Origin of the sequence: Planococcus maritimus (genome assembly GCF_001592825.1) — a bacterium.
Lineage (GTDB): Bacteria > Bacillota > Bacilli > Bacillales_A > Planococcaceae > Planococcus > Planococcus maritimus_C.
In genome coordinates, this window is record NZ_LTZG01000011.1 from 288358 (window position 1) to 346028 (window position 57671).

A 57671-nucleotide genomic window follows, 5' to 3' on the forward strand; every position below is an offset into this window, starting at 1 on the left:
TCATTTCTATCCGTCCTTTCTTGTTGGGTTTTGATGTTCTATTTATTTTTTTGTTCACCGTGGCTATTTTTATTACCAAATAAATGGGTGTTACAAGGTCATTACCCGCTCATTAAAAGCACATAACCTATTTAGTCGAAACTCCAGTAACTTTTATCAGCGCATGTCCGTCTAGCTTTCAAAGGGGTGAAGCCATGAAGTGCTTGAGTTTGCTGATTATACTTTATATGTTTCTATTCGGCTGTATCCAAGCACCTGAAATTACTGAATCCGAAGCTATCGCAATCATTGAACAGCTGCATACCAATTCTTTCGGGACAGCTGAAGTGATTTCCATTGACTATCACTTCGGGCGTTACGCGGTGGAATGGGAAAACGAAGGGAATTGCGAATGGGGCATCGATCATGTCGATGGGGATGATGGCAGCGTAACAATGAAACAAGCGTCGATCTGTTAGCGATCGACGCTTGTTTTGTGGGATTTGTTAATAGTCTTGTTCGAGCATTTCTAGAAATTCTTCTTCGGAATCTACGCCCATTTCATCAATAGCGCTCAAGCCTTCTGGTCCTTCAAATGCTGGATCGGCTCCATTTTCGATAAGCAGTTTGGCGCTTTCGTAATCTTCATACATGATGGCAGTTGCTAAGGCCGTCATGTAAATATCGGATGTGTTCACATCAGCGCCTGCATCCACTAATGTTTGGATAACACCTGGATCGCCCCAGTAGATCGCGTACATCAAGGCATCAGAGCCTTCCGAGTCTTTCGCGTGAATGTCCTCGCCATCAGCGAGTGCTTGTTCGACTCCGGCTAAATCGCCATCTGCGGCAGCGGTCATCAGTGGCGTCTCCCCTTCGACGGTATACATTTCATCGTAAAACGCATCGTCAAATTCGGGTAAGAACGAATTGGCAATAGCTGCAGTGGTGGTGAATATGCCAACGACACCGGCATATGCCAAGCTCATGACTACAGCGACAGCGATAGCACCAAGAGCGATGCGCCCGTGTTTCGGCTGATAGAAGACGACATCCGCCTTGTTGAACTGGTCGATCGACTGGATGCGCTTTGGCAGACGCGGGTGCGTAGAGAGCACTTCGCTCAACCAGACGATGGCGTTGGATTCTGTTGCGATTTGTTCGCGGTAGGCGTCTTCGTTTACTTCCAAGTATGCTTTCTTGCCGATCCCCAGCAGCGTCAATGCGCGTTTTGCGGCAGCGGCATCTTGGATTTCAAAGGCGGCTTGGCGGTCGCATGTGTATTCACACGAGCGGCTGTACGCCGTGCTGAGGAACGGGATGAAGCCAGCTGGTAAGATCAATAAGTTTTTCCAGACGTGGCGGCGTTTTATGTGAGTCAGTTCGTGGGCGATGATAAAGTCCAGTTCCGCCTGGCCTTGTTCGCGCGCCAGTTCAAACACTTCCGAGTACAAGACGACCATGTCGCGGCCGAAAAAGCGCGTCGCAAACGCGTTAAGTGCGCCTTCGGATTGGATGACGAAAACGTCCGGGACTTTGCTGAGCTCCATTTGCGCAGACAAGGTTTGCACGCGTTCGTAGACATCCGGGAATTGACGTTCGTGGATCCGAACGCCGTTTCCGCGGATCGATCCAAGCATGACTGCATTGGCGAATAGTAAAAACGCAAAAACCGTCAAGGCGATACCGATTCCGATAATCGATACGGCCGCTAATACATAAATCAACACACTAAATATCACACTTAAAATAAAATAAATACTCTCTCTATCTGATTGAATGTTCGTCCTGCTCATCATTTTCTCCCTTTCCATTTGGAATATCTTACATATAATAGCACTTACTGCTCATTTGGAGAATAGATTTTTTTGGTGTGGGATAAATTATTTTTATTATGGTGAAAACTTGCCTTTTAACACCTGTAAGATCGGCAAACCGCAACTCGCTATCGCTATTTTTCACTTACACACCACTTCCATAATTAGGGTTCTGTGTTAAACTGTGATCAATAAATCAGAACCTCACCTAAGATTGGCATCCACCAAAGGAGGCTATTCGATATGGAATATCTTGCCGCCAGTGGCATTTTGCTTGTCTCGCTGCTACTTGCCTATCAGCTCAGTAAGGGCTATTCGCGAAAAGGCAAATACATCATTTGGGGCGTCACGACGATGTTTGTCATTTGTCCGCTGTTTTCCTGGCTCGTCAGTATGGGCTACGCGCATTATGAACAAAGCGGCTGGGCTGCAGTAGCGATGCTCGCCATACTATACCCCAGCACGTTTATTGCCGGTTTGGTCATTTTATTGATGGGCATTTTCCGCAAGAAAGACGCTGTTCGCAGAATTTAAGGCTCAATACAAAAAAAAGCGCTCCGCCAACTGGCAGAGCGCTTTTTCGTTAAGCATTTTCTTGCTTCAAACTTTCAATGATATTGTCATTCTTGATCTTGGCGATTGAGTACAGCATTGCCGCTCCGACGATTATGAAGATGACGACGATGACAAAGGCGACACTGCCCCATGGCACCGCAAAGCCGTAACTGAAGGTCTGGCCGAGTGCGAAATGCATCGCAAGCATCGCGGCAAAACTGATCGGCAGGCCGTAGACAAGCGCTTTGACGCCATAAAACAGGCTTTCATAACGGATCATCTTGTCGAAGCCTTTCGGGGTCATGCCGACCGAGCGCAGCATGGCGAATTCCCGTTTTCTGAGTTGAATGCTTGTCGAGATGGTGTTGAAGATGTTGGCGACGGAAATCAGCGAGATGAGCGTGATGAATCCGTAAGTGAATACCGACATAAGCAAAATCAATTGTTCCTGCTGCTGGCGCTGCTGGAAGACGTTCCTAATGCTGACGCCCGCTTCGTCCACTTCCAGGATTTCCGCTTCTGTTTTCATCGGGTCATTTGTCGATAAGGTGATGACTGGGTACGTGTCTTCTAAAGTGAACCCGAGTTCATCTAACTCATCCATCGGCACAATTAAATCCAAGTTGCCCAGATATGAAGTCGATACACCAGCTGGCGATTTGTCCGTCAGTGCTGCGATTTCGACATTGGCGAGCACTTCCGGTTCGATTTCTTCGCCCATTTCATTGATGGAGCTGCCGAGCAGTTCTAAACTCTCCCCCACCTCCACTTTCACCGTTTCTGTTTCGTTGAATTTGCCGGACATGCCGTCTTGATAAACCACTTCATCAATAAGAATAGCACGTGGCGTTTCCTGACCGAAGCCGGCTGGATCGACTCCAACTTGTTGTGCGTATTGTTCGAAGTTTTTATTATCCATCGCATACACCGAAACATAATAACGGTAATTGCCGTCTATGAGCATCGTTTGGCCTTGTTCGATTTCTTCTAGGATTGCTTCAGGCAAACGGTCTTGTGGGATGAGTGCTTCTCCCCCTGCCTGGCGCATCAAACCGGCCGCAGTGACGTCGGGAAGATTTGCGTATTGCTCCAGGCTGTCTTCATCCAACTCCCCGCCATACAATTGAATATCGTATTGCAAATCGCTCTGGGTTATTTCAAGCGAAGTTTTCAAGTTATTGGTGAAATACGTTACCGATAAGAACAAGACGATCGAGATAACGAGTGAGAACACGGTCGCCAAATAGCGCTTGCGGTTGCGCTTCAAGTTTTTCAAGCCGATTTCTGCTTCCAAACCAAATAGCTTGCGCACCCATTTCGAAGTCTTGACGGCTTTGCCGGTCAGTTTAATGTCTTGCGTTTGGCGGATGGCGTCGATTGCAGAAATCTTCGACGCTTTTTGCGCTGGCATATAAGTCGAAATCAAAATCGTCAGTGTCGAGACGCCGATCGCGACAACGAGCATCATCGGGGTGACGACGACTTCTAGCTGTTGTTCGACATTGAGCGCATCTTGCAAGAAGGCATTGATAAACTGGAAGGTCAGCCAAATGCCACCGAGCCCTGCGAGAATGCCGAGCGGAATGCTGATGGCACCGATAATGGCGCCTTCAAAAAACACCGAATTGCGCTTTTGGCGCTTCGTGGCCCCGACGCTTGCGAGCATGCCGAGATGACGAGCGCGTTCGGAGACGCTGATGGCAAAGGCGTTGTAAATGAGTGCGACCGAGCCGATGACGACAATGCCCATAATGATGCCGGCGAGCGAGAACAAGGTCACCCGCAAATTATCGTTTTGGGTCGCTCCGTAATAGCGCAGAAGATCCGAATTGAAATCGACTGACGGAATGCCTTGTTCTTTGGCAAATGCCTTGGCGTCATCAAACAAGTCGGTATTGATTTTAGAAGCGACGACATAGCCGTTAAAGGTCTCATCCGCTGCGGCATTCGTCGCATCGGTCGATCCGATAACACTCACTACCGGCAGCCAGGATGCTTCCCAGCCCGGTTGCTCGATGATGCCGACGATGTCGAAAGTTTGCTCGGTGACGTTGACCAATTCTTCGTTGATCGTGTCGCCTTCCCCGTATTGCAAGGAGTCAAACTCTGACAGCTTGCGGTCTTCCAAGCTGTGCATGCGTTCGCCTACACCGGCAGTCAAGCTGTCGCCGATTTCATAGGTCTGTTCGGAGTTGGTATTCACAGTTTCCGAGATGACGACTTCATTGGCGTTTTCAGGCAAGCGCCCTTCTGTGAGCGCAATCGGAAAATGTTCCATGCCTTGTGCTTCGAACTGGCGAAAATACAAATAGTGCTTGGAGTCGGTTGTCGAATTTTCAAGGTCAGCGAAGCCGTCCTTTGTGACGATGAGCTGTTCGGTATTGGCGTCTTGTTCGATTGCTTGGAGCTGCTGGGTGTTTGCCTCTTGATACTCGACATGCCATTCGCCATTGCGGTCGATATCCTCACGAATCAATAAATCGAGAAACGACACCCCAAGCGTTGCGACGGCGGTGATCATAGCGACGGAAATAATGACGCCGATGATGGTGACGAGTGAGCGCCGTTTGTTTTCCTTCAAGTGGCGGACGGTGACTTTATTGACGATGTTCATGAGCGGATGACCTCGTCTTTAGCGATTTTGCCGTCTTCGATCGAAATGACGCGGTCGGCTTGCAAGGCGATGCGCTCATCGTGCGTGATGACGATCAAAGTCTGCTTGAAGGTTTTGTTGAACATTTTGAGGAGTTCCATGATTTCTTCGCTGTTTTTGCTATCTAAGTTTCCGGTCGGTTCATCTGCTAGCATGATTGCGGGATTGCTGACGAGCGCACGGCCGATGGAGACGCGCTGTTGCTGGCCGCCGGATAATTGGTTCGGCAAATGGTTGAGACGTTGATCAAGTCCGAGGGCTTCGGAGATTTTGCGGAATTGGTGTTTGTCGACGCGCTGTTCATCGAGCAGCATCGGCAAGGTGATATTTTCCTCGACCGTTAGGATTGGAATCAAGTTATAGAACTGATAGATCAAGCCGATTTGGCGGCGACGGAAAATGGCGAGCTGCGTTTCGTCGAGCTGGTAGATGTCCGTGCCATCGATTGACACATTGCCGCTGGTCGGGCGATCAACGCCGCCGAGCAAGTGGAGCAAAGTCGATTTCCCGGAACCCGATGGCCCGATGATGCAGATGAATTCGCCTTTGTTGACGGTGAACGATACGTCGTCTAGTGCAGTGACGGCCATTTCGTCCTTGCCGTATACTTTTGATAAGTTTTTTACTTCCATGATTGTCATGAGTGTACCCTCCGTTTGGTTACTGTTTATAGTGTATTAAAATCTTCTTGAAGCATTCCGTGAAATTGCTTCGCTTGCCGCGGGCGAGCGCCAAGCCTCCTCAGAAGCTGCGCTTCTTGCGGGGTCTCGGCTGTCTCGCTTTCCCGCAGGCGTCTTCGCAATTTCACTCCATTTTTTCATCTTAAAAACCGAAAATTTATAGAAGCCTATAAATTCAGCAGACTAGGTTCACAACATCACTAACTTCCCTCTAACCTGATAGATATAGTATAAAAAGTGTTCATGACTGCCCGGTGACTTTTAAGTGACAGTCTAGTCACTTAAGGGAAATTAGGTAAGGATCTATTCTAGTTCTCTTGAAAGTGGAAGGTAATTTCCAATTATTGATTTCATGCTACAATTTACTTATCCAAACTCTTAGTCGACTTAGTTTGTTTTCACAGATTTGATTTGAAACAAATCACTCATATAGAGGAGGAGATAACGTGGATTTCTTGTTGTGGTTCATGATCGGTTTCATCCTCACTGGATTGCTTGTATTCCTTTCGATGAAAAAACGCATGGAGACGAAGCTTGTGCATGTTAAAGCAAATCCAGACACTGAGGAAACTTCTAGAGATACCAAGCATTTGATCTTATGGGTATGGAGCGTGACGGCTTGGGGCGTTGCCAGTATGGCTCTCGTTGTCTGGTGGTTTAACAGCACCTCGGGATGATCGTTGATTTTAACTAGTACACGCTGAACAGAAATTCCACGGATGCGGAGTTTCTGTTTTTCATTCCAAATAAAAAAGCAGGCGCTAGACCACCTGCTTGTAGAATTTGATATGGAAGCGGGTGCCTTCGCCCGGTGTGCTTGCGACTTCGATGTCGCCGCTTTGGCTGGTGATAATGCTATAGGCCATGGCGAGGCCGATGCCGACCGAGTCGTCGCCGGCGTTTTCGCCTTTATAGAAGCGCTTGAAGATATAGGGCAAATCTTTTTTGGAAATGCCGCTGCCGCTGTCTTCGATTTGGATGCCGGTGTACAATGCGTTTTCGCTGTAGCGGATGGTGAGTGTTCCGCCTTCTCCGGTATGCTCGACGCAGTTTTTTAAAATATTGATGAGTGCTTCGGTCGTCCAATTGAGGTCGCCATTGAATTCGGCTTGCGGGTCGCCTTCGATTTTGAGTTCCTGCATATTGATGTCCATCGGGATAAGCAACGGTTCGACTGCTTTTTCGATGAGCTTGGATACCGGAATCTGGTCTTTTTTGAAATGAATCGTGCCGGCATCGATCTTCGATAGTTTCAAAAGCGACGAGACGAGCCAGTCCATGCGCTCGAGCTGGGTATGAAGATTGCGGATGAATTCGCTACGTTTCGCGTCATCCAAGTCGCTGTCGCGAAGTAAATCCGCCATGACCATCATCGAGGTGAGCGGCGTTTTTAATTGATGGGAAATGTCCGAAATGGCGTTCGTCAGCTTGCCTTTGTCTTCAGTGAGTAGCGCGCCATGTTCCGATAGCATTTTCGTCACTTTGTAGATTTGCGTTTTGAGCAGGCTCAGCTCGCCTTCACGGTTGTCGCGCACGTCGAGCTGAAAATCGCCGCTGCTGATTTGTTGGAGAAATCCAGACAAGCGCTCGATTTCTCTATAGCGCCACCAGGTAAATGTGATCGCCGTTGCACTTAGCAATAGCGATATTCCGAGCACGAACCAAGCAGACGTAGTGGAAACGAAAATAGCTGAGAGAATCGCGCCGAGTACACTGATCGTGAGGAGTGCCGCGAGCAGCAAACGGATTTCACGGTTGCGAAGCATCCTTACTCACCCGCCTTATAGCCCATGCCACGGACTGTTTTGATGAGTTCAGGACTTGTTGGGTCATCTTCCAACTTTTCGCGCAAGCGTTTAATGTAGACCGTCAGCGTATTGTCGTTGACGAAATCGCCGCCGACATCCCAAATGCGGTCGAGCAATTGCGCACGCGTCAGCACTTGGCCTAAATGATTCGCGAAGATGAGCAGCAAGCGATACTCGAGCGCAGTGAGGAGAACTTCACTCCCCGCTTTATGGACTTTGCCGTCTGATATGTTGACCTGGACATCGCCCAGTTCGATGATTGTTTTCGGCTGTGCCTGGCGCTGATAGCGGCGCAGCACGGAATTGATGCGCGACATGAGTTCACGCACGCGGAACGGCTTGGTGATGTAATCGTCCGCCCCCATATCGAGCCCCATGACGACATTCACTTCATCGTCAAACGCCGTCAGGAAAATGACTGGGATGTCGCTTTTTTGTTTGGCGAGCGCGCATAAGTCATAGCCACTGCCGTCCGGCAAGGACAGATCGAAGAGGCATAAATCGATTGCCGAGATTTGTTTTTCGATTGCTGTGGTGGCGTCTTTTGCCGTGTGGCATAATACGGTCGTAAAGCCTTCTTGTTGGAGCGAATATGTCAGGCCGGAAGCGATCGTCCGGTCGTCTTCAACTACAAGTATGTTCATCTGTATTCCCCTATCCCTGTTGAAATGAAAAAAGCCGGTACCGGTAAATTGGTTATCATCTACGATACAGGCTTTCATTCTAAGTGACTAGTTATTGGCTGGAAAAGTGGAAAATCTTAAGCATTTCCTTTTCTGTTTTTAGTCTTCCTCTTGGAATCGGTGTAGCTAAACACAATACCAAGCACAACAAAGACAATGCCTAAAGTGAGTGGCATGTCACCGATAAGACTCAAAATCATGAAGACCAATCCGACCAGCAGAAAAATATAGCCTGTTGATTTCATCGTCTCCCTCCCCGTTTTTTGCCGTAGATGGTTCCTCCTTTCTTCTACGGCTGTCCATCGAATAAGTTTCGCACTCCCAAGAGGTCTGACGTCTACAGCAAATGTTCTTGCACTAATCCGTCCCATATAGTAAGCTAACTAAAGTAAACAACTCCATAATCTATCTGTATAACCTTAAGAATACGGCTTAAGGGTCTCTACCAGGAACCGAAAAATCCTGATTACAGAAAGCGATCATTCGTTTTCTGTAATCAGGATTTTTTTATTTTCTGACGATACTTCTACAAGTTGAGCTTACAAAGCCTAGAAAAGATGAGGCCACTAAGCTGATACACAAAAGATATGGAGCAAAACAGCGCAGACTCCTGGGGGATCAGTGAAGTGCTGAAATCCATTCGGGCGTCTAACCCGAATTAGTTCAGCGCGAGCCCCCCCGGAAAGCCAGCTGTTTTGCGGAATATCTGGTGAATGTACTAGCAATGTAACTTATCCATTAAAAGGTACCAAACGGTAAAACTTGTATCAACGAAAGGAAGCGTATGTTATGAATTTGAAAGTGTATATTTTAGCCTTGGCCACTGTGGCCGTTGGGCTTGTGGAACTGATTGTCGGCGGCATTTTGCCGACCATCGCCGAAGAGTTCGATGTGTCCTTGGGCGCTGCCGGCCAATTGATCACCTTGTTCGCGTTGATTTACGCGATTGCCGGACCGGTGTTGCTCATTGCGACGAGTCGCTTTGAGCGCAAGAAAGTCTATTTGATTTCCCTGTTCATCTTTTTCCTCGGGAATCTCATGACTTTCTTCAGCCCAGACTTCACGTGGATGATCATCGCGCGCGTCATTACTGCAGCAAGTACGGCACTCATTGTCGTCTTGTCTCTCACGATTGCCGCGAAAATTGTCGAGCCGCCTTACCGCGCGAAAGCGATCGGCTTGATTTTTATGGGGATCAGCTCCTCGCTCGTGCTCGGCGTTCCACTCGGCATCTTGATTGCCGATGCATTCGGCTGGCGCGTCGTCTTTCTGGCGATTGCCGCCTTGTCACTCGGCTCGATGGCCTTGATCGCGCTGTATATCCAGCCGATCCCTGGAGGCACGGCGATTCCGCTGAAGCAGCAATTAAAAGCTGTGGCGAGTGCGAAAATCGGCACTGCCCACCTTGCAACCCTGTTCATGCTCGCAGGCCATTACACGGTCTACGCGTACTTCACGCCGTTTTTGGAGACAACGATGCAGCTTAGCCCGTTTTGGGTCAGCGCTTGTTATTTGATCTTCGGCATCGCAGCAGTGAGCGGCGGCGCAGTTGGTGGCACTTTGTCCGATTCGATCGGCTCGAAAAAAAGCATTGTGATCGTCATTTCGGCATTTGCTGTTTCTTTGTTCGTGCTTCCGTTCACGACCTTCTCGCTCGTCATTTTCTTGCCGGTGATGGTCATTTGGGCCGCGCTCAGCTGGGCACTCGCTCCGCCGCAGCAAAGCTATTTGATCGAAACCGATCCAGCCACTTCTGACATCCAGCAGAGCTTCAATAACTCGGCGCTGCAAGTCGGCATCGCACTCGGCTCCGCAGTCGGCGGCCTCACTTTGACCCAAACCGACTCGGTCACAAGCACTGCCTGGGTCGGCGCCGTAATTGTCCTTATTGCGCTTGGCTGTGCGGTATTCTCGATTACGCGTCCTGAGATTGAACGCAAAGAACAAAGTAATACTAAGCCTCAAAATTCATAAATTATGAAAGCCCTCATCCTCGGATGGGGGCTTTTCTAATGCGCTCCAAGAAATATGGCGAAGCCCCTCTTTTAAATCAATTGATTTAAAAAAGGGGGGGGATTTACCTAAACTATTCAACCATTCCAAAATACTTGAACGCAGCAAGTATATCCGGTTGTTTTTCTTCTGGGCAAGGATGCACTCTTTCATTCACTGAAATTCTTCTTGGAGAAACTCTCGGTTTTAAACCATGCATCTCTTTCATGTGGGCAATCCAGCAAGTTTTTGCTGAGTAATTATTTTCCCGCTTAATGTAAGCCTGAATTTCTTTGTAAGTCGCCATGCACATTCCCCCATTTTTAAATATACTTTATTCTATTTAAATAACCTCTTAAACAAACTCTTTTTAAAGTACTTATCATACTCTATATATTCTTTGAATTTTTTTTGATCTAACAGTAATACTGAACTATCCTCAGTGATACACCCAGACGGTAAGTAGTTTAAAAGAGCATCACGATCTCTACTTTTTGGTACTGCGATATTTTCAATATGGACGAGTACAGAATCTTCTTTTCTAAAATCAAAATCGCCTTCATGGCTTTTATAAATTTCTTGCCATATCCGTCTGCCCCTGTCCAAGTAATCATCAAACTTTTGCTCCGGAAACCATTCAGGTATCGGTATATTGAACTCCCTATAGTAATCTTTAAATATTCTCCGGGCACTACTTAGAAAATCCTTGGTAGTATAAAAGTTTTCTCCGTCCTGGATCAAGATTCCCATTCGATGTGTAAAATCTTGATAAAGAGAAGCATTTGTTTTATTCATTATATTACTTAAATAATTGTTTGATTCCGCTACTTTTTCAGTTTTAAAGGAGTTATTAATCTGGAGATAATAGAGGCGCGAAGATGATTGTATGTTTACATCAAACCCTGTGGCATTAGTCGTTCCAATCAAAACTGGATGGGGGCCCGTCAAATTATTAGCGATGTCTTTTATAAACCGTTCTCCTTTATCAGCAGCTGTACTGCGGAAAAACTTTGTATCAATTTCATCAATTAATAGCGGGCTAACATTTGAAGAATGAAAGAAATCATTGAGAATATTTCTACCACTTATTTTTTCGTAAGCCATGTATGGATCAGGATTTCCGAGCAACTGGCTAATGAACTCCAAAGCTGATGTTTTCCCTGACATCGACCGCCCTGCAATAATTAAGAATGGCGGAACATGTCTTCTAACATTTTCTCGTCCCTCTTCATTAGCATAGTGATCTCGCATCTTCCAAATATGTGCCGATGCAAATGCATACAAAATAGCCTCTGCTATTCTTGATTGTACTTTCGGGTCGTTTTGAACGGTGAACAAATGGTAAGCATCGATGAATTTATTAATCAATTCAAGCTGCTGTTTCAAAACGTTTCTCTCTTTTATTTCTTTTGAAAACAAGTCTAGCGGCTTTGATCCATCTTCTTCCGTAAAAGGAGCAGGCGTATACAATTTATTGGTAGCTGTGTGATAAACCAGTTGCCGGCGACGATCTGCTTCTACTGAATTTTTACTGATTTTTGATAGCTTACTTTTGATAGTAACCGTTTTTGCTCGCAAACTTTTGATTGGCAATAGTTCACGCTTCTTTGTTTTCCGATTTACTCTTGTGATGACTTCAATAACTTGATTAAGCTGAATTGCCTCTTCTTTTTGATCAGCGATTTTTTGAGTGGCTTGCTGAATAACTTCGACTTCTGCTTCTGTCAGGTCAACCATGATACGTTTATTTTCGATTTCGTCCAAAAGAATGTCCATCAGCACTTCTGGGTCTGCAATGTTGACAGGTTCGAGTAAAAGCGTCGATTTTACTTTTTCAGGTATAAAATCAACTGTTTCCTGATAAATATCATGAAATCTTTTGGTATAAACCTCAAACAAATCATGATTATCAAAAACGAGCAGTTCTTCATATTGCTTTTGATTGCCTAACGCTGTTTCTGTGAAGTTTGCTGAACCTATAATAATACGATTGTCTTTTACCCCAGTTAAAAGATAAACTTTCGAATGGATCGGCGTGCCTTTCTTTGAATAACGTATTTGAAATCGGTTGCTTTGGATTTCCTTTTGAATATCTTTTGGCAATGATTGAACGTATCGTGTCCTATTTTCAATATCTAAAAGATTTTCTAATCCTTCAGCAAAATTACCAGCTACATGACCGTCTTCGATTCCTAATATTAATTCAACCGATTTAAACCGTTTAGCTGTCTTGAAAAAGAATTGAGGAGAAGCGACAAAGGATACGGCTTTAAGTTCTGTATAAGTTTCCGTATCAAATAGGTCCTCTAAAGACATGCCTTTCACTTCACCATTAAAAATAATGTGTAAAAAAGGGGTTTTACTAGGAGTAGACTTTTCTTCTTCGAACAAACTTAACTGGTTTTTTTCATCCATTCGATTTACCTCCACATAGGACAATTTTTAAGTGAACCTACCACAGAGTCTCTCTTGCTTAGTTGGGTGCTACACCTACTCTTTTTAAAAAACCAGCTGACTACACCTTCTTCCTCAACCTGCTTAGGACGTCACAAGAGTGACATTCAATAGTTATATTTACCCCCAATAATAACACCTTCACTCACTATTACCTAAACTTTCTGTCTATTATTTATTTTAAAAATCACTATCCAATTTCTTCTCACTTTTAGTAGCTGTCTACCTAAAAAGGCCTGGTCCGCGGACCAAGCCTTTTCTTATTTATGAAATCCCGCTACCTTCATCACACGCACATACGGCCCTTCCGGCAAACTTTCTTCCAAGCTCCGGATCAATTCCAATAGCTCCCGCGTGAACATCTCATACTCATCTGGCGGAGACACCACTTTCAGCAACTTGATGAGTGAAGCCGTCGTGCCGTGTGTTATATAGCCCTTTTCCTGATGCAGCTTATCCTCGAGGCGCCTCAGTTCCAAGGGCGACCTCAAACGAAATGAATACAGCACTTCTTCATGTGCTGCCTTATTGCGAAACGGAAACGCGATCGACAAGATTTCATCGAGTTCCGCAGCACTCAGTGTGATTCCACTGTCTCCTGCCTCTTCCGCGAAATCCTGGGCGATGCGCGTGCGCAAGTCTTGGTCGATGACCGTGTAGAAATTGGTGATCTGGCCGAGCGACAGGAAATTGACCAGTACCCATAGCGGCAAGTTCTTATGCTTTTCGTAGAATTCACGAAGCTCTGGATAGCGCACGCGGTGGCGCTTTTTATGGCTTTCGATGAGGTTATTGAGCGTTGCGGTGATGCGGTCGCGCTCGTGAAAATGAACTTCTTCCGGGCTGTAATTCGCGTTGTCGAGAAAACTGTCGACTGCCGAGAAACGTTCCGAAAACCGGTACGCGAGCTTGGACTTGATGCTGCGTTCAAACTTCAACAATTCCCCGAGCAGCAACAAGCGCAGCTTGCGGTCGAATTGATACAGCGCAAGAATGTGGTTGAACGTCGTTCCCGCTCCGTACAGTTCCTCGCCGTATGGATTTTTCGTTTCATCGCGCTCGAGGAACGGCTCTTTGTAGCCATCAATCAGCGCGTAATAATTATCACGCGACAACACGCGTCGTGCGGCCGCTTCATCTTCCATAATGAGTCCACGGCTTTTGAGGATCGCGAGCTGTTCGTCGTGCGTCGCAAAGCTTTTCATGTCCACCTCACCCCGCTTAGTCATCGCTGAACAATGCTTCGGCAATCGCCGCTGCATCTTCCTCGTCTTCCATCATGACCGCAACGGACAAGTTCCCGACTTTCGGGTCGTAGCCGGCGAACCAGCCCATGTCGCCTTTGTCGGATTTGAGGACGGCGGTTTTTCCGACAAGCTCGTGGCCGTCTTCTTCACCCGCTTCGGCGAGTGCCGTGCGGACGAGTTCCGCTTGCTCTGCGCTGAGGAGCTCTTGTTTTAAGCTTTCTTCTTCAGTTTCGCTAGTCAAAATCGGCTTTTTCATTTCGCCGTCTGCTAAAAAGGTGCCGTACATGGCGGCTGTATGAAGAATATTCAAGCGCACTTGGCTCCCGCCGGATGCAGAACTCGCGAGCTGGCCTTCTGAGCCGAACGTGCCGCTTTCTGAGATTTGTGAAGCGCTGAGCGGCACTGGGTAATCCAGCGCCGTCCCAAAGCCAAATTCACTCAAGCCAGTCAAGAAACTGTCATCCGGCATATTGGTCGCTTGGATGGCAAAATAAATGCTGTCGGAGTGAACGAGCGCTTTTTCCAAGTCGATCGGATTGGTGACGCCCGGATTCGGCCGGGTAATACGAAAATCGTTCCACGAAGCGTATTTCTGCCACGTTTCCCCGTTGATGTCGATGCCTTCTTCCGGATCGAGCGTTCCTTGTTTCATTGCCACAGCTGCAGTGACCGGCTGCATGACATAAGACGGTGGATAGGTCGCCGCGGACCGGTTAAAGAACGGCTGGCCTGGGTCATCGACGAGCTGTTGGAAACGGCTTTGCTTGATCCCAGGAATAAAATCATTCGGGTTGTAAGCCGGCGAACTGACAAGTACATGCGTCTCGCCTGTATACGGATCGACCGCCGCGGCAGTACCTGGCGCATCATCCATTTCCCGGTAGACTTTCCGTTGCAAATCGGCGTCAATCGTCAGTTTCACCGTGCTGCCCGCTGCTGACGAATTGTCAACAGCGGTAATCGTTTCGTTTTGAGCGGTCTTTTCGATTAAGATCTTGCCGCCGGGTTTTCCACGCAGCTCGGTCTCGAAAATCTCTTCCAATCCTTCGCGCCCGATGACATCGCCCTGGCCATAGCCTTGGTCGCCCCGCTCTTCTAATTGTTCAGCGGTAATCGGCGCGATATAGCCGGTCAAATGCGCCAGCGATTCACCGTACGGATAATCTCGCATCGTCACTTTCGTGCGCTTCGTTCCGGGAATCGCAAACAGCCGGTTTAAGGTTTCGCGGTCTGGCCCAACGGTTCCAAGCGGCACATAATGATGCGGCTCTACCCACGGTTTGTCGAGTTCTGCGGCGATATCTGCGGCGGACATATCCAGCAGTTCCGCGAGCCGCTCCGTGTAATCGTCGCGGTCGAAATTGCCCGGCACGACGCCGATTTCATAGGCATCGGTGTTGCCGGCGACGACTTTGCCGTTGCGGTCGACAATCTCACCGCGCTCGGTCTCGCTCACTTGCACGAAAACATTATCGTTCTTTGAAAGATTCGGCAGGATAAACGACGGGTCCCATTCTGCGAACCATTCGCCTTCAGCCCCTTCTTCTGCCTCTTCATAGACAAAGCTCAAAGTTTTGGCAAATTCAATTTCGCCAACGACGCTCTCCATTGCAATCGTCAGCGGAATATCCGCCGGCTCGTTTTTCAGCCACGGCTCTTCGCCGAGTTGCCAATCGATGTCGCGTTCGGACAGCGACAATTGCTCATCTAACTCTTCTTGCCAATCAATGAAAATCTCTTCGCCAAATGCCGACTTTGTTCGCTCCGTCAAAAATTCATCGTACAGCGTATCGTATTCGCCTGCTTGCCACAAATCCATGAACTTTTGCGCACGCGGTTCTGGCGATGCGACCGTCTCCGGCTCAGCCTCTTCCGGTGTCGGCGTTTCCGCTTCTTCGTCTGCACATGCCGCAAGCGTAAGCGCTGCGCCCATTCCGATCATCCACAGCTTGCTCTTCCCCATAGCAATCCCTCCGTCTCTTGAGTGCTTTCTACCATTTTACCCGGAAACCGCTCGCTTCAATACGGTAATTTCTGGATAAGAGACTTAAAAGTTAAAAATCGACTCCTCAATTTCCAGCAACTATAATAGAAATCTTTATTACACACTCTTACTAAGTCAGTTATATGTATGGAGAAAAACTGCGAAGACTCCCAAGGGAGCAGCGCTCTTTTAAGCGACGAGACAGCCGAGACCCCGCAAGGCGCGAAGCGACTGAGGAGGCTTGGCGCTCGCCCGCAGGAAGCGAACAGGCGAAGCATTGCTGAGTCTGTTCGTTTGCGATGCTCGAGTGCAGCGAGAGTTGAGCAAAGCTTTTCATAGCAATTTTGCGGAATACTGACATTTAAAACGAAGAATCTCATTGATTATGAAACAAATCACCTTAACTTCCGTATAATTAAGGAAGAAAAGGAGGCCATTTATGTTCGCTGAAATGAAATCGCGTTATTTGATTCTCTTCACCATCCTCGGCGTCATCGCGACCTTGATCGTGTTCATGCTCATTGGCGCAGATCCTGTCACAACTGAAATCGCGGTGCAGATTGCCTTTTATATTGTCGTCCCGTACTTTTTCTTTCATTATTATTGGAGCAAAAACCCTGATTGGTCGCTCGGTGAAGTATTGACCACAAAAGGCATCAAGCCTTGGCTTCCTGGCATTGTCGGCATCGTCTTCGTGTCGATTGCCTTTTCACTCGCCATGTTCTGGCTGCAGCTCGCCATCATCTCCCCGGCATTTCCGTGGCTTGCGGAATTATTGCTGGAACCTGTGGAAACGCCAGGCGGTGCCGGATATGAATACTTCATGCTGTTGACGCTCGTGATCCTCGCGCCGGTCGTCGAGGAATTCGTCTTTCGCGGTGTGTTCTTGACTCGTTTTATGGCGAAAACCTCGATGTGGGGCGGCATCCTGATTTCGAGTTTATTGTTCGGTGTGCTGCATCTCGATTTCATCGGTGCATTTTTATTCGGCATCATCGCGTCGCTGTTGTATTTGCGTACCGGTAATTTGCTGTTGCCGATCTTGTTCCACATGCTCAATAATGCCCTCGCCGCGTTGTCGATTTATGTGCCAATCGACAAGTTTTTCGCCCTCGACTGGTTTATGGTGACGGCCATGGCGGATATCGAGGCGAAAGCCTGGGCGAACATCTTTATCATGGCCGTCAGTGCCTTGCTCACTGCTTGGATCATTTACCGCCTCGCTAAAGGACTGAAGGACAAAGCGGAAACCCGTGACATCACACAGCCCTTGGCGGAAAGTGACACGCCTTAAAAGAAATTGTCGATGATCTGTCACGCCCCGTTCATAAAGCGTTTATCTTCGTGCGGTATGATACAGTCATAGAAACTCAGGGACTGGCGAGGCATTTGCCCTTTGTCCCAAAAGCTATAGGAGGATTTTCATGAACAACACAGCTACACCGCGCAACAACAGCTTAGAGAAAAAATGGAGCCTGCGCTTGATCCAATTTTCAGCGATTTTCGGCTTTCTCGGGACCTATCTCGGATCGCATATGGCAGGTCAGATGGATTACGCGCTGCGCCCAATTCACGCCCACATCCTGCTCGTCGGCTGGCTCTCGGTCTTTGCCTGGGGCGTGTTCTACCGCTTGTATACGGTGAAATACAAAAAACTCGTCACCATCCACGGCTTTCTCGCCATGATCGGCGCAGTCGGCTTAACGGCCGGCATGTGGTTCTATAATTTGAATCCGTTCAATATGAACGACACTTTCGTCTTGGTCTTCTTTATCGTGGGCGGCACGCTATTGCTGCTTGCGTTCTTATTGTTTGCGGTCATGACCTTCTTGACGGAAAAAGACTGATGAAACCGCCCGTGCGCACGGGCGGTTTTTCGTTTCCCTCCAATCCATGAAATACCGTATAATGGAAGCAACGAGAAACAGAAGGGGAGATGGCGGATGGCCCTGCAAAATTTAATTAAAAAACGCATGCTCGTGCTGATTGGCTTAGTACTTGCCGCAGCTTTGATCATCGCGCTCGTCTGGAGTTCGGATACGGTCGAAACGGCAGAACAAGCGGTACGGGATGGCGACAATGACCTCGTCTTGACGCCGGTCTATGAACTGAATGGTCGTGCGCTGTTCTTTTTCATCCGCGACGATGACCAGTTCGGGGCGGCGACAGCGACAGAATCCTGGTTCGGCTGGCGCCTGGAAACGCGAACGGAAAGCTCGATCCCTTCACTTGATGACCCCGATCGGATCAATAATTATGCGAGCCATGAAGATGGGTTCGTCTACGGGCTGTTTGATCCTACAGACGGCCGCCATGTCCAAATCGGCGAAATGCCCGCCGACCAGCTTTTATTGGGCGAACGCTTCCCGGCTGATTCGCTTGAAGCAACCGGCTTGTCCAAAAAAGCGGTCTGGTTTACCGAAAATGCCCCAGAAGACCGCCCCCTCCCACTCCAATTGCTGGATGCGGACGGACAGGAACTGCAGCGATTGGATATGTATTAAAAGAACCGCCCAGATCTGTCTGGGCGGTTTTGTTATGCGCTAGTGTTTTTACTATTTGAATAAAGTAGATAGTAAGGGGTTAAGATTGGAAGGGTTTCGTGTTTTTTGCTTTTCTTCGTGAAGTGAATCGCCGCCCTGCTTTGGGTTGAGCTTTCGCAGGAAGCCAGGAAAACCACCTGTCTTCCAGCTTCGCTTAACCCTTTTGCGCTGGGCGGCTGAGAGATTTCATTGTGGGAAGCCTGTTCAAACAGCTTTGCTTCTTTACTCAATTGCCGGCTAGTGGGGGAATCGCTTCCCGTACTGCTTAATAGGATGGGGAACGCTTGCGTGTAAAACTGTTTCAGCATTTTGTTGATGCCTCAAATTGCTAGTCGCCGCCCTGCTTTGGGTTGAGCTTTCGCAGGAAGCCAGGAAAACCACCTGTCTTCCAGCTTCGCTTCACCCTTTTGCGCTGGGCGGCTGAGAGATTTCATTGTGGGAAGCCTGTCTAAATGGCTCTGCTTTTATGTCCAGTTGCCGGCTAGTGGGGGAATCGCTTCCTTAGACTAGTATCACGCATATTTTTCTCACTTGGCATTCAGGTAAACGAACATCTTTTACTCAATAGCCTCCAAGATCTCTTCAATCTGCTCCATATGGCGTTGTTCATGTTCGGCTATGAGAGTGAAAATACTGTTGGCAGGAATAACTCCAAATCGAGGATGGAATACGACATATCGTTTGATGTATTTGTTCTCATTTAAAAAAGCTTCGGTTGCGTTTCTTGAGTTTTGCAGCAGTTTGATGCAGTCTTCTGCACTTCTGTGGACAGTAGAGGGCTCTTGCTGTGCCTTCATTTTCACTGAACGATCCCTCACGATGGAGAAATCCTTTTCCTCAGCATGACCTATGTGATTTTGCTGTATGGCGTTCTCCACCAGTCCGATAAAATTCACTTCAGCCACTGCCAGATGCTCGACCACCTGTGCCACCGTCCAAGCACCAACTTCCGGAGCAGTATTTAACTCGTAATCATTTAAATCCCCTAACAAACTAATCAATTTTTCTCTCGTTTGAATGAATGACTGATTCATGATTGCTCCTCCCTTAGATAGGCATGAAATCTCGATTTCTATTTCAACTTCATCAGTTGGAAGACTTCGTTTGAAGCAGAATCAACACTCGATTTTCACAGAGTCAAAATTTAAATTCTGTTAAACTGCCACGTCAAAGCTTCTCCGGCTTTCTCTCAGCTTCTGCTTTCCCAATGGAAAAGCCGTCAAATAGGCGTCCGCCATATGGCTCCAGCACGCTTTCGACAAATTCGATAATGTGCGCCGTTTCGTCGGTGCGGTAAAAATGCTCGAACGCTTCGACGAAACGAACGGCGAGTTCGTGGTCATGTGCTTCAAGTGAACGGATAACCCATTTGGATGAGCCAATCCATTTTCGCTCCGTGCGCAAAATGAATTCGCTCACTAAATCCGACAGCGTGTTAACGCAAAACAATCGCTCTTTGCGGTCGTCGCTGCCGCGTAAGTCGTCCAGCACATCGGTGATGAAATAACGTTTCGTGCGGATCGTATCCGTACTCCACGCTTCCGGTCCTGCTTCGAGCAACGCTTTCGCTTCTTGCTGGATGCTTTCCATGATTCCCGAATCTTTCAAGATGATCCCTTCGCTGACCATGCGCGGCATGCTCGGCTTAGCCGCTTTCCGGTCTTTTTCGAAAAAGTCCTTATACGAACTTAAATTGTAAACAAATACTTCAATCGGCCAGCCATAAAACATGATGGACTCCCGATATGAACTCATGAGCGTTTCATCAAATACCACGATGTCCAAATCTGACGTCGCTGTCTCTTGCCCGCGCACTACACTTCCTGCCAGCAGTGCCCCGCGGCAGTGACGGAAATTCGTTTCGACAAATACTTTAGCTGTATGCATCGGTTCCCAACGTTGTCTCATTACTGTCCCCCGCATTCTCTTTCTCTTAATCTTTTCCTAGCATACCCTAGATGGTCCAGCTGTGCGCACAAAAAGACAGACATTCCTGTGAATGCCTGCATGTCTGTTACTGATTTAAATCGGCCAATGCGTTGCCAAGCGCCGGATAGCGGAATCGGAAGCCTTCTCGCACCAACCGCTCCGGCACGACCCAGCGGCTTTTCAGGATCAGCTCAGTTTCCGTCCGAAGCGCAGCTGCCCCTGTTTCAAGCATCCACTTCGATGCCGGCAGCCCAGCCCGGCGGTTCATCGATTGCCGCAAGATTTTCATCCATTCTTTATTCGTTACCGGGTTCGGGGCAGCGGCATTAAAAACACCGGCGAGTTCATCGCGGTGCTGTACAAAGCGCACCATTCGGTATAAGTCTTCGATGTGAATCCAGCTAAACATTTGGCGGCCGCTGCCTTGCTTGCCGCCGAGCCCATATTTCACCAGTTTGCGATAAGGTTCCATGACGCCTCCGTCACCGAGCACGATCGCGATACGCAAGGCGACTTGGCGTGTTTTCGAGAGTTGAAATGAAAAAAAGCGGTCTTCCCAGGCTTTTGCGACCTCAACGGAAAAGCCACGCCCAATCTCTCCGCCGTCTTCAGTCATCGGGCGGTCTTCTGCATGACGGTAAATCGTCGCGGTGCTGGCATTGACCCATAGTTCGGGAGCCTTTTTGCACGCTTCGATCATGTGGCCCAGCGTTTCGGTCGTCTTGGTGCGCGAATTGAAAATCTCGCGTTTATTCGCTTCCGTGTAACGGCAATTAACGGATTTCCCGGCAAGGTTAATCACCAGCTTCGCCCCGTCAAGTGCATCTACCATCCCCTGTGCATCGCCCCATTGAATATGCCCCGATTGCCGTGAAATGATATAAACCCGATAGCCAAGTCGTTCGTATTTTTCTTTTAAATACGCTCCGATAAATCCTGTTCCGCCTGCGATGACTGCTTTTTTTACCATATTCTTACCTATTTTCGCCGTAATTCTATCATGTTAGACGACAGCTCTATGGGAATAGTTGCAGGTTTTTAGGAAATCGCTTGCCAAGCAAAGCAGTCTGTTGAAACTGTTGCTTTTATTCGGTTTCGGTTACACTTATTTTTATACGTTTATCTAATTGAAGAAAGTTGGTGGATCTATTGAAGAAAAAGAAAGGCTTAACCTTTAAAGTTATCAGTGCCTTGATTTTAGGTGCGATCACCGGATTGCTATTAAATCTTTTTGCGCCGGAAGTTTTCGCAATACTCAATCCTTACATATTCGTGCCGATTGGGCAAATCTTCCTCGCCCTCATCAGCATGCTTGTCGTTCCGCTCGTGTTCTTGTCGATCGTCCTCGGTACCGCAGGACTTGGCGATCCGGCGAAACTCGGCCGTATCGGCATCAAGACCATTTCGTATTTTTTGGTGACGACGACCATCGCCATCACGATCGGACTCGGCTTATCCGCACTCGTCCAACCAGGCGCTGCGGGTGATTTCGATATCGGCGCTGCGACGTACAGCCCAGACGAAGCCCCGTCGATTGCTGATACCTTGCTCAACATCATCCCGAAAAATCCGCTTGAAGCGATGACCGAAGGCAATATGCTTCAAATCATCGTTTTCGCGGTCTTTGTCGGGCTCGCCCTCACCGCTCTTGGCGACAAGACGAAAGGCATTTTAACTCTCGTCGAACAAGGCAATGAAATCATGATGTATTTGGTCGGCATCGTCATGCGTTTTGCCCCGTACGGCACATTCGGTTTGATTGCCACAGCGATCGGTTCGCAAGGCCTCGCCGCTATCCAGGCGATGGGCTCGTATATGCTCGTCGTCATCGGCGCGCTATTGATCCATGCTGCCTTTACATACGGCGGCACCGTCTACTTCCTGGCGAAGAAAAGCCCGGTGTGGTTTTTCAAAACCTTTATGCCGGCCATGACAGTCGCCTTCAGTACATCCAGTAGCACCGGGACGCTTCCGGTGTCGATGGAAGTCGCGCAGCGTGACTTAAAAATTCCAAAGTCGATCAGCTCTTTCGTCCAGCCGCTCGGCGCCACCATCAATATGGACGGCACAGCGATCATGCAAGGCGCGGCGACGATGTTCATCGCCCAGGCCTTCATGGTCGACTTGACGATCGGCCAACTATTGACCGTCGTCTTGACCGCGGTTCTTGCCAGTATCGGAACCGCTGGAGTTCCAGGCGTCGGCTTGATCATGCTCGCCATGGTGTTATCAAGTGTCGGACTTCCGGTCGAAGGCATCGGCCTCGTGCTCGGTATCGACCGCTTGCTCGATATGTCCCGCACAGCGATCAATATCTCAGGTGACGCAGCTTGCGCCTTGATGGTTGCAGAAACCGAGAAAAAGCACGGCTTGGAAACAGAAGAAGCCATGAACCCGCAAGAAGCATAAAATAGAAGTAAGCCTCCCGGCGATGTCGGGAGGCTTTTTCTTATTAGGTTCACTTTATTTCATTCATGCTTCTCCAAGAATTCTTGTAACCACTGGTAATCTACTGGGCCGTTGGTGATTTCGTATTGATCGTGTTCGTTGAGAAGTATGTTTCTTTCGATCAGCGACGGAATCGTATTGCGTTCATCAGTGTAGACCAAATCAAAACTGAATTGTTCGTCAGGATATGAAGAACTAAAATCTCTCACGCCAATCTTTTTCACTTTGTACTGCCCTAAGAAATCCGTGAACTCTTGAATTGCAGCCGGATTATCGATGGAATGATTAAAATAGACCTCTTCATCTTCTAGTGGGAGTTTTGTGTAAAAAATTTGTTCGACCGCTTCTGCATCTAACACCTCAACCATGTCTTTTTCGCGGTACTCGTTCCATCTAAAAATCAAGGCAACCAATACTACAATTAAGAGTATTGCCAGTGACGTCTTGTATTTCCTGTTGATATAACCACTCCTCTTTATTAAAACAAGGATTACGTCTTTATATGATTATATCTTAACCTTCACTTTTAAACGTATAAACCTTTTCTACATACGAGTTCCAGCTATCTTCCTCTACACACTAGCTTAGAAGCAAGAAGCGATTCTCCCACTAGCCGACAACTGTCTAGTGAAGTAGATTTACTTAAACAAGCAACATTCAACGAAATCACAAAGCCGCCTAGCGCCAAGGGTGAAGCGAAGCAGGAAGACAAGTGTTCTTCTTGGCTTACTGCGGAAGCTCAACCCAAAGCCGGGCAGCGACTATTTTACTGAAGCATCGATAAAACCCAACAACGTTTCCACAACCAAACCCTCCCTATCTCATCTACACCCCTTCCAAAAAGCAGGAAGCGATTCCCCCTTCAGTCGATGAAAACAATCAAACCACAAACAACCGTCCCAAAATTCATCTTAATGAATTCACAAAGCCGCCGAGCGCCAAGGGTGAAGCGAAGCAGTGAGACAAGTGCTCTTCTTGGCTTACTGCGGGAGCTCAACCCAAAGCCAGGCGGCGAATAGTAAGATGAACTCATAAATTGTGCCGGAATACGATCTCCCCACTATCCTTATCTACACACCACCGAAAAAGCAGCGGGAGCGAATACCCAAGCGATAAAATATCACGTCGTCTTCATTCCACAAATAAACCTCTTGATTCCACAAACAAATCCCTCAATATCACAAACAAACCCCTCCATTCCACAAAAAAACTGCACCCCTTGGATGCAGCTTCAACCGTATTTCTTCTGATGCTCTTTTTTTCGTTTCAAATAATCCTCATCTTCACGAATCTCGTCCCAGCGCTTCTTGAAAATCGCCGCCGACTCCGCTTTCTCTTCATCAATCTCGCGGTCTTTGATCGAACCGTCTTCGTTGTATTTGCGGCCGCCTTTGTAATTCGTGTAGCGGCGCGCGCGGGTATAGCCCATCTGGATGAATTTGCGGGCCATGTCCATGCCGACAAAATCGTCCTTCTTGCGGTATTCCTCGAACAGCTCGGAAATCTTGTCGCACGACTCCTGGGCAATGTCCGGCGTCTTGAAGCGCCAATGCGGCAGGATTTCGCTTTTATACGGTTCCACCATCAATACGCCCTGCTCGCCTTTGCCGACACGATACAGTTCGGGGTTCTTCCTCAAGTCCAAATTTTTATAGTCTAAATCGTAATCGAATGCCATCGTGCACCCTCCTTTTGCAGAGACTATACCCCTTTAGACAACGTGAAAAACGGCATAAAAAAACCGCCTCTAGGGGCGGCGGTACCTTAAGCGTGAGGAATGTTCTTTTTCGAGAAGGCGTGAATATCGGTGATGATGTCTTTCAACGTATCAATCGATTTCAGTGGATCGCCGACAAAATCCATGCCGTGGTTCACGTCTTTTAGCACATGCGCGTCCAATTGCTGGTTGGCTTGCAGATCGTCCATTCGCGACCGGTCGTAATAATGGTCTTTATCGCCAATAAAGCTGAGTGCTGGATTCTGGCATTGCTTCATCGCTTCGAAGACCTCTGTATGCTTGAGCAATGGCGTCAGCCAGACCGTTTTCGCGCCTGAGAATTTCGGACGCTCGAGTTCATTCGCGAGTGCGATTGTGCCGAGCGACTTCGCCACGAGGAAGAATTTTTCATACAAGCTGCCCTTTAGCACTTGATCGATTACTTGTTTGACGTCGTGTTTGATGGCTTGTTCGATTTCGCCCATCGTGTAGGTGTCATAAAACGGATGATTGTAATCGTAATTGATGCGCAAGATGTCGTATTCCTGTTCAGCAAGCAGTCGCTCCGTGTAATGGAATAACGGGCTTTTCGCTGTATAGCCGATACCCGGCAGGAAGATCGCTAGTTTTTTGGTCTGGTCTTGATTAAAGACCAAGCTATAATGAATCGGCTGGCCCTGGTCGATTTGGATCGTTCGGTTAATCGTTTTCATTGGTTCCACTCCTTTCCTAGTATTATAAAGGGTTTTATGTGAAATGCATGTAAATATTTCAAAGAATTCGAAAACTTCATGCCGGCTCGTTTTTCTATTCTGTTATAATATCCTTAATATGAATAAGGAGGCGGTTGTCGTGTGGAAAGGCATTCGCTGGACAGCGTTTTCGGTGCTTTTGGCCATCAGCGTCTTGTTTGCCGTCAAAGGCGTCCAGGTGTGGCTCATGCGCCATGCCACAGAACCGGTCGCGATCCAGTTTTATTTCTTTGAAATCGGCGAAGCGGTGCTGCCGGGCAATTTGGTATCTTACGCCGTGGCATTTTTTGTAGCGGCATTCATCACGGCAGTCGCCGCCTTTGCCTTTATCGCGAGGCGCTTGTTCGGATTTTAATTTGATCGGGAAAGAGGGATTGGATGCATACAGAAAAAGATAAAATGCTCGCCGGCGCGCTTTACCGGGCGGATGATCCGGTATTGGTACGCGAGCGCGTCAACGCCAAACGGCTCTTGCGCTTGTTCAATAAATCGATGGAGACTGACGGCCAAGAGCGCAAGCGGTTCATGAGCCAATTACTCGGCTCGAGCGGGGATCATTTGTATATCGAGCCGAACTTCCGCTGCGACTACGGCTATAATATCCACGTCGGCCACAATTTCTTCGCCAATTTCGATTGCGTGTTCCTCGACGTCTGCGACATTCGCATTGGCGACAATTGCCTGGTGGGCCCTGGCGTCCACATCTATACAGCGACTCATCCGCTCGATATCGAGCAGCGGCTCGCCGGTGTCGAATGCGGCAAGGCGGTGCGCATTGGTGATAATGTATGGATTGGCGGGCGTGCCGTCATCAATCCGGGCGTCACGATCGGCGACAATGCCGTTATCGCTTCTGGTGCCGTTGTCGTCAAAGACGTGCCGGCGAATACGGTTGTCGGTGGCAATCCAGCTGTCGTCATCAAGACACTTGAACAGTAATCGCAAGCCCATAGAAAAGGGAAGCAAATCGATTGGATTTGCTTCCCTTTTTTTCATGCTTTCATTTGATTGTTTTGTACTGCTTGCTCGTGCTTTAATAGCCATTCTTTGCGGCTCAAGCTACCCGCGTATCCTGTCAATTTGCCGTTCGACCCGATGATTCGGTGGCACGGGATGATGATGCTGATTTTGTTTTTGCTGTTGGCATTCCCTACTGCACGGACGGATTTCTCGTTGCCCACTGCTACTGCGATGTCGCGGTAAGAAGCGGTTTTGCCATAAGCAATGCTCGGTAACGCCGCCCATACTTTTTGCTGAAATTCGGTGCCGGACGAAATGCAGGGCACGGTGAACTCCGTGCGCTGCCCTTTGAAATATTCGTCCAGTTCCTGTAAAGCGGTTTGCAGCACTTGCGGCGTATCCGCTTGCACCATATGCAGCGGCTGTTCCCGCTCGCTGAAGTAAAGCGACACGATGCCTTGTTCAGTTCCGGTGATTTCGACGACGCCAATCGGCGATGGATAATCCACTTGATGCAATTCAGTCATAATAACACCCTCCATAAATAAAATGTCGCATACGCTTGCCAGCCTGTCCAAGGTTTCGCCAAGTCTTCAATCTCGGCGACGGTCGGTTTCCGGTCCATTCCTAATTGCTGCTTCAAAGCATTGTGCAAGCCGACGTCTGTGATCGGAAACGCAGAATTGAAACGCAAGCATTTCATCATGACGTAATGTGCCGACCATGGCCCGACGCCTCTGATCCCCACCAATTGTTTTTCCACTTGCTGCTCGGTTTGGCCGATGAGCTCGTCTTTTACCAAGCGGGCTTCTGCCAGTTCCTGCGCAATGTGGATCAGGTATTCCGCTTTTCTTCCTGAAAATTGTAAGGCTCTCAATTGCTCTACTTGCAGCGAGGCGATCTTTTCAGCGGAAGGAAACGCCCAATAATCGACGTCACCCACTGTGAGCGACGACCCGAAGTTCTCGATCAAGCGCCGTTTCAAGGTATAGGCAAACGTCAAATTGATCTGCTGGCCAATGACTGCCCACGACAAAGCTTCAAATAAATCGGGCAAGCCCATCACCCTGAGCCCGGCATGTTGCTGGACAACTTCCTGCAGTACCGGGTCACTTGCAGCCATTGCGTAAAACGGCTGCAAATCTGTATCCAAATCAAACCAGTCAGCCACATAACGCCCGACTGCCTGCTGTCCTTGTTCCGACGGTGTGTGATGCGGAAAGTCGATCTGCAGCGCGCTTTCTGAATAGCTCACGTCAAACAAAATAGACTCGTCTCCTACAGCCAGCAGTTTGCTAATGCGCTCATCCTCAATCGTATGAAGCAACTCCTGATCAGAACGCCCGAGTATCGCCAGGCATTCCGCAAAATTAAAATCTGGCGGCGTGGCCACTTCCAGCCGTCTACTCATGCCGCGGCACTCCTTTCTCTTTCCGGTACTCGCCTGGGGATTGCTGTTTGTGCTTCCGGAATACTTTATAGAAATGAGACGTACTGTGAAAGCCAGTCTCGAGGCAAATCTCCAAATTCGTTTGATCGGTGCTCGCCAACAAATGAGCCGCTTTGTCGATACGGACTTTCTCCAAGTAAGAGCGCGGCGTGTCACCTGTCTCCTGTTTGAACAGCCGGTCGACGTACGACGAGCTCATGCCGACATGCGCGGCTACTTCTTCCAAGCCGATTTTTTGCTGGTAATGGTCTGTTAAAAAACTGATGACTTGCTGGTTGAATTCAACATGAGGCGAGTGGTCGATTTCTGGTTGGCATCTTTTGCATGCCCGAAATCCACGATGCTCTGCCTCTTCAGTCGAAAAACAAAATTCCACGTTGCGCTTTTTCGGTTTGCGCGAGCGGCAGGACGGCCGGCAATAGATCTTCGTTGTCTTCACGCAGGTATAAAACAAGCCGTCGTATTTCCGGTCGCAATCAAGGATCTTCTCCCACATTTCATCGAACGTGAACTTCGTTTTTGTTTCCATCGCCGCCGCCCCCTCTCTCCTTATTGTATCTCTTTTTATTTTATCATTACACTTTGCCGGATTCGTCCTCGATTTTGCACTTATGGTCCCCCTCGCTGCCCATCAAAAGCTTATTGACAGCTGCTCTTGCCATACTATACCATTGAGTTAACTTATTTTATAAATTAGTTAACTCAAAAGGAGAGGGATTATTTTTTATGACACAGTCCAATGCCAAACTAAGAATGATGATCGTCACCGCTTTGTTCGCAGCCATTATCGGCATTCTCGCTCAAGTCACCATCCCGTTGCCGCTTGTGCCGATCACTGGGCAAACTTTGGCGATCGGGCTCGCCGCTACGATTTTAGGGGCCCGTTACGGCACCTTGTCGATTTTGGTCTATCTCGCTATCGGCGCTGCCGGAATTCCGGTATTCGCTCAACTATCCGGCGGCTTGGGCAGTTTGTTCGGGCCGACGGGCGGCTATTTATTCGGCTTTATCCCGACGGCTTTCGTTATTGGCTATTACCTGGAGAAAAGGGGCTTTACGCTTCTGAACGCGGTCATTGCGAACGTCCTTGGCATGTTCGTCGCTTTAAGCTTCGGAACCGTCTGGCTCAAATTGTTCGCCGAACTTTCTTGGACTGGTGCTTTTGTTGGCGGATTTGCGCCATTCATCCTCGTCGGTGTCATCAAAGCGGCGCTCGCTGCCTGGATTGGCATTTCCGTTCGGCAGCGTCTGTCCTCTGCCCGGCTGTTGCCGGCAACTGAAGCAGGAAAACATCCCGCATCGTGAATTTCAGCTAAGTGATGAGACGTGCCTATTTCGGGTGCGTCTTTTTGAAATTTCTTAAAAAGCCTTTTTCCTTTTAAGGTTCGTTTAAGCTTCACGCTGCATACTGGGCTTGTACCAACATTGCCGACGGGCCGATAAACAATCTTGCGGCTCATGCAGCAATGAACCTATCTTAGGAGGAATAAAACATGAAGAAAAAATTATTTGCCTATGCCCTATCCGGAGCCCTGACTTTAGGATCGGTTGGCGGCACGATGGCCTACGCATCCGACTCCTCGACTACTGAGTCTACAGAAACGACGACAGAAAGCGCAGCCGAAAAACGCAGTCATGGGCTCAGCGAACTCGACGAAGCAACACAAGCTGAAGTAAAAGCCATTCAGGACCGCGTCAAGAGCGAGCTTGAAGAACTGGGTGTCGAATTCCCTAAAAAATCGCAGCGACAAAACCCGCTCGACGAACTCGATGAAGCAACCAAAACAGAAGCTGAAGCTATTTTCAGCCAACTAAAAGACGGCTCTTTGACTAAGGAAGAAGCGCAGGAACAATTGAGCGCGCTTGGCATCGAAGCTCCTGAGAAACAACAACGCCATGCGCAGTTTGATGGCCTGGACGAAGCCACTCAAGCCGAAGCGAAAGACATCCTCGAGCAAGTGAAAGACGAAACGCTTACTCGTGAAGAAGCGCAAACCGCTTTGGAAGCACTAGGTGTCAACTTGTCTGAACGATCAGGAGAGCGCGATCTGTTCGCTGAGCTAGACGAAGCCACAGCAGAACAAGCACAAGCCATTGTCGATGAAGCCGAAGCGGAACTTGCTGAACTTGGGGTCGACCGCTCGCTCTTTGGAAAACAACATCACGGCAAAGATCGCGGCCATGGCAAGAAAGGCCCAATGGGTTCTTAATGGCGATGCGTGACGCAACGATTGATCGATAGAAAATATTTTGCAGCTAATCAGCAATGGCGCCGGATTCCCTCCCGGCGCCATTTTTTCGGTTCATCCGTTTACTTCAACGGGGTAGTCGGGTATGTGAGGAGAGTGTATATAAATAGAACCCACGATTCTAAGGAGGAATTCATCATGGCAAACGAAAAAATACTCATTACTGGTGCTGGCACCGGATTCGGCAAAAACATCGCGTTCAGCTTGGCGGAACAAGGCAAATCCGTCATCGCGGGCGTTGAAATCATTTCCCAGGTTTCCGCGTTAGAGCAAGAAGCGAAAGAACGCGGCGTGTCGATGCAAATCGAGAAATTGGACGTTACCAATCCTAAAGACCGTGAAAAAGCCTGGGGCTGGGACATCGATGTTTTAGTTAACAATGCGGCAGTATCTGAAGGCGGATCGCTTGTGGATATCCCAGAAGAAAACTTGCGTCACCAATTCGAGGTCAATCTCTTCGGGCCGACTTTACTGACAAAAGGCTTTGCACGCCAAATGGTCGAAAAACGATCTGGCCGCATCGTCTTCGTCTCTTCTGTTTCCGGCTTGATGGCAGACCCATTGATGGGACCTTATTGCGGAACGAAACACGCGACTGAAGCTTTCGCGGATGCTTTAAGCAAAGAGCTACAGGAATTCAATGTGGAAGTGGCGACCATCAATCCAGGACCTTACCTCACAGGATTCAACGACCGCGAATTTGAAACGTGGAAAAACTGGCAATCCGACGCGGACGATACAGTCTTTGATTACGAAAAAGCCGCTTTCCCGTACGAACAATTCGATCCGAAAGAAGTCACGGAACCGTCGATCAAAGTGATTCTCGGCGAAACGAATCAATACCGCAACGTCATTCCGGAAAAAATGATTCCACAAGTGAAAGAACGCATGGAAAACATGTGGAGCAAAACGACCAACGAAGGCCTGGGCGAGCGCAACGAAACCGTTCAGAAATCCTATGATATCAAACCCGGTACGCCGGCTGAATAAAACATTTAAAACTGCCCAGGGGATCGACCCTCGGGCAGTTTTTTCATGACCATTGAAAAATCGGCGTCTCCATTTTTAGCCGGTCGCCCGGTGCCATTTGGAATCGAAGAAGGCATTCTCTGGATTTTTCTAGAACTAAACGATAGAACGAATAGGAGGACCGTGATCATGAACGACACAGAACTACTTTTACGAAATGATTATTTTTTGGCTTTCGAGAATTTCATTGAAGCCCCCGCCCCTGGACTTGCGCTACGTATTGTTTGCCGCGGCAGCGAGAACGAGACAGATCTATTGCTGAACCTGGACGGAACGGTGGACCGCTGGCAGATCGATTTCCACTCGTACGCTTACTATTCGGCAGCGGCTGAAGATTTCAGCATTGTTCCAGACGCTGAATTTTATGCAGACACTGCCTATCGCATATATGAAAATTCCCCTTTGCTCCGCTATTTGAAGCAATACGCCCATTTGGCATCGCAAGAACAGGCACGCAAGGTCAGCTATCGGCACTTCATGTTTGCCTGCATGGAGCACCAGGTAGAGGTCATCTCCACAAATCCCCCTTCCATTCAGTTGCTCGAACCAAAAAAGAACGTTCGTTGACTTCCCATTAACAGCTAGCGTCCGGCACTCAGCCCGGCTTTTCGCCATTATTCGCCCTCTATGAAAATCGTGTGAAAAATGTGCCATCGCAAAAAAGCCAAAAATTCTGCTACAATCAACGGATAAGTGGATATATCGCCATTAAACTCAAGTGGATTGGAGATTACTCTATGAAAAAAAGGCTGATAAGCGCCTCTCCTCTGACCTTATTTTTGTACGCCGTTTTGCTGTTCAGCTTTTTGGGCTCGGTCTATTTTATCCAGCACAACCACGGATTTTACGACCAGCCGATTGCGAAGATCACCGAAGCAACTGTTGAAGAAACGCAGGAACTGTCGGATATTTACGGCAACGACGATGTGCTGTATACCCAGCATCTTGAAGCTACGGTCCAGAACGGCGAATATAAAAGACGGACCCTCGAGCTCGACAATGAATTCTCTTTATCCGGCGCCAACGATCACGAGTATAAGACTGGACAGGACTTGTTCGTCTTTATCGACAGCGCCTCCGCAGACGAAGCGGCATTATCAGGCACGATTGATAATGTAAAACGCGATCAATACGTCCTGGCGATTACTTGGATCTTTGTCTTGGTGCTATTGGTCATCGGCAAGAAACAAGGCTTCTACTCCATCGTCAGCTTGGCGCTCAACGCCGTGATTTTGTCCTATGCACTGGACATTTACATCCGCACAGAGAACGCCAATTTGCTGTTGATCGCGAGTGTCAGTGTGTTCTTGTTCACGGTCACTTCGCTCCTGCTCGTCAATGGCTTGAATGAAAAAACCTACGCGGCGATCGTTTCGACAATGCTCGGCGTGTTTGCTGCTTTATTGCTTGCGGCTTTCGCGATTTGGACATCCGGCGGCAATGGCTTGAATTACGAGGAGATGCAATTTCTCTCGCGGCCGTACGAAGTCGTCTTCATGGCTGGCTTGTTCATCGGTTCGCTTGGTGCGGTGATGGATGTCGGCATCACGATGTCGGCGTCGATTTTCACGCTTTATGAGAAAAACCCGGACATTTCCATTGAAGCGATGAAAACATCCGGTATCGAAATCGGCAAAGACATCATGGGCACGATGGCGAATATTTTGTTTTTCGTCTATATTAGCGGCTCGATTCCGATGCTGCTGCTGTACTTGTCGAACGGGGCGACGTGGCCGTTTTCTTTCTCGATCACTTTGTCGCTCGAAATCGCCCGTGCGCTTGCGGGTGGGTTGGGCATCGTCTTGACCATTCCGATCGGCATCTTCACGTCCATTTTCTTCATTAAGAGAAAGAGGGCTGCCCAATGAATGTACTGGTTATTTTAGCGGTCATGCTGTGCATGGCGATGGTGATGATTGGCGGGAAAACAGGCGCGATTTCGTTTCTCAGCCTATTCCTTAATTTTTTGGTTCTACTCGGTACGGTTTATATGATGAACGATCCCGCCAATGACCCGATTTTATGGGTAATCATCGCTTGCGTCATCATCAGCTGCATTAATTTATTTTTTATCAACGGCATCAACACGACGACACTCGCAGCATTTCTGTCGACCGTCATCACGATGGTCGGGCTCTTGCTGTTTATCTTGTTCATGAGTGATCTAACGATGATCAACGGATTTGGCGAAGAGGAAGTCGACGAACTGAGCTTGCTTTCGCTTTATATCGGCATTAGCTTTGCCGAACTCGCGGCAGTTGTCATCATCATTAGCACAATCGGGGCAATCACCGACATTTCCATCTCGATTACCTCGCCCATGCGCGAAGTGTATCTCCATAACCCTGGCATGAGCCGCCGTGAGCTCGTGCAGGCGGGGTTTGCCATTGGCCGGGATTTGCTCGGCACGAGTACCAACACCTTGTTTTTCGCGTTTTTCGGCAGCTATCTCGGCTTGTTGATTTGGTTTAAAGATTTGTCTTATTCACTCGGCGACATCGTCAATTCGAAAATTTTCGCCGCCGAGATGCTGACCATTCTTTGTGCCGGCATCGGGATTGCCTTGGTCATTCCGATTGCTTCTTGGATTACGGCTTTTCTGCTGGTGCGCAAAAAGTGAACTTGAGCCTTCTATGCCATTTTAAAACCCCTTTGGAAATCTAGTTGATTTCCAAAGGGGTTTTTTGCCTGTCTCATCTAATCGCTACGCCATGCCTTTTACTTTCTTGCCTTGTCCTTTCTTATCGCAATGCTTTCTCGCATGCATGCGTTTTTTGTGCTTGCCGCCTCTTCCCTTATTTTGGCTCGCAGCCATCAAAAACCCGAGACCTGTCATCATGAGTGGAAGCAGCACGATGAGTTCAATTGGCACCAGTGGCCGGTAAACGGTTTTGTCTTCTGTCACTTCGTAAACGCCGAGCGGTTTGACCGAAAAGGAACCGCCTGCCCCTTCCCCGTGACCGCCAGCTGCTTCCTCTTGATGCTCCTGGCCTTCCTCACCCGACACCGGCCCATAGCCACCGCCTGCACCTGCGCCAACACTATACCTGATTTTTGCGACGGGAATGATGGTCTTTCCCTGCATCTCGATTGGGTCGCCGTAGACGAGCGACACATCGCGTGCAGTTGAAAACTTGTCGAAAATCGGGCGTACCGGAGACGATTGAAACGGAAACATTTCTTTTTTCTCCATGCTCTACACTCCTTTTTTGACGATGATTTTTCTGTGGCATTGGCTGCAGAAAAGACAAGCGGCATGCATAGATTCCTGATGGATGGTTCCTCCTATACATTCGCTCTCCCAAATACTAACCCTCTATTTTTTCGCGATGACTTCGATTTTAACGCACGAAAAACGCCCGGATTTTCTCCGGGCGCATTTGTTAAAAAATCCTTCTTTTCCATAAAGAAACAGCGATGACAATCATCAAAATGGCTGACAGGGCCAGTGTTGTAATCCATGAGCCTGGCTCCTGTCCGGAAATCGGCAAGGCTACATTCATGCCGAAAAAGCTGAAAATCAAAGTCGGGAGCGTCAAGAAAACGGTGAACAAGGTCAAAGTTTTCATCGTATTGTTCAATTCATTCGAAATGAGCGAAGAATACGATCCCGTAATGCTGTCCAAGATTCTTGTATACAACTCGGTCGTTTCAATTCCTTGGTTGTTTTCGATTTTCACGTCTTCCAACAAGTCTTCGTCTTCTTCGTATAATTTGATGGAATGGCTGCGGAATAATTTTGTGATTACATCTCCGTTCGCTTTCAGTGAGGTGAGAAAGTAAACCAAGCTTTTTTCAATTTCCATGATGTTGTAGAGTTGTTTGTTCGTTAATGAGTCTTGCAAGTTTCTTTCTATTTTGAGGCGTTGCTTGTTCAGATTCTTCAACTTCATTATGTATTGTGTGGAAATCGCCAGCAACACTTCGAGCGCGAAGCGGTTCTTTAACGACGTATGCACTTGTTTTTTGATGACGTTTTCAATCGTGTTCGTCTTTTGGCTGCAGACGGTGACGATGAAGTCTTCCCCTAAAATAATGCCAATCGGAATCGTAATATAAGAGTTGAGCTGCGGATTGCTGTCATCCGCAATCGGAAGGTCGTTAACGATCAAGGTGCAATTCGTCTCTTCGTCGTATTCAATCCTCGCACTTTCTTCCAAGTCCAGTGGGTCTTCCAAAAATTCAATCGGAATCGTGCATCGCTCCGCTATTTCCCGGATTTCTTCTTTTGACGGTGCCACCATATTGACCCAGCATTTTTTCTCAAATGCCTCAATTTTTTGTAAAGCCCCGCTAGCAGAGGATTTGTAAATGGTAATCATGCGCTGTCCCCTTTCAGTTCTTCTGTAAATGTGGCTCGTGTAGCGATTGATTCTATACACTTCTACTAGTTTACCCAATATGGCTTCAACTCTAACCCGCACCTGCCATTTGGAACATCCCGATAAGCCGACTGGAGCTTGAATGCGGCCAGACAAAAAGCTGTTCGGATTTTCTCCAAACAGCTTGTGTGCATTAAATATGTGCAATGGCTTCAAAAGTGATGGCATGCTGAGCGTTTTTCGGATATTGCCCGTATTCGTAATTGGACGACACGATGATGTCTTCAAAGCCCTGACTGCCGAGTAGTAGCTTAAATTCCTCGACGCCGTACCAGCGCATCGGGAAGCGTTCGAGTTCGGTCTGGACGAGCTTGCCGCCTTGCCATTTTTCGTAGCGGTTGTGCGACACCGAATATTGCTTGATCCAATCCACTTCGACGGTCTTGCTCTCGAGGGTGATGACTTCACCCGCTTTTGTCTGCCAGCTCCGCGTTTTCGGCCGGTCAATCTCGAAGCCTTGCGGAACATACAGATCAACGAGCAAACGCCCACCCGGCGAGAGATGCTTGCGGAAGTTTTTCAAAGCTTTGATCGCCTGTTCGCGTCCCGCCAGCAACTGGAATGTGCCTGCTGGCAAAATGATGGCATCGTATTCAACCTCGATGCGGAAGGTTTCCATATCCGCTTCGAATAATTTCGGATGCAAGCCGCGTTCTTTGCAATGGCCGCGGCAAATATCGAGCATTTCAGATGAACTGTCGAAGCCGTCGATATGCAGGCCGTCTTCTAAGAGCGGTACGAGCAATCGCCCGGTCCCTGCGGCGGGTTCTAAAATGCGCCCTTCATTGCCGGCAAGCCGCTCTTTGTAGAACTCGACATCGCCGAATGATTTACCGATCGGCTTATCGAGGTCGTACACTTCCGCAGACAAGGAACTATAATAGCTAAGCATGACATCCCCTTCTTCCTAAGAAAGTATGAACAACCCGTAAAGCGCCAAGACTAAGTTTGGCAGAGCGAACAGCACAAGGTTTTTCACTTTAGCGTTGCGCGCCTGCTGTGCCCGGCGGCGTTCTGAGCTCGTGTTGAATGATGATTTCACTTGTTTACCCGCTGTGATGGACGAAATGACCGCCCAAACGAGTGCGATGACAGCGACAGCGCCCGCAATTGGGAACAATAGCGACCAGTCATCCGCTAGGAAAGCGATAAGTGCGACAAGGCCTGAGACGGCAAGGCCGAGTAGAAAATGTTTCATAATAGTATTCCTCCTGTATTTCTAGTTTCCTCTTTATTTTACTAAATGAGCAGGGCTGTGGGAAACATTGCGCAAAAAAAGATACGGGAACTTTAGTTGCCGTTTTCAGCACGCCATTCCGATTTCAACATGCCGTAGACGACACTGTCGACGAAGTGATCGTACAGCCATTCGCCATGCCGAATTATGCCTTCTTCTGTAAAGCCAAGGCGCACAGGGATATTGCGGCTTTTGTGATTGCCGGCCGCTGCACGGATTTCGACTTTGTTGAGGCCTCGCTCTGTTAGCGCATAATCCGTCAACGCTGCCGCTACCCTTGTCATGATGCCATTGCCCTGGTATTCGGTGTCGAGCCAATAGCCGATATAAGCCGTTTTTTTTGCTTCATCGATTTCGTTGAAACCGGCGATTCCTGCTATTTCGCCGCGATAGACGATCGCACAATTCAAGCTGTTGCCGAGCGCAAAACTTTCAGCGCCGGACTGGATGAAATCTTTTGTATCCTGTACGGTTTTCGTATGATCGAGCCAAGGCAGCCATTCCCTGAGTGCCAGCCGCGAACGGTCAGTCAATTCAAAGATCCGCTCTGCATCGCTCAGTTCCACTAATTTTAACGCCAACTCTTCATCTACTACATGAACAAACATCCAATATCCCCCTTTTCTTTCTCTCAGCGTAGCATATCCAGCTTCCCGTACGGGTGATAATTTACCGTTTTGCCGAATGAAGGATTTCGTCTTTCTTGTTTAATTTTCTGTCATTTGGGAAATCCAAGAAGTAAGCGATTCATTACAATTCATGCAGGAGGTTTTTACAATGGTAGAACATGCAAAACACGCTGAATTATCCAGTACGCTCCATGACTGCATGGTGGCGTGCAATCATTGCTTTGATGCGTGCCTTAAAGAAGACGATGTAAAAATGATGGCGGAGTGCATCCGGCTCGACCGCGAATGCGCTGACATGTGTGCGTATTTGGCACAAGCCATCGAACGCAACTCGCCATTCGTTTCGCAACTTGCGAAAGTATGTGCGGAGATTTGCGAAGCGTGCGGCAACGAATGCCAAAAACACGACCATGACCATTGCCAAAGATGCGCGGAAGCTTGCTTGAAATGTGCAGAAGCGTGCAGACAAGTGGCATAACAAAAGCGCGTCCGGCGGAGTTGCCGGGCGTTTTTTCATGGGAGAAATGAGGAGACTAGATGACAAAACGCGTATTGGTCGTCGGCGCCGGCATCGGCGGGTTGACGGCCGGATCCTTATTGGCCAAAGAAGGCTATGACGTAACCGTGCTCGAAGCTGCGGCAGAACTCGGTGGCTGCGCCGGAAAATACCAGCGCAAGCCGTATTTATTTCCAGTTGGCGCAACACTTGGGATGGGGCTTGAACCCGGCGGCATTCACGAACGCGTCTTCCGCCATCTCGAAAAACCGATGAACCTCGAACCGCTCGAACGCGTGATGGAAATGGTCCATCCGGCGGGGACGTTCGTTTTTCATAAAGACCGCAGAAGGCATGTGCGGGAACTTGCCGCACAATTTCCAGAACACCGAACCAAAATCTTGTCGTTCTATGCGGAATTGTACAGAACAGCGCGCATTACCCGCACCTTGATGGGACCGCTTCCCGCATTGCCTCCTGCTAATGCGCGGGAATGGGGAGCGCTTACGAAAGCTTTGCGTCCTGTCCATGTGCAGCTGCTGCCCAAATTCAAGATGACGCTCGGTCAAGTGTTGAAAAAGCATGGCCTCCACGAACTCGATGCGTTTCGTCATGTACTCGATGGTTTGTTGATCGACAGCATGCAGACGACGACAGAAGAGGTTTCGTATTTGCTCGCGGCGGTAGCGCTCGACATCTACCACGAGGGTGCGTATTACGTTCCAGGCGGCCTGTATCGTTTCGCAGAAGTGATGGCCGACAGCATTAAAGAAAACGGCGGCCAGGTAAAAAAGCCCCGTACTGTGCAGACGCTTGAACACCAAAATGGCGTCTGGCATGCCAGCGACCAGCGGGGCAATACCTATGAAGCAGATGCTGTCGTCTTCAATGCGCCGATTCAGTTATTGACCGAGTTATTGCCGGTCGATTATCATCACCGCTTGAAACGCCCTTTGCAAGATGGCATCGAAACCGAAACCTGGACGACTTTGACTTTGTACTTGGCGATCGATGCGGGAAAACTCACCGAGCCGCTTCCGGAATTCCGCCAGCTTTCGAGCGGTGCGGCCATGGACGAAGGGCATCATTTCTTCATGTCGGCTTCGCGCCCGGATGACCGGTTGCGCGCACCTGAAGGTTTCCAGACCGTGACCATCTCGACGCACTCCAGACCTCATCACTGGCAGTCGCAAGAAGAGTACGAAGCGATGCGCACCGAGCTTTCAGAGCGCATGCTCGAGTTGATCGAACAGCATATCCCAGGCTTCCGCTCCGCGATCGTCCATTTCGAAAGCGGTGCGCCGTTTGCCTGGCAGCATTATACCGGGCGGCCGAATGGCTATGTGGGCGGCTTCGCGCAAACTTTGGATGCTGCCTTATTCAAGTCCATTTCGCATCATAGCGGCTTGCCGGAACTGTATTTGACCGGCGACCATATCTTTCCGGGCGGCGGCACGATTGGTGTCGCGGCGAGCGGCATCCATTGCGCGCGTTCGATTTCCGGAAAAGCTTTGCTGACCTAAAAAACACCCGCCTTCCAACTCGAAGGCGGGTGTTGTGTGTTATATATCCTGTTTCGGCAAGCGGATGCTGACGTTCGTGCCCTGGCCGATGGTAGAATCGATTGCTAGCGTACCGCCGTGCAATTCGATAATTTCGCGGACAATCGACAGGCCAATGCCAGCCCCGCCGCCTGTCCGGCTACGTCCTTTATCGGCACGATAAAAGCGTTCGGCTATATGTGGCAAATGTTCTTGCGCAATGCCTACTCCTGAATCGATGACTTCAAGCAACGCTTCTCCGTTGGCATCCGATAGCCGAACCAAAATCTCGCCTGCTGGATCGGTATAGGCGATCGCATTATCGAGCAAGTTGATGAGCACTTGCAGGAGCCGGTCGCCATCGCCCTTGATCAATAATTCTTCGTCCAGTTCCGCTCGGACGCGGAGCTTCTTTTTGCGCCATTTCACTTCGGTTTTTCCGGCCGCTTCCCGGACGATTTCAGCCAAAGCGAGCAATTCGCTCTTCAATTGCCCGGTGCCGCCTTCAAGCCTCGTTAAATCGAGCAATTGATTGACGAGCCGCTCCATACGTTCCGATTCGCTGTACACAATCGCGGCGATTTCCGCCTGGTCATCAGCAGGCTGTTGGAGCAGTTCGCTATAGCCTTTAATATAGCTGAGCGGCGTCCGTAATTCGTGCGAGACGTTTTGCAGAAATTCGCGTTTATCGTCGTCTTGCGCTTGGATTGAAGCGGCCATCTTCTCAAATGAACGCGCCAGCTCCCCGACTTCATTATCGGCCGTGACGCCTGTGCTTCCTTCGAAATGTCCTACAGCCATGCGTTCGGCAGAAGCTTCGAGTGCTTCAAGAGGTGCGGTGTAGTCGATTTGAATTTGCCGACGGATCAGCAATAACACACCGAGCGCCAAGATCCCCGCTGTTAGGAGCACCGGCAAAACATTGAGGAACGCCTGCAATAAATCGGATACCGGCCGGTAAACCAGCGCAACGGCCGTCAATTCACTGCCAGTGAGCACCGGTACCGCAGCACCGATCAAATCCGAACCGAGGTAGGCATTCTGGCGTTCGATGATGACCGTCTCTCCTTGTGACAAACGCTCGCGCTCCCTGAATGTGATGACGACATCTTCTTCAGGCGCCTGCAGCGGCAATGCCGAGCCGAGCACCATCGGATCGTCAACGGTCACCGCATCCAATCCCGCTTCATCCAAAAATGAATGGATGGCATCAAGCGATTGCCCGTCGTTTTGATAGGTATTTGCCAATGCCTCCGCCATCTCCACGAGTTGTGTGCGTTCGCTATCGACATAGACTGCCTCGTATACCGAAATCGCTGCAAAGGCCAAAAGCGCAAGACCCGCAGCACTAATGCCGGCGAACAACCACCATAGTTTCGCATTGATGCCCGTCATTCCGCCACCACCTTATAGCCGAGGCCCCACACCGTCTCGATCGCAGAACCGGCATCGCCGAGCTTGATGCGTAAAGTCTTGATGTGGGTGTCCACGGTGCGTGTCGTGACATTCAAGGCTTGCTCGCCCCATAACTTTTCCATCAATTGCTCGCGTGAGAATACTTGCCCGGTATGCGCCAAAAATAAGGCCAATAAATCAAATTCCTTGCGGGTGAGCGTGACCCCCTTGCCATCCGCCGTCACTTGGCGCATGGCTTCATTCAATTCAATGCGGCCATTGCTCAGAACCGGCTCCGGTTTAAAAGACGCCCCTTTTGTGCGCCTCAAAATCGCTTCGATGCGCGCGAGCAATTCGCCGCGGCTGAACGGCTTGATCAAATAATCATCGGCGCCGGCACGCAGCCCTTTGATTTTATCGGCTTCGCTGCCGGCAATCGCCGTCAGCATCAAAATCGGCACCTCCGAAAACTCCCTCACCCGTCGGCATATCGTAAAGCCGTCCTGCCCGGCCATCATGATATCCAAAATGACAAAGTCGACAGTCTCTGATCGGATTTTCTCGATGCCCAATTCGCCAGTCGGCGCCTGTAAGACCGAATAACCGGCATCCTTTAATGTCCGTGAAAGCAAATCGCGCATCGTCTGTTCATCGTCGATTACGAGAATGTTCATCGCTGTGCCTCCCTTACAGCCAGTGCGTGCGGACCCGAGGATACAGGGATTTCGGATAGCTTTTCGAAGTCATCCGTATCGATGACCGTGATGATGTCGCCGTCAAGACTGCTGATGTATAAGCGGCTGTCGGAGAGCGCGCCATAATACGGATTGCCCGCGACAGAAAGCCTGCCTTGTTCTTCAAGATCCTCATCGAGCGCGACGACTTCGTGCGAACCGTGGTTCAAAACGTAAAAGGCATCTTCGCCTGACAGCACGTCAATCGGCATCAAGCCGACTTCGATGCGCTCCGTTATTTTTTCATCTGCCAGCGAATAACGGACCACTTCCCGGTTCAATTCACCGTTCGGACCATGCCCGCCAACCAATAATTGGCCATCCGTATAGGCGATTCCGTTTGGCCGGTCGATGATGTGGTGGCTCTCCGTGATGTCCAATGTTTTCGGATCCAATGCTTGCACGCTGTGGCCGTAGACATTCGCGACAAAGATTTGGCCATCTCCGTACGCCAAGCTTTGCGGATGTTCATCCGTTTCGGCTATTGCTTCGACCGCAAATGGCTCGACTGAAATTCTCGACACGCGGTCTTCTGTCGCGTGCGCCGCGTACAACTCGCCGTCCACTTCTAAAAGTTTCGAAATGCCCAGGCCGACTTCTCCTATGGCTTCAAGCGCTTGCGTCTCGAAATCGAATGCGTACAATTGCTCTTCTTCTACTGACGACAACACGAGCCGACCGTTGACCATCGCCATGTCCGACGCGATAAACGGCAATTCCAATTCCCCGATGATGTCTTCAGAATCTGCATCGATAATCGTTAACAGCGGCTGCTTTAAATGCGCCACGACAATCAGCTCTCCCCCGTCATCCGGAAACACATATAATTCTTTCTCCGTACAGCCCGCAAGCAATGCCACCAGCAACAGCCCGGCGATCCAACGCTTCATAATCCCTCACCCTTTTTCAATTGCTGATGAAAGTATACACCGAAATTGTGAAATCCATTTGAAATCCGTCCTGTAGACAGTAAAAAACCGGAAGGCACGCCTTCCGGTTTAAGCATTATTGCTGCACTTGCCCCGCATTTAACATTTGTGTCCAGTTGTCACCAGCGTCCTGTGTCATCCAAGCATGGCCTTTGGCTGTATAAATCGCCAGCTGCTCCGGCTTTTTTGGATACTGCGCGATGTAAACAACGCCGTCTTCAGTCATGTCCGGCAAGGAAATTTCCTGCTCATCCCCTGACAGGTCACGTTTCACGAGTTTCGCGTCTTCACTATATGTGCCGTAATAAAGTGCGTCTTCACTGAAAAATGCGGCGGTCCCGAGTTCGTCTTCTGTGATGCGTGAAAAACTCTCGCCGCCGTCTTCCGACCAAAAAATTCCCTGGTTCGATGCCGCGGCGATCATCATCGAATCATCGGGATGCATCGCGAGATAGGCTACTTTCCCGTCTAAACCTTCTGCCGCTGTCTGTTGCCAGGTTTTTCCCGCATCGTCGCTCCGATGGAAGCCGGCAGCCAGTTTGGAATTCGGCTGCGGATTGAAAACGAACAAATTGTTATTGTTGTAAGAAACGGCCATTTCATGGAAATCTGTTTCTCCTTCAAATCCAAGATCTTCGAAAGTTTCGCCTCCGTCGTCACTGCGTTTGATGCCGAGCGGGTTTTTCATGCCGGATTGCATGTCAGGATGTCCTGACGAAACAAAACCGGTTGAGGTCGCGTTAAAACCCATAAAATCATGGTATTGGTCTTCGATTTCTGTCCATTCACCACCGCGGTATACTTTTAAGCCTTCATGTGATGCGAAATACAAGCCACCGTTTTCTTCGATATAGCCCATGCCATGTACATGATCCATGGTACCGTCGAACGGCACTTCTAGCTCCATTGCTTCACTGTCCACAGCTGTTTGTATTTCTGTTTGTTCGGTGGATTCTGCTGACTCTGGTGTCTCTTCAGATGTCTCTTGGCTCGTTTCTGCACCACATGCTGAAATGAGTAGCCCAGCTGCCATGACCGGCCATATCCAAGTTTTTTTCATCGCTCGATCTTCCTCTCTCATATATTATTTCTATCCTTTCACGGCCCATGTGAAAGGTCAACTAATTGAGCAGAATGATGCAGTACTGTCACAACTTCACCGCCGATTCCTGACGCCCATTGTCCATCGCCAATACATCGTTTAGCACAAGTTCTCTTAACATCCACATCTGTCTTTACGTTTCAAGACAGCGATACAGGGAATACAATTGGGTAAAAATAATTTCATGAAAGGAGCTGGATCTTTATGAGAGAACTGATTGGATTGCTGAAATTTGGATCTCAATCCGCTTTATGGGCCGCCATTATCAATACCGTTGTCGCCATCATCAAAACGGCTGCCTATCTTATCACGGGAAATGTCGCGATGTTTGCCGAAATGATGCACAGTTTCGGTGATGCCGCGAACCAATTCTTTGTTTTCATCGGTTCCGCGCTCAGCAAAAAAGAGCCAACAGAACGGTTTCCAGGCGGCTTCGGACGTTTGGTAAACCTTGTGTTGCTAGGGGCTGTCCTAGTCGTTGGGGTACTGGCCTATGAAACGATTGTCGAAGGGATTCACCATATTTCCAATGCGGTACATAGCGAGGATTGGTTCTGGTTGAATATTGGCGTACTGGGCACGGCGGCCATTCTTGAAGCATTTGTCCTCTACAAAGCGATGAAAGAAATCACGGAACATTTGCCGAAAGAACAGATCAGCGGCTTTAAGATCATTCCGATGAGCTATAAGCACGTCAAAGAAGCAAAACCAGCCACTAAGCTGGTGTTCCTGGAAGATAACGTAGCGGTTGGAGGTGCCTTATTGGCGCTAGTGGCGATTGTCATTTCCACTTATACGCCGTTCCACAGCGCTACCGGCTATGCCTCCATTATTATCGGGGTTTCACTCGTGATCGTCGTTGGCCGCATTTTCCTGGATAATGCAGCCGGCGTACTCGGTGTGGCAGATCTTGATTTACAGGCACGCATTGGCACGAAACTCATGGAACATCCACACATTCAGGATATTCAGGATCTCCATGCCATTAAAGAAGGAGATAGCCTTCACATCGAACTTCGCGTCGAAGTCGATTCAGCGATGACCATTGAAGAAGCAGACGATATCCGGGATTATATCGAAGAAAAACTAAAAGAAAACATAAAAAATGTGACAGACGTCATTATCGAGTTTGATGAAGACGATGGCAAAGCCACGTGGACTAAGCCGCAGGAAAGATAAGGTCGACCTACGGGAGACATTATCTTTGCGAAAATAATGCGCAGCATTATTGAGCAGAAGGGTTTGTGAGCGAACGCTTCTCCAAATACTTAGAGAGGTCAATAATTGTAGGATATAAAAAAGGTTCTCTCTTTCATAATTGAGAGTGCACTATGGACTTCTTCAACACTCTGAAAAGCCGCCAGGAAAATTCCTGGCGGCTTTCTTTTGGGACATAATTTCCTACAGTCAATTCAACTCAAATGCATCCGCTAATAGCCGGATGGTGTTCATGCGCGCTTGATGCCCCGCGATATTCGGGATGATGGTGATTTCGTCAGCTCCGAATTGATCGGCCACCGCTTCAATCTGCTGCTTGACTTGTTCGGCTGTGCCGATGAGCATGCGGCTGCGGTTGCGCTCGACGCGTTCTTGTTCCGCTGCACTGAGACGCCGCTTCTCAGCGGTTTCAACCGACGGGTAATACGGCGGCTGGAAATCCGATTCGACAAACAAGAGCCACAAATCAAATGCTTTGGCGAGCTGTTCCGCTTGCTCTTCCGTCTCGCCGACAATGGCGAAAACAGCTAAGGCGACATGCGGCTGTTCGCGCAACTGGGACGGGACAAAGCTTTCCCGGTAGCGTTTGATCGCCTCAATGCCCGCTTGTTCCGGGCGCGCAAAATGGGCATAGGCATAAGCCATCCCCCGTTCCGCCGCAAGTTTCGCTGATCCTTCGCCCGTGCCGAGCAGCCATAATTCTGGCGCAGTTTCGGTGATCGGCGTCGCTGTTAGCTTTTGGAAACGGTGTTCATTGTCGACTTCATCGGTAAAGTATTTCTCCAAATCGATCAGCTGCTGGGCGTAAGGAACGCGCTTGCCTTTGGACTCATTGAGCGCTTGGTTGACGAGCCGAAAACTCGGCGAGCGCCCAATGCCAAGGTCGATCCGGTCCGGGTGCAGCGCTTCGAGCATGCGAAAGTTCTCCGCCACTTTATAAGCGCTGTAATGCGGCAACATGACCCCGCCTGACCCGATGCGGATGCGTTCAGTGAGCGTCGCTAAATGCATCATGAGCATTTCCGGCGAGCTGCCTGCGACTGAAAACACTTGATGGTGTTCTGCGACCCAGTAGCGTTTAAAACCGGAACGGTCGGCGAGTTTTGCCAGTTCTGCCGTTGAACGGAGCGCGGAAGCTGCCGTTTCGCCTTCATCAATCGGCGAGTAATCTAAAATATTCAAGACGGTCATCCGTCCGCACCTCCTTTAACTCTCTATCCTCCATCATACCACTTGAGCCCTTAGAAAAAACGGCCCACTGATTTCATGTTGATTTTCAGATTATTGAAGAAGGAGTGACTACTTATACTCATTACATAGCAGGTACCCTTACAGACTCGAACATCAATGACAAGGCCAAGTGGCTTGGAGAAGTGTCTGCCCGTAAAACCTTCTGCTCAATAATGCTGCCCATTACTTCGGAAAGCCACATTGACGTTAATTATCCAATTCAAAAAACGGAGCCATGGTTTCCCTGGCTCCGTTCTCTTTATTCTACATTGAAATAACGGGCGTCCGGGTGGGCGAAGACGATGGCTGATACCGATGCTTCCGGGTCCATCATGAATTCTTCTGTCAAGTGCACACCGATGTCTTCCGGTTTGATGAGGCCAAACAGTTTGGCCTGGTCTTCCAGATTCGGGCAAGCCGGGTAGCCGAACGAAAAACGCTGGCCTTGGTATTTTGCCGCGAACCGGTCGCGCATCGAGAAGTCGGTCGCATCGGGGAAGCCCCATTGGTCGCGGATTTCCTGGTGCAGGCGTTCGGCGAATCCTTCTGCCAACTCCAAAGCCGTTGCCTGCAGCGCATGGCTTTCGAGAAATTTCCCTGCTTCTTTCAAACGCGTTGCTTCCGCACGTACGCCGTGCCCTGCCGTTACTTGCATGAACGCGACATAATCCATTTCGCCGCTCTCGGTTGATTTCAAGTAATCGGCGAGACAGAGAAACGGCGCTTTCGTTTGGCGCGGGAAGGTGAAGCGTTCAATTTCCGTTTTGGCGTCTTTTGGGTCGTAAATGATGACATCGTCGCCGTCTGATTGTGCCGGGAAAAACTGATACATCCCCGCTGGCTTCAAAATTCCTGACTGGAGAAACTTCGTCGCGAGCTCGTGCAATTCTACGGCCCGCGTGTCGCCTTGCTGCAAGAGTTTGTCGCTATAGCCGCGCAAACCTAAGTGGTGGCCGATCAATGTGCGCATATTGACGTATGGGTACAGATGCGCCACCGAATAATCTTTCAGCACATGGCGCCGCAAATCGTTCGGCACGTAAACAGGCGCATCTTCGCGAACGGTCTTGACCGGCTTTTCCAAAATGGCGACAGCGCCTTTTTCGGCACGCGCCGCATCTTGCGCTTGGCGTTTTTCCTGTTGGGCGCCAAGTTCTTCGAGCAGGACCGCTTTTCCGGCGCCGCTTTGCAGTCGGTTCGCGAGGTCCAGCCCTTGCATGGCGTCTTTTGCGTAAATGACCGGCCCGTTGTATTCCGCGGCGATTTTCGTTTCGGTAAAGCGTCGGGACAAAGCCGCACCTCCGACTAAAATCGGCACATCAATATCGGCTTCACGGAAATCCTGCGCTGTCAGCACCATTTGCTTGGCAGATTTCACGAGCAAGCCTGACAAGCCAATGATGTCCGGCTGTTCTTTACGAATCACTTCGATGAGTGCGGCGGGTGTCACTTTGATGCCGATGTCGATTACTTTAAAGCCGTTGTTCGACAAGATGATGTCGACCAGGTTTTTGCCGATGTCGTGAACGTCGCCTTTGACGGTCGCAAGGATGACTTTGCCTTTCCCGCTATCATCCGCTTTCTTTTCCATAAAGCCTTCGAGATACGATACCGCCGCTTTCATGACGCCTGCACTTTGCAGCACTTCCGCAACGATCAATTGATTGTCGTTGAACAAGCGGCCGACTTCAGCCATGCCTTCCATAAGCGGCCCATTGATAATCTCGAGCGGATCTTCGTACGACTCCCGTGCTTTATCAAGATCCGGGATAAGCCCTTCCTTTGTGCCTTCTAAAATATAGTAAGCGAGGCGCTCCGGCACGGTGTCTGGAATATCGTCCTCGGTTTTTTCCTTTTTCTTGTCGCGGTAAAAATCCGTGAAGTCCGCCAAGTTTTGATCGGTCGTCTCGAATAATAACTCTTCCGCCATCTTCACTTCTTCTTTTGGAATCGACGCAAAGCGCTCGAGCTTTTCGGTATTAACGATGGCATAATCAAGTCCTGCTTGCGTGCAATGGTAGAGATAAACGGCATTTAGCACTTCACGGCCGACCGGTGGCAAACCGAATGATACGTTCGATACTCCGAGAATCGTTAAGGCGCGCGGCAACTTTTCCTTAATCAAACGGATGCCTTCGACTGTTTCGAGTGCCGAGCCGATGTACTGCTCATCACCCGTTCCAACCGGGAACACGAGCGGATCGAAAATAATGTCTTCCGGGGCGATTCCCCATTTTTCCGTGAGCAATTGATACGAGCGTTCCGCAATTTCAAGTTTGCGCTCGCGCGTGACCGCCATGCCGACTTCGTCAATGGTGCCGACGACGACCGATGCACCGTATTTTTTCACAAGCGGCATAACCGCATCAAAACGTTCTTCGCCGTCTTCCAAATTGATCGAGTTGATAATCGCTTTGCCTTGGGAAAATTTCAGCGACGCTTCGATGACCTCTTCATCCGTAGAATCGATGACAAGCGGCACTTTTACTTTTTTGACGACTTCTTGCATGAACGCCGCCATGTCTTCAAGTTCGTCGCGGTCCGGGTTGGCCAGGCAAATATCGATGACATGCGCCCCGTTCTTCACTTGCGCACGCGCAATTTCCGCCGCTTCTTCGAACTTCCCTTCAATAATGAGCCGCTTGAATTTGCGCGAACCGATCACATTCGTGCGTTCGCCGACAAATAATGGGCGCATCGATTCATCGTATTCAAGCACTTCAATTCCCGAAATGACATGTCCATGACTCGTGTCTTTGCGCTCGCGCGGCGCGAGCCCATCGACCGCTTCACGCACTGCCGCAATATGCGCAGGCGTCGTGCCACAACAGCCGCCGACGACATTGAGCCAGCCTTTTTCAGCAAAGCCGCGCAGTTTTTTCGACAAGGATTCCGGCGTCTCGTGGTAATGCCCTTCCTCATCCGGCAGCCCAGCGTTCGGGTAACAGCTGACAAAACCTGTCGATAATTCCGATAGTGAACGCAAATGATCGGTCATGAACTCCGGCCCTGTCGCACAGTTCAATCCGACCGACAACGGCTTGATGTGTTCGATCGACACATAAAACGCTTCAATCGTCTGTCCGGCAAGTGTCGTGCCCATCGGTTCAATGGTCCCTGAAATCATCACCGGTAATTCCACGCCGGTTTCTTCAAAGGCATCATGTATCGCAATGGTCGCCGCTTTGACGTTTAGCATATCTTGGCTTGTCTCCAAAAGCAGAAGATCCGCGCCCCCTTCAATCAAGGCTTTCGCCTGCACTTGAAAATCGGCTTTTAATGCGTCGAATGTGATGCCGCCTGTCACCGACAAGGTTTTCGTCGTCGGCCCAAGCGCCCCCGCCACAAAGCGTGGCCATTCCGGCGTCGAGTATTTCGCTTGGCTTTTTTTCGCGATTTCGACCGCTTTTTGATTGATTTCCGCTGCCCGATGGCCGAGCCCATACTCATCCAAGACGACCGGCGTGCCGCCGAATGTGTTTGTGCAAATGATGTCTGCGCCCGCTTCTAAATACGCATCGTGCACCCCTTCTAAGACATCGGGGCGGACGATATTCAAGTACTCATTGCAGCCATCGTATTGCTCTCCACCGAAATCTTCTGCGGACAAATCCGCATTTTGAATCATCGTGCCCATCGCGCCGTCTATGACCAAGATGCGTTTTTCCAGTTGCTGTTCAATTACATGTTTAGGCATATGCACGATCGCTCGCTTTCTCTAAATCTAATTGTCGGATATAGCGGATCAATTCCACTGTCATGTCATAACGCACAAATGGCGTGATCAAATAAATGCCGTGGAACAATTCCGCTGCCGTATCGATTAATTCTTTCGCAATTTGAATGCCTTCTGCCGTCGCTTTCTCTTTATCATCGCCGCAAGCACGCATGCGAACCAGTGCCTCTTCCGACAATTTGATGCCGGGCACTTCGTTGTGTAGAAAATCGGCGCTGCGGATGCTCGTCAGCGGCATGACTCCGAGGAAAATCGGTGTTTCGAGATGCTTTGTCGCCTCATGGATTTCGATGATTTTCTCTTTCGTATAGACCGGTTGTGAAATGAAATAATCCGCCCCGGCTTCAATTTTCTTCTCAAGCCTCGCGACTGCACGCTCGACGACACGGACGTTCGGATTGAATGCCGCGGCGACCGAGAAATTCGCTTTTTTCCGCAACGGTTTGCCGGAAAATGAAATGCCTTCGTTGAGCTTTTTGATAAGTTGGATCAATTCCAGGCTCGACACGTCATAAACGCTCGTCGCTCCCGGGAAATCGCCGACTTTGGTCGGATCTCCCGTAACGGCGAGTATATCGTGGATGCCCAGTGCGTCGAGCCCCATTAAATGCGATTGCAGGCCGATCAAATTGCGGTCGCGGCACGTAATATGCGCAAGAGGTCTGACATCTTGCTGATGCTTGAGGATCGAGCCCATCGCCATATTGCTGATACGCGGCGAGGCGAGTGAATTATCGGCCATCGTGATGGCATCGATGCCTTCTGCGTCCAATGCTTTAGACCCTTCGAGAAATTTATCGATTTCCAAATGGCGTGGTGTATCCAACTCGACGATGATCGTTCGCTCGGTTTTCGCTTTTTCATGTAAAGGCTTGTCCTTTAAAGCTTCTGCTTCGCGAATGACAATCGGCTTTTTCTCTTCGACTTTCTTTTCAGTGATCGGCTGCAAGTGACCGATGCGTTTTTTGACCGCTTCGACATGTTTCGGCGTCGTGCCGCAACAACCGCCGATGAGTCTCACGCCTTCTTCTCGCAACAGCAGCGCCGCTCGGCCGAAATAATCGGCTTCTGATTCGTAGACAATGCGCCCGTCTTCGATATCGAGGAGTGAGGCGTTCGGATAAGCGGATAAAAATGCTTTTTCCGGCAGTTCAACGCCTTCGAATGCCTGGATGGTGTGATGCGGGCCGAGGCGACAGTTGACGCCGACAATTTCTGCGCCCAGTGCGTCAAGACGTCTTAATCCTTCGTTCAAGCTCATGCCATTTTGCAAAATGCCCGGTTCGTGCATCGACAACTGGGCGATGAGCGGCGCGTCGGTCAATTTCTTTAAATGGGTAACGGTCGCTGCGAGTTCCTCGAAATCATAATACGTCTCGAGCAATAAACCGTCCGGGTCGCCGGATAACAGGTGCTGCGCTTGCTGGTCGACCATGGCGACGATTTCGTCTAATGTCGCATCGCTTTGGCGGATGCCGCGAATGCCGCCGATCGTACCGAGCACAAACTGCCCGCCGTCTTTTGCAGCTTTATTGGCGATGGCGATTGCTGCTTTATTGATCGCCTTTACCTGATCTTCTAGCCCGTAGCGCGCTAGTTTATGGGCGTTTGCCCCGTATGTGTTCGTTTGGATAATGTCCGCCCCGGCTGCGATATAGTCGCGGTGGATTTTCTCGATCACTTCCGGGCGCTGGATATTCAATTCCTCGTTGCAATATTCGATGCCGTACGAGTACAGCAGTGTCCCCATGGCCCCATCTGCCGTCAGCATCCGTTTGTTCAGTTCGTCTAATAACATGATTCGTCCTCCTCCATCTCGTTTACCATGCAGCTGCGGACGCATCGATATGAAACAAAAAAAGCCTTCCATGAAAAAGAAGGCTTTACGATATCGAACTCGTTCCTTTTCATCTGCCAGGCGTGTGCCTGCTGGAATTAGCACCTGACCTTAGTGGCTGGTTGCTGAAGCGTCATCGGGCCAGTCCCTCGACTTCTCTAGATAAGAATTCACTATTCAATTTTAAGTATTTCCACATGATACCCCCTGAGGTGATTCGGGTCAAGAAGATTTATCAAAAAACAACGAACTTTCTGTTAAATTTCCGACTTTCTCACCAAGCATCCGGCACCCGCGGGTTGAAGCTGGCTTGCTCAACAGTGAATTTATACCAAGCGAAAGGTTTGCCATCGATGATCCACGTAATGTCGATGCGCCTTGGCATTTCGATGCCGTCCATTGTTTGCCATTCGTGTACTTCGGCGATGCATGGCAAGCGCTTGGCCTCTTCGCCAATATCTTTATAGCGCATCGCACGCGCACGCTTCATGCGCCCCAATTCGTCAAACTCGAATGTCACATTGGCGGTCGACCCATTGTAACTTATCTCGGCTTCCACGGATCGTTCACTGCTATTGAAAAAACGCACATACGGGCTAAAAGCGAGTCCCGGCAGCCAGACCATCTCCATCAAAAAGCGTTGCAAGGCCGATTCATCGCGCTTGCCATCCGGAATCGCCCGGTTGATCGGCACCAGCCCCGCGAAACGGATGCGCATCCCGGCCCGGCCATCCCGGAAACTATCGGATCCGGTAACGAATAGACCATCGATTTTCATGCGCGCTTTCCAATAAAACGACGGCGGCTCGACAAAGCTATATTGCTCAGCAGTCGATTCGGTCCATTCTTCCTGGTCAGGTTTGGTCTTCATCCAGCCCACTTGCTTTACATAAACGCCCATCACCTGCTCACGGCCGACTGCGCCGATCGTCTCCAGCCAGTTGGCGATCGGTTTTGGCAGATGCGCCGTCCTCGCCTCTTCCACTTCGCCGGCATGCCGGACTTCTGGCCATGTCGGCTTGATCAGTTGCGTCATGTCTTTGTACTTTCGATAAGCTCCGTATGCTCCGAGTGATGTCAATGCTAAAATCGGCCATATGCGTTTCATGCCTCATACCCCTTTCCGATTTTGCTGCGCATTTCCTTCGTAACTCTTTCGACACGTCCTGCATTTCCCCTGCTGAATAGGCCAATCGAAAAACGCCCCCGGAAGGCTAAGCTTCCGGAGGCGTTCGGTGTTGATCAGTTTAAGTTTTCAAGAGCCGGTTCGAGATGTTCTTTCAATGCCGGTCCCATCGTTTGCGAATACAGCGTCGTCAAATGGTGCTTATCGCGATAGACCAATACATTGCCCACAACAGGCGGGCACGTATCGTCCGTACAGAAATACTCGGACATATCGGCAAACGTGACGTTGTCCGGAATGCCTTCCGTGTTTTCCCATGGAACGACATCCGATAAAGCTTTGCTGCGCTCGACCGAACAATTGTCGACGCTCAATTCGTCAAGGCATAAAGTCGGGTCGACTTTCATGCGCGGATTGTCGCGCACCGCGAAGATTTCTGCCACGCCTTCGAATTCTTTCCATTTATTGATGTAGCCTTTTGGCACCGTATCTCCCGAATTCACCGTCGCTGTGGTAAAGATCAAATCAGGCGGATCTGCCATCAAGCGCTCTTGCAAATTATCGTTCCACGTCATGCACGCTTCATCCAGTTGGCCATCGAAATCGCCGCTTGAGAATCGGCACGCATCTTTATTGAAGACATCGATGCGCATGTTCAGCTCTTCCGCGACAGCTTCAAGCGCCGGGAACCAATGCCCCGAATGTGAGCCGCCGACAAGTGCGACGACATGCTCAGGATTTTCCGTGACGCCAAATGAACATTCTTTCAACTTGGAACTGACGCTGCCTGTCAGGAAGCAATCTTTGTTGCTATAGAAGGTCGGCAAGTCTTCTTTTGCCGACAAGAAGTCTGGCTGCAGTTGCGCATCTTCTGCCGGCTGGATATTTTCCAACACGGCGCGTGCGCCTGGGTTATCTTCTACCGTAGCCGTTCCTCCGCTGCTCGCCTGGACGAAAACGCCCCACGAGAGGCCGATCAAAATCGCCGGTGTCATCAAAGCGACCAGCACTTTCGACAAGCGTTTTTTCGAATGCTTGATCGGCATCTCACGCACCGGCTTTTCGACAAGTCGAATCGTCAGGACGGACAAGATGAACGTAATTCCGAGTATGGCAAGACCTGCTGGAGTCGTTACCGTATCTGTGTTGAAGTAGGCGTAATAGAACACCAATAATGGCCAATGCCATAAGTAAAAACCGTAGGAAATGCTGCCGAAATACTGGAACGGTTTCGAGCCGAGCAATTTCTGCACACCGAACGCCTGTCCGTTTTCACTGGCGATAATGACCAGGATCACTCCACCTGTCGGCAACAATGCCGCAAATCCAGGGAACACAGTCGAGACTGGCAGCACCATGCCCGTGAAGGCGATGATCGCCAGCCCGACCCAACCCATGATGAGATGGGCCCGATCCGGGAATTTCAAATATGGAAGCATGAGCGCAAGCATCCCGCCGAGCGAGAATTCCCAAGCCCGTGCAAAAGTATCAAAATATGCCCACGGCTGATTGACCGCCGTGATATAAACCGAATAGCTGAGTGAAGCAAGGAAAATCACCGATAGCACGGCGAGCAAAGTTTTGCGCACCGGCGTCTTCAGGATTTTCGTCGCTAGCAGATAAACGAGTGTGATGACGATTGGCCACGTGACATAAAACTGTCCTTGAATCGACAAGGCCCAGAAGTGCTGGAACGGGCTTGCCGTGTTGTTTTGTGCCAAATAATCGACCGCGTTATTGGCCAACTGCCAGTTTTGGAAGTAAAACATCGACGAAAACAATTCGGCGATTGTCTGGCGCCATGTGCTGAGCGGCAATAGGAAAATCGACAGCGCCGCACTGACGGCAAGTACCGTAAAGGCCAGCGGAAACAGTCGTTTCGCCAAACCTAATAGATTTTCCAAATAATTGATGCGGCCTTCGCGCACCATCCGTGACAATAGAGACGTTGTAATCAAATATCCCGAGACGATGAAAAAGACATCGACTCCGCCGGAAACCGACCCGATCCAAATGTGATAAACTGCCACCAAAAGCGCCGCGACTGCGCGGACGCCTTCCAGCTCAGGCCGGAAGCGCTTTTCAGGCACCCGTAAATCTGCCATGATGTGTACCTCGCCATTCTAATATTTTGTGGAAAGAAATAGTTCTTAAACAAAAGATTTCCATTGTAAATTTATTATTAAAGAGTAAATTTTTGAATAATTAAAATCCATTCCTTGCCAGTTTAAGTGTACCTTAATCCCGCACAAGTCTCAACAACATATCCGATAGTCGAAATATTCTTGTGCCTTTAAAAAAGCCCTGCCATTTTTGGCAAGGCATTCATTAAAATAGGAAACTAAACATGAATCCGGTATACGCCGCTGCCACAAACCCAAGACTGAACACGAACGACAGCCATTCGGGCAATTGCTTGCGATACCCCAGCCATTGCAAGCCGAGGAAAATCACGCCGATCGCCATCATCAAAAAGCCGTCGATGTTCGGCGTCCACACCGCCTGCACCGGCAAATACTGCGGTCCAGCGAACCATTCGACAAACGGCGCGCTGCCTTCTAGACGGAAGGTTTCGTTGATATTATGCGGCGGGGCGAGCTTGCTCATAAAGGCGGTAATCAATAACACCACCAGCAAGAGCCAGCTCTCCACTTTAAGCCACGGACGGTTCGGCGCATCGCTTCTCGACAAGGCGGCATTGATGAACGCGGCGAACAGGAGTGGAATGATGCTTAAATGCTTTAGCAACAACAGCTGTCCATAAGGCAAGATCCATGAGCTTGCGTAATCTTCCGGCGCCACGAAAAACAGCATGAGCCAAATGCCGCTGCCGATCAAAATGACCATCAGGGCTACCGCAAACGGCGTGAACCAGTTAAGAAACGCACGCCAATTGCGCCCGTCTTTCATAAACCAGGCAATGTGGATCAAGACGCCTGCCCATAATACAAGCGCCAGGAAATGAAGCGCATGCGCCGTAAATCCTTGCCAATCCGCAATCGATGCCGCATGGCTTGCATACGCTACATTGAGCACACTGAGCACGAGCCAAAAAGTCCGTAAGCCTGCTGAACCATCTCGCCACACGACAATTAGCCATGCGAGCGCCATCAAGACGCCGAATACATAGCTTTGGCCGGTGCGAAATTGCGTGATGACATCAATCATGGCTTGCATCAGGCCAAAGCGATCCCCCAGCAATAAGACGAGCTGGATGACAGGGGGCGCAAGCAAAAGTGGAATCGACGCAAGCGCCAGTACCAGCCATTTTTTTGGAACTTCAATAAGCGGCTTTTTTTCCGATTGAATAAACCGCAAGACAGCGTCCCCTGCGAGAAAGGCCAGCACCACGTAAAGGAAAAAATCCGATAACGCGATCAGCCAACTCATCTTTTTCTACGCATCAAGACGACTGCCCCGATCAATAGAATGATGGCGATGCCTGCAATGATCAAAGTCAGGCTAGATCCCGCGTCTTCTGAAGGGGCTTCAGGTTCCCCGCTTGACGCTTGCTCCATATCCGATGCTTCCGTTTGTTCGCTTTCTTCAGCTTCAGCTTCGGCCGCTGCTGGCTCTTCTTCTGCTGCAGCCGCTTCGTCTGCTTCTTCAGAAACCGCTTCTTCCTCACCTGCCTGCAACTCAAAAGCCAAAGATCCTTCAATCGGATGGCCATCCTCACTTAATACTTCATAATCCACCACATACGAACCATCTTCTAATTCTTCAGCGGGAGTGCCGATCAATTGATCGTCCATCACGGCCACTTCACTAAAATCCACTGCCGTGCCATCCACGCTTAAGGCCATCGTGCTGCCCTGTTCGATGTTTGCGCTGAAATCCAGCGCAATTTGTTCAAGCGGCTCTGTAATGACCGCCCCTTCTGCCGGAGTAGATGCCTCCAAGGTTGAATGTGCTTGGGCTGCAAGCGGAAATGCGAGTAATGCACTTAATAAAATCAAGGTCTTCTTCATAGGTATGATTCCTTCTTTCCTGTTAAATGAACTGAATTATTGCATCCACTCTTTTCAGCCTATTTCATTTGAGCGAAAGACACAAGAACGAGGCGCTTGGATTTATGAACTTTCCCCGAAGATTGGCGGGATAAAAAAAAGCCCCGAATGATTTCGGGGCTTTCGTTTTACCATCCACGAACCGTTTCCTGAGAAGGTTTTTCGCGCTTCTTCAAACTTTCGGCAAGCAGGCTCACTGTAATCATCGATGTAAAGCCGAGGATTGAACTGAAGAACATGGCTTGAAAAACGTGTTCGATAGCACCCGTGCCGGTCAGGATCATATAGCAGCCGGCTCCGCTGACGACCGATGCGATAGCGCCCGATTTATTGGCGTGCTTCCAGAAATAGCCGAGACTGATCGGGGCGATGATGCCGCTGATGATGGCGGATGTCCCGAAACTCGTCAGCAAGGCCAACGATTCCGGGCGGCTGACCGACATATAAAGCGATATGAGGCCGATAAAGATTAGAGATACTTTTGACGCTGTTAGCACTTTGGCGTCGAGTTCCTGCGCCGTTAAGTTTTTGTTTTTATAAAGCACCGGCACAGCCAGCACTTTAAACAAATCGTTGCCGATGCTATTGGTGATGCCCAAATACAGGCTATCGGTCGTCGATAAGATCGCGGAAATCACCCCCATGACGAGGAGCGCGACGATGGCGACAGGAAATGCTTCCATGATATATGCCGGGATGGCGCTATCGGCTGACGCGAGGCCTGGCAAGATAATGCGTGCGGCAAGCCCTGCGAACACCGAGAAAATGGACAAGGTGAACAAGGAAATACCGGCGGATAGCGTGAAGGTCCGCAAATCCTCTTCTTTCTCAACGGTCAGCACTTTATTCATCAAATGCGGCAACAAAACGAATGAAAACAATAGCCATTGGATGCTCAAGATGGCAAAGCCGCTATAGAACGGCCCGCCTGCCGATAGCGGCGCAACGAGTGCCGGATCGATTGCGCGGAGCTCTGCTTGCAAGGTGCCGAATACATTCCATCCACCGCCGATTGTCCATAATAGCGAGATGAATAGCAATAATGAGACGACTGCCATCGTCGCTCCTTGGATGCCGTCGCTGACGATTTGCGCAAACGCTCCGCCTAGGCTGACGTAAATGATTGTGATGATGACACCA

The 57671-nt window shown here is 49.4% G+C and carries 56 protein-coding genes and 2 riboswitches (2 of these 58 only partly in view); of the genes, 19 read left to right on the plus strand and 37 right to left on the minus strand.

Features of this window, described 5'->3' with window-relative positions; genetic code table 11:
* A protein-coding gene (locus AY633_RS16630; protein WP_186008765.1) for a hypothetical protein crosses the window boundary here: on the minus strand, positions 1-4 show its beginning. It extends 158 nt beyond the left edge of the window; the window shows 4 of its 162 coding nt (coding positions 1-4); it begins with the start codon at positions 2-4; its stop codon lies off the left edge, out of view.
* Positions 5-194: 190 nt separating this feature from the next.
* Between AY633_RS16630 and AY633_RS09940 the strand changes: the two genes are divergently transcribed.
* Positions 195-458: a hypothetical protein gene (locus AY633_RS09940; RefSeq protein ID WP_068488218.1), complete on the plus strand. Its 264-nt coding sequence runs from the start codon at positions 195-197 to the stop codon at positions 456-458.
* Positions 459-485: 27 nt separating this feature from the next.
* Here AY633_RS09940 and AY633_RS09945 read toward each other — a convergent pair whose 3' ends face one another.
* Positions 486-1775, minus strand: a complete 1290-nt coding sequence (locus tag AY633_RS09945) for a M48 family metallopeptidase (RefSeq protein ID WP_068488219.1) — start codon at positions 1773-1775, stop codon at positions 486-488.
* Positions 1776-2039: 264 nt separating this feature from the next.
* Here AY633_RS09945 and AY633_RS09950 point away from each other — a divergent pair, with 264 nt between their 5' ends.
* Positions 2040-2330 carry a hypothetical protein gene (locus AY633_RS09950; RefSeq protein ID WP_068488220.1) on the plus strand — a complete coding sequence of 97 codons (291 nt, stop codon included), beginning with the start codon at positions 2040-2042 and terminating at the stop codon, positions 2328-2330.
* 49 nt (positions 2331-2379) lie between these two features.
* Here the strand turns inward: AY633_RS09950 and AY633_RS09955 are convergent, their stop codons facing one another.
* Both AY633_RS09955 and AY633_RS09960 read right to left on the minus strand, forming a co-directional pair.
* On the minus strand, positions 2380-4965 hold the full coding sequence (locus AY633_RS09955; RefSeq protein WP_068488221.1) for an ABC transporter permease: 2586 nt from the start codon (positions 4963-4965) through the stop codon (positions 2380-2382).
* Positions 4962-5645 (minus strand): ABC transporter ATP-binding protein, encoded by a 684-nt coding sequence (locus AY633_RS09960; protein ID WP_068488222.1) that lies wholly within the window; start codon positions 5643-5645, stop codon positions 4962-4964. The genes AY633_RS09955 and AY633_RS09960 overlap by 4 nt, the downstream gene beginning before the upstream one ends.
* A 485-nt stretch (positions 5646-6130) precedes the next feature.
* On the opposite strand from AY633_RS09960, the gene AY633_RS09965 reads away from it, so the two are divergent.
* On the plus strand, positions 6131-6361 hold the full coding sequence (locus AY633_RS09965; RefSeq protein WP_068488223.1) for a hypothetical protein: 231 nt from the start codon (positions 6131-6133) through the stop codon (positions 6359-6361).
* An 84-nt stretch (positions 6362-6445) separates the two neighbouring features.
* On the opposite strand, the gene AY633_RS09970 is transcribed toward AY633_RS09965, so the two are convergent.
* From AY633_RS09970 to AY633_RS16635, 3 genes are all read right to left on the minus strand, one after another.
* Positions 6446-7450 (minus strand): sensor histidine kinase, encoded by a 1005-nt coding sequence (locus AY633_RS09970; protein ID WP_068488224.1) that lies wholly within the window; start codon positions 7448-7450, stop codon positions 6446-6448.
* A 2-nt stretch (positions 7451-7452) separates the two neighbouring features.
* Positions 7453-8136 (minus strand): response regulator transcription factor, encoded by a 684-nt coding sequence (locus AY633_RS09975; RefSeq protein ID WP_068488225.1) that lies wholly within the window; start codon positions 8134-8136, stop codon positions 7453-7455.
* Between the two features lie 116 nt (positions 8137-8252).
* Positions 8253-8420, minus strand: a complete 168-nt coding sequence (locus AY633_RS16635; protein WP_186008766.1) for a hypothetical protein — start codon at positions 8418-8420, stop codon at positions 8253-8255.
* A 144-nt stretch (positions 8421-8564) separates the two neighbouring features.
* A riboswitch (purine riboswitch) is annotated at positions 8565-8664 on the plus strand.
* A gap of 300 nt (positions 8665-8964) precedes the next feature.
* Between AY633_RS16635 and AY633_RS09980 the strand changes: the two genes are divergently transcribed.
* Positions 8965-10149, plus strand: coding sequence for an MFS transporter (locus AY633_RS09980; protein ID WP_068488226.1), 1185 nt, complete (start codon positions 8965-8967; stop codon positions 10147-10149).
* A gap of 112 nt (positions 10150-10261) precedes the next feature.
* Here the strand turns inward: AY633_RS09980 and AY633_RS09985 are convergent, their stop codons facing one another.
* The 4 genes from AY633_RS09985 to AY633_RS10000 form a co-directional block, all read right to left on the minus strand.
* Complete coding sequence (locus tag AY633_RS09985) at positions 10262-10474, minus strand: hypothetical protein (RefSeq protein ID WP_068488227.1); 213 nt, start codon at positions 10472-10474, stop codon at positions 10262-10264.
* A 32-nt stretch (positions 10475-10506) separates the two neighbouring features.
* Positions 10507-12582 carry a restriction endonuclease PLD domain-containing protein gene (locus AY633_RS09990; protein ID WP_068488228.1) on the minus strand — a complete coding sequence of 692 codons (2076 nt, stop codon included), beginning with the start codon at positions 12580-12582 and terminating at the stop codon, positions 10507-10509.
* 299 nt (positions 12583-12881) lie between these two features.
* On the minus strand, positions 12882-13850 hold the full coding sequence (locus tag AY633_RS09995) for an Abi family protein (protein WP_260804555.1): 969 nt from the start codon (positions 13848-13850) through the stop codon (positions 12882-12884).
* On the minus strand, positions 13843-15831 hold the full coding sequence (locus AY633_RS10000) for a penicillin-binding transpeptidase domain-containing protein (protein WP_068488229.1): 1989 nt from the start codon (positions 15829-15831) through the stop codon (positions 13843-13845). Before AY633_RS10000 ends, AY633_RS09995 begins: the two co-directional genes overlap by 8 nt.
* Before the next feature lie 460 nt (positions 15832-16291).
* On the opposite strand from AY633_RS10000, the gene AY633_RS10005 reads away from it, so the two are divergent.
* From AY633_RS10005 to AY633_RS10015, 3 genes are all read left to right on the plus strand, one after another.
* Entirely contained in the window at positions 16292-17146 is an 855-nt protein-coding gene (locus AY633_RS10005; protein ID WP_068488230.1) for a CPBP family intramembrane glutamic endopeptidase, read from the plus strand.
* 130 nt (positions 17147-17276) lie between these two features.
* Complete coding sequence (locus AY633_RS10010) at positions 17277-17699, plus strand: hypothetical protein (protein WP_068460579.1); 423 nt, start codon at positions 17277-17279, stop codon at positions 17697-17699.
* Between the two features lie 96 nt (positions 17700-17795).
* A complete protein-coding gene (locus AY633_RS10015; RefSeq protein WP_068488231.1) occupies positions 17796-18356 on the plus strand; it encodes a hypothetical protein in 561 nt (186 codons plus the stop codon).
* Between the two features lie 596 nt (positions 18357-18952).
* On the opposite strand, the gene AY633_RS10025 is transcribed toward AY633_RS10015, so the two are convergent.
* The 3 genes from AY633_RS10025 to AY633_RS10035 all read right to left on the minus strand — a co-directional run bounded on the left by AY633_RS10025 (position 18953) and on the right by AY633_RS10035 (position 21294).
* The gene (locus tag AY633_RS10025) at positions 18953-19429 is read right to left on the minus strand and encodes a DinB family protein (protein WP_068488233.1); all 477 of its coding nucleotides are present in this window, start codon (positions 19427-19429) and stop codon (positions 18953-18955) included.
* A gap of 133 nt (positions 19430-19562) precedes the next feature.
* The gene (locus AY633_RS10030; RefSeq protein WP_068488234.1) at positions 19563-20303 is read right to left on the minus strand and encodes a nucleotidyltransferase domain-containing protein; all 741 of its coding nucleotides are present in this window, start codon (positions 20301-20303) and stop codon (positions 19563-19565) included.
* A gap of 106 nt (positions 20304-20409) precedes the next feature.
* Complete coding sequence (locus AY633_RS10035) at positions 20410-21294, minus strand: TIGR01777 family oxidoreductase (RefSeq protein ID WP_068488235.1); 885 nt, start codon at positions 21292-21294, stop codon at positions 20410-20412.
* A gap of 179 nt (positions 21295-21473) precedes the next feature.
* Here AY633_RS10035 and AY633_RS10040 point away from each other — a divergent pair, with 179 nt between their 5' ends.
* Entirely contained in the window at positions 21474-22733 is a 1260-nt protein-coding gene (locus AY633_RS10040; RefSeq protein WP_145915673.1) for a dicarboxylate/amino acid:cation symporter, read from the plus strand.
* 59 nt (positions 22734-22792) lie between these two features.
* Here AY633_RS10040 and AY633_RS10045 read toward each other — a convergent pair whose 3' ends face one another.
* The 3 genes from AY633_RS10045 to AY633_RS10055 all read right to left on the minus strand — a co-directional run bounded on the left by AY633_RS10045 (position 22793) and on the right by AY633_RS10055 (position 25202).
* Positions 22793-23176 (minus strand): hypothetical protein, encoded by a 384-nt coding sequence (locus AY633_RS10045; RefSeq protein ID WP_145915674.1) that lies wholly within the window; start codon positions 23174-23176, stop codon positions 22793-22795.
* Positions 23177-24003: 827 nt separating this feature from the next.
* Complete coding sequence (locus AY633_RS10050) at positions 24004-24450, minus strand: DUF4385 domain-containing protein (protein WP_068488238.1); 447 nt, start codon at positions 24448-24450, stop codon at positions 24004-24006.
* Between the two features lie 86 nt (positions 24451-24536).
* The gene (locus AY633_RS10055; RefSeq protein ID WP_068488239.1) at positions 24537-25202 is read right to left on the minus strand and encodes an alpha/beta family hydrolase; all 666 of its coding nucleotides are present in this window, start codon (positions 25200-25202) and stop codon (positions 24537-24539) included.
* A gap of 118 nt (positions 25203-25320) precedes the next feature.
* On the opposite strand from AY633_RS10055, the gene AY633_RS10060 reads away from it, so the two are divergent.
* Both AY633_RS10060 and AY633_RS10065 read left to right on the plus strand, forming a co-directional pair.
* Positions 25321-25596 (plus strand): hypothetical protein, encoded by a 276-nt coding sequence (locus tag AY633_RS10060; protein WP_186008767.1) that lies wholly within the window; start codon positions 25321-25323, stop codon positions 25594-25596.
* 23 nt (positions 25597-25619) lie between these two features.
* A complete protein-coding gene (locus AY633_RS10065) occupies positions 25620-26180 on the plus strand; it encodes a maltose acetyltransferase domain-containing protein (RefSeq protein WP_068488240.1) in 561 nt (186 codons plus the stop codon).
* A 53-nt stretch (positions 26181-26233) separates the two neighbouring features.
* On the opposite strand, the gene AY633_RS10070 is transcribed toward AY633_RS10065, so the two are convergent.
* From AY633_RS10070 to AY633_RS10080, 3 genes are read right to left on the minus strand one after another with little or no spacing between them, the layout of a single operon-like run.
* Complete coding sequence (locus AY633_RS10070; protein WP_068488241.1) at positions 26234-26728, minus strand: methylated-DNA--[protein]-cysteine S-methyltransferase; 495 nt, start codon at positions 26726-26728, stop codon at positions 26234-26236.
* Entirely contained in the window at positions 26725-27612 is an 888-nt protein-coding gene (locus tag AY633_RS10075) for a DNA-3-methyladenine glycosylase family protein (RefSeq protein ID WP_068488242.1), read from the minus strand. The genes AY633_RS10070 and AY633_RS10075 overlap by 4 nt, the downstream gene beginning before the upstream one ends.
* Positions 27605-28180 carry a bifunctional transcriptional activator/DNA repair enzyme AdaA gene (locus tag AY633_RS10080; protein WP_068488243.1) on the minus strand — a complete coding sequence of 192 codons (576 nt, stop codon included), beginning with the start codon at positions 28178-28180 and terminating at the stop codon, positions 27605-27607. The genes AY633_RS10075 and AY633_RS10080 overlap by 8 nt, the downstream gene beginning before the upstream one ends.
* A gap of 197 nt (positions 28181-28377) precedes the next feature.
* On the opposite strand from AY633_RS10080, the gene AY633_RS10085 reads away from it, so the two are divergent.
* From AY633_RS10085 to AY633_RS10110, 6 genes are all read left to right on the plus strand, one after another.
* Entirely contained in the window at positions 28378-28956 is a 579-nt protein-coding gene (locus tag AY633_RS10085) for a biotin transporter BioY (RefSeq protein ID WP_068488244.1), read from the plus strand.
* A 188-nt stretch (positions 28957-29144) separates the two neighbouring features.
* Complete coding sequence (locus tag AY633_RS10090; protein WP_068488245.1) at positions 29145-29861, plus strand: hypothetical protein; 717 nt, start codon at positions 29145-29147, stop codon at positions 29859-29861.
* 177 nt (positions 29862-30038) lie between these two features.
* A complete protein-coding gene (locus AY633_RS10095) occupies positions 30039-30890 on the plus strand; it encodes an SDR family oxidoreductase (protein WP_068488246.1) in 852 nt (283 codons plus the stop codon).
* A gap of 45 nt (positions 30891-30935) precedes the next feature.
* Positions 30936-31496: a hypothetical protein gene (locus tag AY633_RS10100; RefSeq protein ID WP_186008768.1), complete on the plus strand. Its 561-nt coding sequence runs from the start codon at positions 30936-30938 to the stop codon at positions 31494-31496.
* A gap of 170 nt (positions 31497-31666) precedes the next feature.
* Positions 31667-32797 (plus strand): YibE/F family protein, encoded by a 1131-nt coding sequence (locus AY633_RS10105; RefSeq protein WP_068488248.1) that lies wholly within the window; start codon positions 31667-31669, stop codon positions 32795-32797.
* Complete coding sequence (locus AY633_RS10110; RefSeq protein ID WP_068488249.1) at positions 32794-33549, plus strand: YibE/F family protein; 756 nt, start codon at positions 32794-32796, stop codon at positions 33547-33549. The genes AY633_RS10105 and AY633_RS10110 overlap by 4 nt, the downstream gene beginning before the upstream one ends.
* 84 nt (positions 33550-33633) lie before the next feature.
* Here AY633_RS10110 and AY633_RS10115 read toward each other — a convergent pair whose 3' ends face one another.
* The 5 genes from AY633_RS10115 to AY633_RS10135 all read right to left on the minus strand — a co-directional run bounded on the left by AY633_RS10115 (position 33634) and on the right by AY633_RS10135 (position 37156).
* Positions 33634-34122: a spore germination protein GerW family protein gene (locus tag AY633_RS10115; protein WP_068488250.1), complete on the minus strand. Its 489-nt coding sequence runs from the start codon at positions 34120-34122 to the stop codon at positions 33634-33636.
* A gap of 190 nt (positions 34123-34312) precedes the next feature.
* A complete protein-coding gene (locus AY633_RS10120; RefSeq protein ID WP_068488251.1) occupies positions 34313-35251 on the minus strand; it encodes a magnesium transporter CorA family protein in 939 nt (312 codons plus the stop codon).
* 193 nt (positions 35252-35444) lie between these two features.
* Positions 35445-36203, minus strand: a complete 759-nt coding sequence (locus tag AY633_RS10125) for a class I SAM-dependent methyltransferase (RefSeq protein WP_068488252.1) — start codon at positions 36201-36203, stop codon at positions 35445-35447.
* Positions 36204-36218: 15 nt separating this feature from the next.
* A complete protein-coding gene (locus tag AY633_RS10130) occupies positions 36219-36509 on the minus strand; it encodes a DUF5316 family protein (protein WP_068488253.1) in 291 nt (96 codons plus the stop codon).
* Positions 36510-36601: 92 nt separating this feature from the next.
* Positions 36602-37156: a GNAT family N-acetyltransferase gene (locus AY633_RS10135; protein ID WP_068488254.1), complete on the minus strand. Its 555-nt coding sequence runs from the start codon at positions 37154-37156 to the stop codon at positions 36602-36604.
* Between the two features lie 169 nt (positions 37157-37325).
* Here AY633_RS10135 and AY633_RS10140 point away from each other — a divergent pair, with 169 nt between their 5' ends.
* A complete protein-coding gene (locus AY633_RS10140; RefSeq protein WP_068488255.1) occupies positions 37326-37655 on the plus strand; it encodes a four-helix bundle copper-binding protein in 330 nt (109 codons plus the stop codon).
* Between the two features lie 59 nt (positions 37656-37714).
* Entirely contained in the window at positions 37715-39196 is a 1482-nt protein-coding gene (locus tag AY633_RS10145) for a phytoene desaturase family protein (RefSeq protein ID WP_068488256.1), read from the plus strand.
* A 39-nt stretch (positions 39197-39235) separates the two neighbouring features.
* Here the strand turns inward: AY633_RS10145 and AY633_RS10150 are convergent, their stop codons facing one another.
* The 4 genes from AY633_RS10150 to AY633_RS10165 all read right to left on the minus strand — a co-directional run bounded on the left by AY633_RS10150 (position 39236) and on the right by AY633_RS10165 (position 43332).
* A complete protein-coding gene (locus AY633_RS10150; protein ID WP_068488257.1) occupies positions 39236-40609 on the minus strand; it encodes a sensor histidine kinase in 1374 nt (457 codons plus the stop codon).
* Entirely contained in the window at positions 40606-41277 is a 672-nt protein-coding gene (locus AY633_RS10155; protein ID WP_171900947.1) for a response regulator transcription factor, read from the minus strand. Before AY633_RS10155 ends, AY633_RS10150 begins: the two co-directional genes overlap by 4 nt.
* Positions 41278-41279: 2 nt before the next feature.
* Positions 41280-42233: a YncE family protein gene (locus AY633_RS10160; RefSeq protein WP_068488259.1), complete on the minus strand. Its 954-nt coding sequence runs from the start codon at positions 42231-42233 to the stop codon at positions 41280-41282.
* A 115-nt stretch (positions 42234-42348) separates the two neighbouring features.
* The gene (locus AY633_RS10165) at positions 42349-43332 is read right to left on the minus strand and encodes a F510_1955 family glycosylhydrolase (protein WP_068488260.1); all 984 of its coding nucleotides are present in this window, start codon (positions 43330-43332) and stop codon (positions 42349-42351) included.
* Between the two features lie 246 nt (positions 43333-43578).
* Here AY633_RS10165 and AY633_RS10170 point away from each other — a divergent pair, with 246 nt between their 5' ends.
* Positions 43579-44553, plus strand: a complete 975-nt coding sequence (locus tag AY633_RS10170; protein ID WP_068488261.1) for a cation diffusion facilitator family transporter — start codon at positions 43579-43581, stop codon at positions 44551-44553.
* 228 nt (positions 44554-44781) lie between these two features.
* Here the strand turns inward: AY633_RS10170 and AY633_RS10175 are convergent, their stop codons facing one another.
* The 8 genes from AY633_RS10175 to AY633_RS10210 form a co-directional block, all read right to left on the minus strand.
* Positions 44782-45783 (minus strand): LLM class flavin-dependent oxidoreductase, encoded by a 1002-nt coding sequence (locus AY633_RS10175; RefSeq protein ID WP_068488262.1) that lies wholly within the window; start codon positions 45781-45783, stop codon positions 44782-44784.
* 298 nt (positions 45784-46081) lie between these two features.
* Positions 46082-49519 carry a methionine synthase gene (gene metH / locus AY633_RS10180; protein ID WP_068488312.1) on the minus strand — a complete coding sequence of 1146 codons (3438 nt, stop codon included), beginning with the start codon at positions 49517-49519 and terminating at the stop codon, positions 46082-46084.
* The gene (locus AY633_RS10185) at positions 49512-51359 is read right to left on the minus strand and encodes a bifunctional homocysteine S-methyltransferase/methylenetetrahydrofolate reductase (protein WP_068488311.1); all 1848 of its coding nucleotides are present in this window, start codon (positions 51357-51359) and stop codon (positions 49512-49514) included. The genes metH and AY633_RS10185 overlap by 8 nt, the downstream gene beginning before the upstream one ends.
* A gap of 103 nt (positions 51360-51462) precedes the next feature.
* A riboswitch (SAM riboswitch) is annotated at positions 51463-51564 on the minus strand.
* 105 nt (positions 51565-51669) lie between these two features.
* Positions 51670-52503, minus strand: coding sequence for a DUF6920 family protein (locus AY633_RS10190; RefSeq protein WP_068488263.1), 834 nt, complete (start codon positions 52501-52503; stop codon positions 51670-51672).
* A 134-nt stretch (positions 52504-52637) separates the two neighbouring features.
* Positions 52638-54626, minus strand: coding sequence for an acyltransferase family protein (locus AY633_RS10195; protein WP_068488264.1), 1989 nt, complete (start codon positions 54624-54626; stop codon positions 52638-52640).
* Positions 54627-54849: 223 nt separating this feature from the next.
* Positions 54850-55911, minus strand: a complete 1062-nt coding sequence (locus tag AY633_RS10200) for a copper resistance D family protein (protein WP_068488265.1) — start codon at positions 55909-55911, stop codon at positions 54850-54852.
* Positions 55908-56492 (minus strand): copper resistance CopC family protein, encoded by a 585-nt coding sequence (locus AY633_RS10205; protein ID WP_068488266.1) that lies wholly within the window; start codon positions 56490-56492, stop codon positions 55908-55910. The genes AY633_RS10200 and AY633_RS10205 overlap by 4 nt, the downstream gene beginning before the upstream one ends.
* Positions 56493-56659: 167 nt before the next feature.
* A protein-coding gene (locus AY633_RS10210; protein WP_068488267.1) for a sodium:solute symporter family protein crosses the window boundary here: on the minus strand, positions 56660-57671 show its 3' portion. Its footprint extends 503 nt past the window's final position; 1012 of the gene's 1515 nt are visible here — the last part of the coding sequence; its start codon lies off the right edge, out of view; the stop codon is at positions 56660-56662.

Coding starts and splice junctions, on each gene's coding strand:
- AY633_RS09940 (WP_068488218.1), top strand. CDS start 195: ATGAAGTGCTTGAGTTTGCTGATTATACTTTATATGTTTCTATTCGGC.
- AY633_RS09945 (WP_068488219.1), bottom strand. CDS start 1,775: ATGAGCAGGACGAACATTCAATCAGATAGAGAGAGTATTTATTTTATT.
- AY633_RS09950 (WP_068488220.1), top strand. CDS start 2,040: ATGGAATATCTTGCCGCCAGTGGCATTTTGCTTGTCTCGCTGCTACTT.
- AY633_RS09955 (WP_068488221.1), bottom strand. CDS start 4,965: ATGAACATCGTCAATAAAGTCACCGTCCGCCACTTGAAGGAAAACAAA.
- AY633_RS09960 (WP_068488222.1), bottom strand. CDS start 5,645: ATGACAATCATGGAAGTAAAAAACTTATCAAAAGTATACGGCAAGGAC.
- AY633_RS09970 (WP_068488224.1), bottom strand. CDS start 7,450: ATGCTTCGCAACCGTGAAATCCGTTTGCTGCTCGCGGCACTCCTCACG.
- AY633_RS09975 (WP_068488225.1), bottom strand. CDS start 8,136: ATGAACATACTTGTAGTTGAAGACGACCGGACGATCGCTTCCGGCCTG.
- AY633_RS16635 (WP_186008766.1), bottom strand. CDS start 8,420: ATGAAATCAACAGGCTATATTTTTCTGCTGGTCGGATTGGTCTTCATG.
- AY633_RS09980 (WP_068488226.1), top strand. CDS start 8,965: ATGAATTTGAAAGTGTATATTTTAGCCTTGGCCACTGTGGCCGTTGGG.
- AY633_RS09985 (WP_068488227.1), bottom strand. CDS start 10,474: ATGGCGACTTACAAAGAAATTCAGGCTTACATTAAGCGGGAAAATAAT.
- AY633_RS09990 (WP_068488228.1), bottom strand. CDS start 12,582: ATGGATGAAAAAAACCAGTTAAGTTTGTTCGAAGAAGAAAAGTCTACT.
- AY633_RS09995 (WP_260804555.1), bottom strand. CDS start 13,850: ATGACTAAGCGGGGTGAGGTGGACATGAAAAGCTTTGCGACGCACGAC.
- AY633_RS10000 (WP_068488229.1), bottom strand. CDS start 15,831: ATGGGGAAGAGCAAGCTGTGGATGATCGGAATGGGCGCAGCGCTTACG.
- AY633_RS10005 (WP_068488230.1), top strand. CDS start 16,292: ATGTTCGCTGAAATGAAATCGCGTTATTTGATTCTCTTCACCATCCTC.
- AY633_RS10010 (WP_068460579.1), top strand. CDS start 17,277: ATGAACAACACAGCTACACCGCGCAACAACAGCTTAGAGAAAAAATGG.
- AY633_RS10015 (WP_068488231.1), top strand. CDS start 17,796: ATGGCCCTGCAAAATTTAATTAAAAAACGCATGCTCGTGCTGATTGGC.
- AY633_RS10025 (WP_068488233.1), bottom strand. CDS start 19,429: ATGAATCAGTCATTCATTCAAACGAGAGAAAAATTGATTAGTTTGTTA.
- AY633_RS10030 (WP_068488234.1), bottom strand. CDS start 20,303: ATGAGACAACGTTGGGAACCGATGCATACAGCTAAAGTATTTGTCGAA.
- AY633_RS10035 (WP_068488235.1), bottom strand. CDS start 21,294: ATGGTAAAAAAAGCAGTCATCGCAGGCGGAACAGGATTTATCGGAGCG.
- AY633_RS10050 (WP_068488238.1), bottom strand. CDS start 24,450: ATGGCATTCGATTACGATTTAGACTATAAAAATTTGGACTTGAGGAAG.
- AY633_RS10055 (WP_068488239.1), bottom strand. CDS start 25,202: ATGAAAACGATTAACCGAACGATCCAAATCGACCAGGGCCAGCCGATT.
- AY633_RS10060 (WP_186008767.1), top strand. CDS start 25,321: ATGAATAAGGAGGCGGTTGTCGTGTGGAAAGGCATTCGCTGGACAGCG.
- AY633_RS10065 (WP_068488240.1), top strand. CDS start 25,620: ATGCATACAGAAAAAGATAAAATGCTCGCCGGCGCGCTTTACCGGGCG.
- AY633_RS10070 (WP_068488241.1), bottom strand. CDS start 26,728: ATGACTGAATTGCATCAAGTGGATTATCCATCGCCGATTGGCGTCGTC.
- AY633_RS10075 (WP_068488242.1), bottom strand. CDS start 27,612: ATGAGTAGACGGCTGGAAGTGGCCACGCCGCCAGATTTTAATTTTGCG.
- AY633_RS10080 (WP_068488243.1), bottom strand. CDS start 28,180: ATGGAAACAAAAACGAAGTTCACGTTCGATGAAATGTGGGAGAAGATC.
- AY633_RS10085 (WP_068488244.1), top strand. CDS start 28,378: ATGACACAGTCCAATGCCAAACTAAGAATGATGATCGTCACCGCTTTG.
- AY633_RS10090 (WP_068488245.1), top strand. CDS start 29,145: ATGAAGAAAAAATTATTTGCCTATGCCCTATCCGGAGCCCTGACTTTA.
- AY633_RS10095 (WP_068488246.1), top strand. CDS start 30,039: ATGGCAAACGAAAAAATACTCATTACTGGTGCTGGCACCGGATTCGGC.
- AY633_RS10100 (WP_186008768.1), top strand. CDS start 30,936: ATGACCATTGAAAAATCGGCGTCTCCATTTTTAGCCGGTCGCCCGGTG.
- AY633_RS10105 (WP_068488248.1), top strand. CDS start 31,667: ATGAAAAAAAGGCTGATAAGCGCCTCTCCTCTGACCTTATTTTTGTAC.
- AY633_RS10110 (WP_068488249.1), top strand. CDS start 32,794: ATGAATGTACTGGTTATTTTAGCGGTCATGCTGTGCATGGCGATGGTG.
- AY633_RS10115 (WP_068488250.1), bottom strand. CDS start 34,122: ATGGAGAAAAAAGAAATGTTTCCGTTTCAATCGTCTCCGGTACGCCCG.
- AY633_RS10120 (WP_068488251.1), bottom strand. CDS start 35,251: ATGATTACCATTTACAAATCCTCTGCTAGCGGGGCTTTACAAAAAATT.
- AY633_RS10125 (WP_068488252.1), bottom strand. CDS start 36,203: ATGCTTAGCTATTATAGTTCCTTGTCTGCGGAAGTGTACGACCTCGAT.
- AY633_RS10130 (WP_068488253.1), bottom strand. CDS start 36,509: ATGAAACATTTTCTACTCGGCCTTGCCGTCTCAGGCCTTGTCGCACTT.
- AY633_RS10135 (WP_068488254.1), bottom strand. CDS start 37,156: ATGTTTGTTCATGTAGTAGATGAAGAGTTGGCGTTAAAATTAGTGGAA.
- AY633_RS10140 (WP_068488255.1), top strand. CDS start 37,326: ATGGTAGAACATGCAAAACACGCTGAATTATCCAGTACGCTCCATGAC.
- AY633_RS10145 (WP_068488256.1), top strand. CDS start 37,715: ATGACAAAACGCGTATTGGTCGTCGGCGCCGGCATCGGCGGGTTGACG.
- AY633_RS10150 (WP_068488257.1), bottom strand. CDS start 40,609: ATGACGGGCATCAATGCGAAACTATGGTGGTTGTTCGCCGGCATTAGT.
- AY633_RS10160 (WP_068488259.1), bottom strand. CDS start 42,233: ATGAAGCGTTGGATCGCCGGGCTGTTGCTGGTGGCATTGCTTGCGGGC.
- AY633_RS10165 (WP_068488260.1), bottom strand. CDS start 43,332: ATGAAAAAAACTTGGATATGGCCGGTCATGGCAGCTGGGCTACTCATT.
- AY633_RS10170 (WP_068488261.1), top strand. CDS start 43,579: ATGAGAGAACTGATTGGATTGCTGAAATTTGGATCTCAATCCGCTTTA.
- AY633_RS10175 (WP_068488262.1), bottom strand. CDS start 45,783: ATGACCGTCTTGAATATTTTAGATTACTCGCCGATTGATGAAGGCGAA.
- metH (WP_068488312.1), bottom strand. CDS start 49,519: ATGCCTAAACATGTAATTGAACAGCAACTGGAAAAACGCATCTTGGTC.
- AY633_RS10190 (WP_068488263.1), bottom strand. CDS start 52,503: ATGAAACGCATATGGCCGATTTTAGCATTGACATCACTCGGAGCATAC.
- AY633_RS10195 (WP_068488264.1), bottom strand. CDS start 54,626: ATGGCAGATTTACGGGTGCCTGAAAAGCGCTTCCGGCCTGAGCTGGAA.
- AY633_RS10200 (WP_068488265.1), bottom strand. CDS start 55,911: ATGAGTTGGCTGATCGCGTTATCGGATTTTTTCCTTTACGTGGTGCTG.
- AY633_RS10205 (WP_068488266.1), bottom strand. CDS start 56,492: ATGAAGAAGACCTTGATTTTATTAAGTGCATTACTCGCATTTCCGCTT.